Here is a 57671-nt window from a genome sequence, read left to right as displayed (position 1 = left end):
GCGATGTTCTACGATAAGGATTTTAATAAGTTATACCTTGGAACGCTTAACAATGGATTAAATATAGTTAAGCTTTCCAATTTTTATATTTCAAAAAAAGAAGCTGATTTTTCTAATAATGTCTATTACACCTCCCTCCCCTTCAGTAAGAATACGATCATAAGTGAAGACGGTACAGAATTCGGGAGAAACGGCATTGTGAATAAACATCTTTTCGGATACAATGATAATTATCTGATGATGTATGACAATTCCGGAAATATTCTGATCAGAAAAAGAAACAGTATCATTAGATTTTATAAGAATTCAGGTTATAAAAAGAAGGATTCTGCCCTGTTCAGAAAAGGACTTCAATCTTTTATGAAGAGCGGAGATTTTTACGGGACTGCCTTTACTCATCCTTCAGGAACCCAGCTTCACCTTTACAGGAAGGATATATTTACAAAGCCGGATTATACCTTTAATTTTAAAAGCTTCATCAATACTTTCTATCAGTACAGTAAAAATGAAATCCTGACCGGAAACAGCGACGGACTGTATTCAGTAATTCTTGGAAGCAATACCATAACTCCTTTAATGAAAAACATCCATGTTAAAAGTATTATCAGGACAAAGGATAATCTGATATGGATTACTACGAATAAAAGCGGATTTTATCTTCTCAGGAACCACAAGCTTATCAAGATGCCGAACGACATTAACAATTACCTGGAATCAGCCCATTATATTCTTGAAGATCAAAAGGGATATTACTGGATTTCTTCCAATAATGGTATGTTCAGGGTGCCTAAAAAACAGCTGCTGCGCTATGCCGACAACAAAAACACTCCGGTTTTCTATTACCGCTTCACTAAAAAAGATGGCTTTCTGACGAATGAGTTTAACGGAAGTTCAGAACCTAACGCGTATGCTCTTGAAAACGGGGACTTTGTATTTCCGTCGATGGATGGTTATGTGTTTTTTAATCCAGACAGTATCCGGACTTATTATCCGGACAGAAAAAAAATTTATATAGAAAGGGTAAAAATCGGAAATTCCGGACCACAGTATTTCCATCAGGTATTTGATTTAAAGAATGATTATAAAACGGCAGAGGTTTTTATTGACATTCCTTACTTTTCAAATCCGGGAAATCTTTATATTGAGGCCAGGCTATCCGGAAAAGAAGATACTGAATGGGAAAAAGTTGCAACAGGAACGGAGCTAAAATACACCATCAGCAATCTCTCTCCGGGAGATTACACCCTGAGTGTACGGGTACTGGTTTCTCCCGAAGGGCAGTACGAAGTAAGAACAATACGTTTCAAAATCCAGCCTCTTTTTTATCAGACACTGCTTTTCAGAGTTTCAGCTTCCATCATAATCCTGATCATCATTATTGTTATTGTTCAGTTGACGACCAATTTCCTAAGGATAAAAAATAAGGCTCTGAAGCAGATTGTGCATAATAAAAACTCCGAGCTGAAAGAAACATCCCTTCACCTGGAGCTTGTAAAAAGCAATCTGCAAAAAGAAACGGAATACCAGAAAAAGCTGGTAGAAACCATCAGTCATGATATTACAACTCCAATCAGGTTCATTGCCATGCTTTCGCAAAAGCTTCATGAGTCTGATGATGTGGAGCTTCAGAAGAAGTATTTTGACAGTATTTATAAATCCTCAGAGCAGCTGTATCAGTTTACCCTGAATTTAAAAGAATACACGGAACTTTATAAGGCTGAAAATATCTTTGAGGAAAAGGAATATCCTATCAACAGAATCCTGGAAACCAAGAACAGGCTATTCTGTGAAATTGCAAAAGAAAAAGGAACAACGATAACCAATCTTGCTGAACAAAAAGTGTATTCCAGGGTCAATGAAAGTATTTTAACAGCTATTATTCACAATATAATTGATAATGCTGTGAAAAACACCTTTGAAGGGAATATAACCATGGCTATTACTGAAAACCAGCAAAAATCCATAATAACCATTACTGACACGGGAACAGGAATGTCTGCAGAACAGATTGATATTTATATGAACCTGTTCAGAAACCCAAGACTGGAAACTCCCAGCTTCAAAGGAAAAGGACTGGGACTTCATATGGTGATTCACCTGGTGAAAAAGATCAATGCTGAAATAAGCTTCAGACAAAACCAGCCTCAGGGAACGATTGTGAAAATAACACTCAATAAAAACTAACCTCTATGAATGAAAGAATTTTAATCGCTGATGATCATTATGTAGTAAGAGCCGGAACCTCTTTGGTTCTTGAGACTGCATATCCGGGACTGAAAATAGATTTTGCAGAAAACTATGACCAGGTGAAAAAGAAGTTGGAAAATCAAAAGTATGATCTTCTCATTTTAGATATTGACATGCCGGGAACCCGGTATAAAAAAATGGTCCCTGAGCTTAAAAACATACAGAACGACCTTAAGATCCTTATCTTTTCAGGATATAACAAAGATGTAGCCATTCAGTATATCAGAGAAGGTGCTGAAGGATACCTGAATAAACAAAGCAGTGAAGAAGAAATTAAAAATGCTGTGAAAACAGTGATTGAAAAAGGCTATTTCTATCCCGCAGAGCTGATTGGCCTCATTATTCAAAACAAAAGAAATAATCCTGTAGAAAAGCTGTCATCCAGAGAATACGAAATCTTCAAACTCCTTGCAGATGGAAACGGGAATCTTGAAATCGCCAACAAGCTTAATATTCAGATGTCTACTGTAAGTACTTACAAAAAAAGAATTTTTCAAAAGCTTGATGTTACCAATATTGCAGAGCTGATCAAGGTATATGAAATGATGCATTAAAAAAGGGGGCGGAACCCTTATCATATTCCAGCCCCCGAAAAACACAAATCTCATTAGTTTTTAAGCTAATCTCTTTGATTTTGTATATTTTTCAATCATTGTATTTTTAGAATCATCAGACGGTTTATCAGTACAATCTCTGCACAGAAAGAAACAGTTCTCGTGTATTATCAGAAGTATTAGAATCTGTAGTTGTTGCATCACTGCTTCCGGTTGTAGATTTATTATCTACACGAAATGCATAATATACTCTGTACCATCTCGGTTCCGGTTCCTGTATTGTAATGTCAAATGTTACGGTTTCATTATGGGTCTGAGTAAGATAAACACCATCATCAAACTGCCGGTAAGCTCCTGGTGATAATTTAATATTTCCATTATCAGAGTCACCGGTGTGAGTAGACATTTCTGAAACCCAGATTTTCACATCTGATGTTCCTACATTATAAAGCCTTGGATTAAAAGTGGTAGCAGCTCCTGTACCTGCTGAACTGCTGTTAAATTGAGCGTCAAGTCTCAGGAAACCACCTAAAACAGGAAGATCAGTAAGATAAGTACTTGCTAATGTATTGGTTCCGGAAGTGCCTGCCGGAATACTTCCATGATAATAGATCAAATCTCCAATGGTAATATCATCATCTTGTCCTCCAAAAGCAAATTTCCAGGTAGTCCCGTTGAACATATAATAACCGGCTTTGTCAACTTTCGCTGTTTTTACAGAAGGAACTGTTACAGCCTGAGTTACATACACCAAAGCTCCGGTCTGAGCCGCCAGATAGACATTATCTTTAGCTCTTAACTGATCACCTGTCATCCTGGGAGCCATAACTCCATCAGCCGCAGTAGCCACATCTGGTTTTCCTTCTACCTGCAATGTTACTTTTGGAGAATCTGTATTAATACCAACCTGGGAATAGGCTGCAAGTGAAAAGCACATCATTATGCCGGAAAGAGTTAATTTTATTTTCTTCATTTTAGTATATTTGTTTAAAAATTATTGATTTATTAAAAAAGGAAAAAAACTTGCAGGTTAATTGATAGATCATCAATCAGCCATTAATGAGTTAGCTGGTGCAAAGTTATCTGCATTAAACAATCAATTTTTTGAATAATCAATGAAAAACCGGAAACGGCTCAACAAAACACAATACGTTGCAAATCAAATATTTAAACCAGTCATTTTCTGAAAACTGACTGTAATAAATGCTATTGAATGATTTAAAAAATTATCTCCTTCCACAAATGACCGCTACAAAAGATATAAAAATTGAACAATACAAAAGACAGCTGGTTTATTATTATAATATTCTGATGTCTGTTATTCTTGCCATATTTGGTTTGATATTTACTTTTATTATTCCGGATAAAATAATGGCCTGGTATCTTTTCGGAGGACTTTTTTTACTTGATTATACTTACCTGATTGTTCGTAAAACCTATTCGGTGAATGTAATGGTGCATTCGTATATCATTATTGCGACACTTTATAACTTTTACATTATGCTAGCTTTCTGGAACAATTCTATAGCGAGTTTTGTCTGGCTTATTCCTATTCCGCTGGCAGCCTATGTTTTTTTTCCAAGGAAGTATGTATTCATTTACAGTCTCTTTGTTTTGCTGAATATTGCGGCAGGATATCTTATATCAAAAAATTTCAGCTTTGACTTCCCTCAGCATAGTCAGGATGATGTAAGAATTACAGATACAATCCTGATGGTTTCCAATGTTGCTGTTATATCACTTCTACTCTTTTTTAAGGATAAAATAAAGCGTGTTGAAATTTATCATGAAATTGAAAGCAAGATTCATACTCCGGAAACTCAAACCACTCAGGCAGCAGAAAAAATTCCTTTTGCAGATGAGCTGTTTGAAAAAATAGAATCCGTCATGCAGGAAAAACAACTGTATAAAGATGTAAATTTTAATATTTCAAAGCTTTCTACAGTAATGGATATTAACAGCAGCTATATATCAAAATCAATACGTGCAAAAGGGTATCCCAATTTCAACAATTACCTGAATAGGTACAGGATTGAATGTGTAAAAAGACTTCTTCATGAAAATGATATTGAAAAAGTTACCCTGATGTATATTTACACCGAGGCAGGATTTTCCAACCAATCTACTTTCAACAGGGTATTCAAACAGATGGAAAACATTACTCCATCTGAATATATCAGCAATTTACAGGTGCACTGATTTGTTTCACCGATAAAACTCATTGAAACAATAATTTTTAATTCCGGAAAATAATCAGGAAATTTACAGGACTTAATTTTCTGTCTAATCCACTGCATTGTAATTGCAAACACTCATGAATTCATCTGAAAAAGCTCCTCAGGGCAGCCGGCGCCTCCGAAACATAAAACTTTGTATTTTCTTTTCAGGACTTTCGGTTTTTGCACAGCTATACCTCTTTCAGCCCATGCTTCCTATGGCAGCAGAACAGTTTGGCGTATCCGTAGGTGATACTTCCCTGCTTGTCTCTTCTTCTACAATAGGTATGGCATTGGGATTATTATTTTTTGCTTTCAAAGCTGACAGCTATTCGAGAAAAAGCCTGATGGTCTTTTCACTGGTTTCATCTGCCATGCTTACCATTATTTCTACCTGGATTCCTGCTTTAAGCCTTCTGATTGGTATCGGGGTGTTGAAAGGTTTTGTTGTTTCCGGAGTTTCCGCAGTGGCTTTGGCCTATCTTACAGAGGAGGTGAATGCTCTTGCAGTGCCTGCTGCCATTAGTATGTATCTCAGCGGCAATACGATCGGAGGAATGAGCGGAAGAATACTGGCCACTTTATTTGCCGGTGAATTCGGATGGCGTAATGCAGTGCTGCTTATCGGAATAGAAAGCCTTATTCTGGGTGTCATATTCTGGAAGCTGTTCCCGGAGTCAAGGTTTTTCAATCCTCAGAAAACGGATTATCACCTGAAGGTAAAACAGATGAAATTTTTCCTTACCAATCCTTATATGCTCCGTTTGTACTGTACAGCTGCATTGCTGATGGGAGTTTTTGTAAGTGCTTATAATTACCTTACATTCAGACTGGAAGCACAACCATTTTCATTAAGTCATTTTATGATTGCCTTTATCTTTCTGATGTATATTTTCGGAGTCTTCGGAACTATGATTGTCGGGCGTCTTTCCAGAAGGTTCCCAATGAATGATATCCTTAAAGGTTCTATCCTGTTTATGCTTACGGGAGCCGCATTACTATTATCAGAAAATATTTATATCCTTATCTTCGGGCTCGGCCTTTTTACTCTTTCATTTTTTGCGGCACATACTATGGCCAGCCAGATGACCGCTTTGTATGCCAAACGTGGAAAATCTTCAGCAACTTCTATTTACTGGCTTTTCTATTATTTTGGTTCAAGCATACTGGGGAGCGGTACCGGTTATATTCTTCATGCTTTTTCCTGGAATATTTTCATAGGTACCCTTATTCTGTCTGTTATCATTGCACTTCTTTTAACCACTGCCAATGTGAATCCAAGGGAAAAAACAAAAAGCTGATACCACACAGATACCACATTTGTTTTTTTTGATAAAACGCCATAATTCGCGTATTGGTGTACTATTTTAACAGATTATTAATTTTTTGTAGTAAAAATTTAACCTAATCTTGCGTAAAATAACCACTGCCAATGCAATGCCGGGCATACTATTTGATATTTATCAAAGAGCATATCACCACCTTAAAAAATCAAAATATTATGAACGTAGCAGATCTAAAAATCAAGAACTTAGTCGAGTACAAAAATCAGATTTATACGATCACTGAGATCTTTCAGAATGTCGACCAGGCTTATTTTGTTAAAATTGAAAATGATATTCAGAGTATTTCGGTCCCGGCCGCTTCCATCAAGCCTATCAGAATAACCGAAGAATGGCTAGAAAAGCTGGGATTTTCACGGACTGACAGTTCGGATCAGAGTATACGATATGAAAGACCGGAAGCATTTATAAAATATGATATCGACCTGAGCTCCAGAAAAATAATGGAAGGGTTGAAAATATACGGAAATGCCATCAAGTGTAAATATATCCATGAGTTTCAGAATATTTTCTCAAGCTTGTTTGGAAAAGAAACCGCTTTACATTATGGCTATCTGAAGACGGAATCATAGTTAAATAGTTCTTAGTTGAAGAAGACCACAATTTACATGGTAAATTGTGGTCTTCCTTTTTTAATTTCGCTAGCTTTAACGGTGTCAACGGTAAAATAAACGGGATTAAAAAGTTTGAGAATTTTTCACTTTAAATCAGAGTCCGGGGATTCTGGGATTTTTTTACCCTATTTTACGCGCTACTCCTCGAAATTCATCTCCTTCATACTGCAATTCATCCGTCATTTTCCTCAGTTAATCATTTAACGGTTTGATTAATAACAAATTAAACAAATATTAAAGTTTCTTTGTGCTCTCAAAAAAGGAAACATGAGAAAAAAATGGATAATAATGGCAGCCCTAACACAGGCAGCTCATACTTTCGCTCAGATAGAAGTCAGATCAGAATATCTGCCAGAGCAAAAATACATTAATGACAATCGCGAAAAGACAGATGGAAAAAGTTCTGTTTTTACAACAACACTTACAGCAACGATCCCGATAGGTGTAAAGCCTACCGCTTATCATCAGCCAAGGATATGGGCTGCCACTATGAATGCTTCCTATACGTCATTCAGTAATAGTGGAACTGCTGCGGAGGTGCTGCCAAAAGAAATAGCATCAGCAGATCTGGGTGTCCTTTACATGACTCCACTCCATGAAAAACTGATGTTAATCAGCGGCCTTTCTGCAGGTATATATTCTACCCACACTGATCTTAAGAAATTGGCAACAGATCAGATTGTTGTGAATATCCATTCTTCACTGATCTGGCAGGTGGGTCCCAAAATAAAAGTGGGAGCAGCTCTTATTGCCAATAATGCATTTGATAAACCTATGCTGATTCCCATGCCATATTTTCAGTATCACAACGAAAAAAAGCAAGGTATGGAATATCATGCTGAACTGAGTTATACACCTAAATTTTCTGTAGGATACCGCTTTAATGAAGCATTTGCTTTACGCATTGTCAATCGTCCGAAGTTTTTCTTTGCATTAACTGAAATTGATGGCCAGAAGAAATATTTTGATCATCATTACGTAAGTCTGGGCATAGAACCTGAGTATAAAATAAAAAAATGGACATTAAATGGTACATTTGGAGCTAACTTCGGACGTACCGACCGCTATAGAGACAGGCACCCCTCCCAATTCCTGAAGTGGGGAAATGCTACTTTTGATCCTTCATTTTACATTTCTGCCGGGATTAAATATAACTTTGCAGGAAAATAAACTAATTTTCCAATTTACATAAATGAAAATTCAACCGCATTATCAACTTTTATCATCAACCCAATATTGAATATGGACCTTGCTGAAATTTTCAGAGATCAGGAAACAAAGGCTAAAAAATATGTGATCATTCTCTATTATTTCATAGTCACCTCTATTTATACTGTTTACCAGATCTTTTTCTTCAACACCATTATGAAAAGCAGTATTCTGTCAAAAGTCAGCCTGTGGGATAATTTCCTGCTGCAGTTTGTTCTGATATACCCTATTGTTCTGGTGATGACCTTACTGGATTATTTGCTGATCAGACTTATCAATGAGCTTACTCCCATGCACACCAGTATGTACAGGCATGCTTCGTCATTATTTGTAAGTAATATTCTGCTGTGCATCCTTTTGTATTTTGCTTTCAACTTTATTGTTACTGAGATATTCGATTTAGGAATCAGGCAATCGCTTTCTTATAAATCAGGTCTTATTCTTAACATCACCGCCAATCTTCCCATTCTGCTGGTGCTTGATTTATTGTTTTATTTCCAGGCAGAGCGTAAAGCCATTAAAGCGTCTGAAAAGGCAAAACATGACATGCTGATGTACCAATATAATGCGCTAAGAGCTCAGGTAAACCCACATTTTCTTTTCAATTCTCTGAATGTATTGTCTTCTCTGATCTATGAAAATCAGGAACAGGCCAACAAATATACCAAAGCCCTGTCACAGGTATACAGACAAGTTCTTTCTGTAGGCAGAAAACCACTGAATACATTACAGGAAGAAATGCATTTCTTTCATCAGTATCTTTTTTTAATGGAAATCAGATTTGAAAACGGTTTTGATATTGAAATAGCTCCCCTGGAACAATGGGGGAATCGTAAACTGGTTGCCTTCAGTTTTCAGCTTCTTCTTGAAAATGCTTTCAAACACAATATAAGTTCAGCCGAAGATCCGTTGCGAATCTTTATTTCTGCCGATGAGAACGGAATATCTTTCAGAAACAGAATATCTTTGCGAAATGATATCACCAGAGGTGAAGGAATTGGCCTGTCTTTTCTGAATACTCAGTACAGCCGCTATCACAAAAAGCTGGAAATCATGAAAGAGCAAAATGAATTTATAGTCAAAATACCTTTTGTAGAATGAAAAAATACCTGATTATTGAGGATGAACGTCTTGCTTTTTCTGAACTGAAGAGAATGATGGATAAGCTCCGTCCGGATTATCTGCTGATGAAAAGAACCCAGAGCGTTCTGGAATCTGTTGAATTTCTTCAGGAACACAGCCCGGACTTTATTCTGATGGATATCAGCCTTTCGGACGGAAGCTGTTTTGAAATATTTAATCATATTAAACTGGATATTCCTATTATTTTTACAACGGCTTATGATGAATATGCAATACAGGCTTTCAAAGTAAATAGTATAGATTATCTGCTGAAACCTATTTCTGAAGAAGATCTGGAACAGGCTGTTATAAAACTTGAAGATCTGCATTTCGACAAAGTGCAAAAGGAAACAGGCATCCGGATGGTGGAATCTTTACTGATGAAAAAGATAAAAAACAGATTTCTTGTACATTCCCGTGATGGATATCTGTATATAGAGTCCGGAAATGTTGCTTATTTCTACAGTGAAGAAAAAGTGGTCATGCTTCATACCTTTGAGAATAAAAGGTATATTGTGAATTATACTCTGGATCAACTGGAAGAACAGCTTGGAGAAGACTTTTTCTTCAGGGTTTCCCGCAACTGTATTGCTAACATTAAATCAATTAAAGGCATAAAAAAAGCAGCCAACAGCAGATTAGATATTGAATTTGAACCTCCATGTCCCCATGAAGTGATTGTAAGCCGTGTAAGAGTCCAGAACTTTCTTCAATGGCTGAATGATGATTAAAATAAAGGATTTTTCTGCTGTTCATTCCGTATTTTTACAGTACACTTAATGATCCGCTATGCAAGAAGTTATTGTTTATCAAATCGATTCTTTTACCAAAGAAAAGTTCAAAGGAAATCCGGCTGGAGTTGTGTTAAATGCTGAGCATATGACGTCTGAAGAAATGCAGCTCATTGCCAGGGAACTAAATAATTCTGAAACGGCATTTGTTTTCAAACCTGCGTATCCCGCAGAAGATTTTGATTATCACATCCGGTATTTTACGCCTACTACAGAAGGGCCTTCCTGCGGACATGCCACAATTGCGGCCCTTTATGCAAAAGCACAGGAAGATCATCTGGATTCCTGTACCGTCAGAATACATACACAAATCGGCATATTACCGGTTTATATTGAAAGGAAAAACAATGATTATCTCATTACCATGACCCAGGGGAAATTTGAGCTGAGCCCTGCTTTTGATCCTTCAATGGCTCAAAAAAATTGTACTGGCACTGGGACTGACAATGGATGACCTTGACGAAAAATGTCCCGTACAAATTGCGTCAACAGGCCATTCAAAAGTAATGATAGGTATTAAAAGCCATATAATTTTAAATCATCTGGCTCCTGATCTTACTGCTTTGGCAAAACTTAGTAAGGAAATTGGCTGTAACGGATATTTTGTATTTACTTTTGATACCAATGAAAAAGAGATATTAACCAACGGAAGAATGTTTGCACCTGCCATCGGAATTACTGAAGATCCGGTTACAGGAAATGCGAACGGGCCACTTGGAGGCTATCTTATTCAGAACAAGATCGTAGAGACTTCTGATGACATTTTTGAATTTACCGGAAAACAGGGTGAATCCATCAACAGGGTTGGTAAAGTGAAAGTAAGTGTCACCATCAAAGATGGTAAGCCTGACTCAGTTAGTATTACCGGAAATGCAGTATGTGTTTTCAGAACAACCATGGATTTACATTAACTTTCATATTTCTAGTAAAAATTGTCCCCACAGGAGAATATCAGTCGTCATTAAGGTGAATCAAAAAAATTGAATACAATGAAAGAATTCTTATTAGTCTTTCGTGCAGACTACAAGTCCATGCCTAAGACATCACCGGAACAAACGCAGGCCAATACCCAGAAATGGATGAACTGGATCGCCGGAATCGCTGCTCAGAATAAACTGGCAGACAGAGGCAATCGTCTGGAAAGCACAGGAAAGGTTTTAAAGTCAGACGGCCTGATTTCTGATGGGCCTTATGCTGAGATTAAAGAATCAATTATGGGTTATACACTGATCAATGCAGAATCTGTAGAAGAAGCTACAGCGTTATGTAAGGAATGTCCTATCCTGCTATTGGGTGGAAGTGTAGAAATAAGAGAGATCAGCAAACTGTAGTATTATTTTACAAACTCAAAAGCGCAGGACATTGTTGCTTGATTTCATTTTCATTGCGTTTTTGAGTTTTCGAAACAAAATACACTTACCTTAGATATGCCTTTTTATGACTCATGGTAAATCCGAATGAAATAACACCGCATTTATTCAGGACCGAGTACAGCAAGATCGTTGCAGTGCTTTGCAGGAGCTTTGATATCAGACATATTGAAATTGCCGAAGATATTGCCGGCGAAACCTTTCTGAAAGCTTCAGAATATTGGGCACTGAACGGACTTCCCGATAATCCTTCAGCCTGGCTTTACACCGTGGCAAAGAATAAAGCAAAGGATTATTTCAAACACCTTTCCGTTGTTGAAAAAAACAAACAAGAAGAAATAAAAGCCGTTGAAAACAACTATCAGACAATCGATTTTGATACCAAAAATATTTCTGACAGTCAGCTGGAGATGATTTTTGCGGCCTGTAACCCTGTCAATTCCCAGGAAACCCAGATATGCCTGGCCCTTCAGATTCTTTGTGGCTTTAGTGTAGAAGAAATTGCCAATGCTTTTTTATCCAAACCGGAAACCATAAAAAAACGTCTGCAACGAGGCCGGGAAACACTCAGGACACATCATTTTACAATAGATTATTTAAATGAGCAGGATATTCATCAGCGTCTCGAAACGGTATTAACTACTTTATATTTATTGTTTAATGAAGGATATTTTTCAAGAAGCCATAATCTTTTAATTCGTAAAGACCTTTGTCTGGAAGCGATGAGACTCACGTTGATTCTCACAGACCATTCATTCACCAATACTCCAAAAGCCAACGCCTTGCTGGCTCTGATGTGTTTTCAAAGCTCAAGGCTCGACGCAAGGGTTAATGATAAAGGTGAAGCCATTCTTTTTGATGAACAGGACGAAACATTATGGGATAAAGCTTTAATAGACAAAGGAAATTATTACCTGATAGAGGCTTGCCAGAGCAATAACTCTTCTGTATCAAAATATCATCTCGAGGCTGGTATTGCTTATTGGCATACTTCATCGGCTGAAGATAAATGGCAGCAGATTTTAAACCTCTACAATCAGCTTGTTGTTATTGAATACTCGCCTGTTACCGCTTTAAACCAGACTTTTGCTTTTTCAAAAGTCTATGGAAATCAAAAGGCAATCATTGAAGCAGAAAAACTTAACCTTATCACCAGCGAATATTATCATGGATTGCTGGGTTATTTATATGCGGAACTCAATACCAATAAAGCTATTTATCATTATCAGGAAGCCATCCGTCTGACAAAATCAAACCCTGAAAAGCAGACCTTACAGAAACAGATTGATCTTTTATGTTCAAAATAAAAAGCCTCCTGATCAAGAATCAAGAGGCTTTCTATAATTATTTAACAGCTGCAGTTATTGAGAATAATTCTCTTTCACGATGAGATGAAGATTGATGAGTGCTTGTCTGTTGATTTGAACAACATCACCGTTTTTAATTTTATACTTCTTCTGCAGGAGTTTTTCATTACAATAAACTGCATTAATATCGAGTAATTGATTCAATTGGGAAGATGAAAGGCCTAAACATTTTCTTATAACTGTTGAAACCCTTACATTAAAATCAAAAGGATATTTCATTTGAAACGAAATCATTTCATTTTTCATATTTGTCAGGTCTTCAACAGAAAGATCATCACGGATAATTTCATATTCTACACTTTCCGGATCTGTTTCCACATTATTTTTTCTTATTGTTTCCAGTGAAAATGCATATGTCCAGGCTGTTTCCAAATGATTTTCTGAAAACTTATCAAACAGATCTTTACTGATAGATTCTGTCCTTATTCTTGAAAATACAGTTATATTGTAGGTGTTATTGCATTGTACACACCAGTAAATCAGCCATATATCAATATTCTTTTTCTGAGCATTCAGTCTGAATTTGTCACTGCATTGAAATCTGTCGCTGTTACAATGATTGCATTTCTTTTTTAGTAAGGGAGTATTCTTTGCTTTTACCTCCCATATATGTTTTGTACTCATTACTTATAGTTGTGCTTAATATTCTTTGTAGGATTTTTCCCATATTATTCACACACTGCAGTAAAGTTGAGATACATCTGATTTTACCCGAAACTTATTTAAGGTCGTTTGCTGTATATTTAGTCATTATTACAGACAAATACAGACACAGCTGCTTTTACAGGCATTGCAATAAATAATATGATGAAATGAGAACCTGTTCAGGTAGAGAATTACCCAAACGAAAGAACGATCAGCCTGTGGTTACTGAGACTGATACTAAGCGATAATAAGTTTAAGAGTTATTCTCAAAACAAATTGTTTACTTGGTTATGATAAAAGTAGTTAATTTTATTGAAGAACAGTGTGTTTTTACATGCAATTTCAGGCAGGGAAATTTGCACCATATTTTTAGGGTTAAAAAATGAGCCATACAACAAACAAAAATTGAACCTTACAACAAACCTGTCCTTTCTTTTTCTGACGAACTTTGGGGTATTAAAATCATCAAAATGAATCAGATTAATAAAATTTACATCAATGGCGAATTCGTTACGCCAAAAGGAACAGAAACTTTTGATCTTATAAGTCCGGTTACCAATCAAAAAACAGGCGAAGTAGTTCTCGGAAATGAGGAAGATACCCGAATGGCTGTCGCAGCCGCGAAAAAAGCTTTTAAAACATTTTCAAAAACAACAAAAGAGGAACGCATTGATTTTCTTAAAAAGCTGCATGAAGCGGTAAGTAAACGGGAAGACGAACTTGTTTCCGTCATGGTCAATGAATACGGAGGAACATTACAATTTTGCAGGATGAGCGTTCAGAATGCAATCTCTGCCTTTACAACTACGATCAAGACCTTAGAATCTTATGATTTCGAAAGAACAGCCGGACATTCTAAAGTACGTTTTGAATCCCTGGGTGTAGTAGGAATCATCACACCCTGGAATGCGAGCAACAGCTTTATCTGCAACAAACTGGCAACTGCCATTGCTGCCGGATGTACCGCCGTTATCAAGCCCAGTGAAATGAGTGCTGCACAAACCCAGCTGCTGACAGAATGCTTCCATGAAGCCGGTTTACCTGAAGGGGTATTCAACATCATTAACGGATTAGGAAACGTAGTCGGAGCAGAAATAACTCAGCATCCTGATATCGCTAAGATCTCCTTCACCGGATCTACCTTAACCGGAAAAGCGATTGCCAAAGGCGCTGTAGACACCATGAAAAGAGTGACTTTGGAACTGGGAGGAAAGTCTCCCAATATTATCCTTGAAGATGCGGATTTTGACAAAGCTATTCCTATGGCTGTTTTCGGAGCTTATATGAACAACGGGCAGGCATGTATTGCCCCTACCCGATTGCTTGTCCCTCAGAGCAGGCTGGATGAGGCAAATGAGCTGGCTAAAAAAGCTGCAGAACAGGTAAAAGTTGGAAAACCTGATGAAGAAGACACACTTGTAGGACCAATGGTAAGTGTCAGACAATTTGAACGCGTACAAAGTTATATCCGTGTGGGACAGGAAGAAGGTGCAACTCTGCTGGCAGGTGGTGAAGGTAAGCCGCAAGGTCTTGAAGACGGTAACTTTGTAAAGGCAACTATTTTTACCAACGTACACAACGATATGCGTATTGCTCAGGAAGAAATCTTTGGTCCTGTATTATCTATTATTCCTTATGCTGATGAAGAGGAAGCCATTGCTATTGCCAATGACACTACTTATGGTCTGGCAGCTTATATCAGCTCGTCTGATCAGGAGCATGCAGAACGTGTAGCAGCCCGGATTGACGCCGGAAGAATCTGTATCAATGGATTTTCACATGATCCTTATGCACCTTTCGGTGGTTTTAAGCAAAGCGGGATAGGACGTGAATATGGGGTATTCGGATTGGAAGCTTATCTGGAACCAAAGGCTGTTATTGTATAAAAAAATATATTCATCACAGTACAATGTTCCAGGAGCATTCTGCTGTGATGATGCTGAAAAGTTTTGTAAGTTTGAAAAAAAGAACTGATCAAGAAATAACACGCTGAGCCATGAGTGAACATAATATTCCTTTTCCAATAAACTATTCCTGTCATTTTTCAGAATTCAGGGAAGGAGAACAGTTTTCCCGGATTCACAGTCTGGGGCTTGTTCTTTCCGGAGAAATGGAACTGAATGATGGGATCACGAAAACGATATTCAAAGAAGGCGAACTTTATTCCGCAAGAAAAAACCGTTTGGTGAAGTTTGCAAAATATCCTCCAAAAGATGGCGAAATCAAAACTGTAACCCTCTATTTTGATGAAGCGCTCTTACGGGATTTCAGCCGCGAATATGGATATCAGGCGGAGAAAAAAGAAAATGTACCCGCCTATATAAAACCCAGTCAAAAGGCATTAGCTTCATTTATGTATTCATTGCTTGCCTATGAGGAATTACCTTCATCTGAAGAACTGCTGCGTCTCAAACAAAAGGAAGCATTACTTCTGATGCTGAATTACGACCCCGGTCTTAAAGATGTTTTATTTGATTTCTCAGAGCCTCATAAAATTGATATTGAATCTTTTATGAATAAAAATTTTCACTTCAATGTCAATGTAGAACGTTTCGCCTATTTAACAGGAAGAAGTTTATCTGCTTTTAAAAGAGATTTTCAGAAAATATTCGGTATTCCTCCAAGACAGTGGCTGCAGTACCGGAGATTAAAGGAAGCCCATTTTCTGCTAACCCAAAAGGGAAGATCAGTTTCTGAGATTTATCTGGATCTCGGATTTGAAAATTTGTCTCATTTCTCTTTTGCCTTTAAAAAGCAGTTTGGTTACCCTCCAAGTTCGTTACAGGCAAAATAGAATAAAAAATTGAGCAGGATATTACATTTAATCCAGGTTTTAACCCTTAAATATCAGATCGTGTCATGAAAATCATAACACGATCTGATTTGAATCTAATTATTGTAAAGTTTTTTAAAGTGCATATTCTACAGAAGCCTCTTTAGCAGCTGCTACCATTGCTATCAGAGCTTTTTCAGTTTCTTCCCAATGCCTTGTTTTAAGCCCGCAGTCCGGATTTACCCAAAGCTGGCCGGCAGGAATTACATTCTGGGCTTTTCTCAGCAGCTCAATCATTTCTTCTTTTGACGGAACCCTTGGTGAATGGATATCGTATACCCCAGGACCTATTTCATTCGGATATTTAAAGTCTGCAAAAGCGTTCAGAAGCTCCATCTGGGAACGGGAACATTCTATCGTAATCACATCTGCATCCATATCAGCAATATTTTCAATAATATCATTGAACTCAGAATAGCACATATGCGTATGGATCTGGGTAGCATCCTCTACTCCACCTGCTGAAATCCTGAAGGCTTCCACTGCCCATTTCAGATAGTTCTGCCAGTCGGTTTTTCTTAACGGAAGACCTTCTCTTATCGCAGGTTCATCAATCTGAATAATTCTGATCCCTGCTTTTTCCAGATCCACCACTTCATCACGGATCGCCAATGCAATCTGTTTACATGTTTCCGAACGTGGCTGATCATCGCGAACGAAAGACCACTGTAAAATCGTAACAGGACCTGTAAGCATTCCTTTTACCCATTTCCCAGTCTGGGATTGTGCATACTGAGACCAGTAAACCGTCATCGGAGTTGGGCGGGAAACGTCACCGAAGATTACAGGAGGCTTTACACAACGGCTTCCGTAACTCTGCACCCAGCCGTTTTTAGTAAATACAAAACCTTCCAGCTGTTCTCCGAAATACTCTACCATATCATTACGCTCAAATTCTCCGTGAACCAGCACATCAATCCCGATGTCTTCCTGCCAGCGGATTGTTCGCTGCGTTTCTTCTTTTAGTAATGCGTCATACTGTTCCGCTGTCAGTTCTCCTTTTTTGAATTTTGCTCTCCAGCTTCTGACTTCTGCAGTCTGCGGAAACGACCCGATAGTTGTTGTCGGGAATAAAGGAAGCTGCAATACTTTTTGCTGCTGTTCTTTACGGATTCTGAAGGGATTGATTCTTTGGGCGTCTTTTTCAGTAACTGCATTTGCCCTCTGCTTCACCTGATCATTATGGATAAGAGGAGAAGTTCTTCTGCTCTCAATTGCTTTTTTATTTTCTTCAAATGCTTCAGGAATCTGTTTACTTTCCGTTTCTGACGCCAGTTCTTTAAGCGTTACTATTTCCGTTACTTTCTGTTTGGCAAAAGCCAGCCAGTTTTTAATTTCAGGATTAAGACTGGTTTCAAAATCAAGATCACAAGGCGAATGCAGCAGTGAGCAGGATGGTGCAATTAAAATTCTTTCAGAACCTAATTGATTCACTGCTTTTTTTATCAGAGACAATGACTTTTCATAATCATTTTTCCAGATATTCCTTCCGTCAACCACTCCTAATGACAGGCTTAGGCTTTCAGGAATAACGTCCAGAATATCATCCAGTTGTTCAGGATTTCTTACGAGATCTATGTGCAACACATTCACAGGAAGTGAGACAGCCAGGGATGTATTATCTTTTAACCCTTCAAAATACGTGGCAATAATAAATTTCAGTTTTGGAAAACGTTTCCTTATTTCAGCATATACAAAATGATATGTTTCTTTTGCCTTCTCTGTTAAATCCAATGCCAAAAAGGGTTCATCAAACTGAATCCATTCTGCGCCCTGATCCTGAAGTTTGGTTAAAATCTCCGAGTATACGGAAAGAAGGTTTCCGGCCAGATCCAGCTTATCAAATCCTTCTTCTTTTTCTTTTCCTAACAACAGATAAGAAACGAGCCCGATAATCACCGGCTTGGCATTGATCCCTGCCTGCTTTGCTCCTGCAAATTCATTGAAAATTTTGTCTGAGCTTAGTTTAAACTGCTGGTTTTTATAAAATTCGGGAACAATATAATGGTAATTGGTATCGAACCATTTGGTCATTTCCATCGCTGTAATATCCAGTCCTTCTTTCTGATATCCTCTTGCCATGGCAAAATAAAGATCCAGCTCAGAATTATTCTTTTTAAGGACTATTTCGTGGTAACGTGACGGGATTGCGCCTACCACAAGGCTCATATCCAGAACCTGATCATAGTATGAGAAATCATTACACGGGATAAGATCTATCCCTGCTTCTTTCTGAATATTCCAGTTTTGATTGCAGATATTTCTGCCTGTATTCAGAAGTTCTTCCGGAAGGATTTTACCTGACCAATACTGCTCGCAGGCTTTTTTGAGTTCTCTTTTGCTACCAATACGCGGGTAGCCCAGAATGTGAGTTTGCATTTTTTAAACTTTTATATTAAAACTTGATGTAAAGTCTTTTTAAATGCTTCTTAATGCTTAACGAATAGAAATTTCAGGAAAAATGGCATAGCAGACACTACAGCTTCCCACAAGAGAAAATGTACTTGTCTGATATATCATCTGTATGACCTAAAAGCTTCAGACCGCGAAAGCAATGTCAATTCAGTAAAGGCAGGTCTCCTGACTTGTAACAGTTTCTGTCATCCTTCCCGCTTTTGGCAGTGGATATGCAAGGACAGAAACCTTTGGTGTGTTACTTACAGTTGCGCGACAGCTCGTGATTTGCACACGATTCCCTATTAATTTACGTTAAGTAAAACCTTTTCTGTTTGATGAAGTATCTCTAAAGAACTGTACTTTTACTTTCAACAACTGTCTTCTGTAAAAGTTTTTAATTTTGGGTAAAATTAATAATACAGAATAAAGTTTTAGCTAAAACAAAATAATTAAGCAAATAAAACTTTATAAGTTATAATTAAAAGCATATTATCCTGTATATTTGTTTGTTTTTATAATTTTAAAGAATAATATTCTGTGGAACAACTCGATGATAAGGATTTACAGCTGCTCAGGCTGCTCCAGAAAAATGCCAAACTGACCGTAAAAGAACTTGCTAAGGAAGTAAACCTCTCTGCTTCTCCGGTTTTTGAACGGGTAAAAAGGCTGGAACAGGAAGGCTTCGTTAAAAGATATGCTGCCGTTCTTGATGCAGAAAAGCTCAACCGTGGTTTTACCGTTTTCTGTCAGATCAAGCTGAAAATTCATGACAGATCAGTCGGCTATGATTTTGTAAAAGAAATCCTGGAAATAGAAGAAGTTGCCGAATGCTATAATATTTCGGGGGATTTTGATTTTCTTCTGAAGGTGCAGGTAAGAGATATGAAGCATTATCAGGATTTTGTATTCAATAAACTGGGCTCTGTAGATTCTATAGGAAGCACCCACAGCACTTTTGTGATGGCTGAAGTAAAAAACAACCATGGATTGACAATATAAACTTTATTAAAGTTCACATTACAAATAAAAATCCGTCAAATAATGACGGATTTTGTAATATTTTTTGTGGCTCATATTAATTCACTGCCGGATTGATAACTTCTGTTGTTAAACTTAATGATTTTAACAGGCTTTTACTGTCGAACTGCAATGTGACATAATGTTTACCTTTTTTGAAAACAAGTTTTGATCCTCCGGGGAATTCGCTTCCTGCTCCCATTTTCTGCGTCTTTGTACCATATTTACTGAACTTTGTTTTACAATCCTGCAATGTACTTTTGTTCATGATAAGACCAAAAGGAAGCCCTTCTACTACTACAGGTCTGTTGTCTGAAGTAACGAAAAACATTTCATTAACTGTATGATCCTTTCCTGGGCTGGTATACATTTCAAGCCCTGTCTTCATTGGCCATTTCACATATCTTTCTTCATTGGCATCTTCATAAAAAACTGGCTTTATATTCAATGCTTTTGAGATTTTATCGGTTGTCTGCGGGAAAATAAATTCTGAATTGCTGTCTAATAAAGAATTTAAAGCTGCTGTTTTCTGGGAAAATGCAGTTACACTTAATGCCAGAAAAAAGATGGTTACAATGAAGGTAAAAGGTGTCGTTTTCATAGTTTAATAAAAATGATTCGATGGCTAAAGGTATTAAAATTATACAATTCAGTATATACCTGCTATGAAGAAACTCAAATTTCCTGATGTTGCTGTAAATTAAAAACCGTTCCTGCCGGATCAGTAATCCAATGCATATTTTCAGGGAGCGACTCAATTTCATCACAGGTTTCCACTCCGTTTGACCGTAAATATTGTGTTGCTGCTTCTACATCAGGAACCGTAAGCTGTAACCAGGTTTCAGAGTGGGTGTAATTGTCTACACAGTCTAACCAGATCACATTATTCCCGAACTGTACTTCATGAGTCCTTGAAACGGTAGGATTACTAATCGGCTTTTCCTCTACTTCCAGTTTTAAAATATCTTTATAAAAAGCAACGGTTTTTTCATATTTACTTTTAGGAATTTTTATGGCGATATTAATTCCTGCCTGAAATTTTGGATTCATCATCAAACTATTTTAAAAAATTATTCAGATAGCTCAGAATTGTTGCGGTCTGCATCATCACAGTGACATGGCTTTGCCCCGGAACAATTGCCAGTTGAGATTTCGGCATAGCTCCCATATCAGCAGAAACTCCGCCTCCTAATAACTTATAGGTTTTTGAAAGCTCGGTTTTATCCAGTCCATCGTTATCACCAGCAATGATTAAAACGGGTACCGGAATTTTAGAAATATTATCATCCCCCAGATCAAAAGGTTTTCCGGCTGAGGCCATCATCTGCTCCAGGAATTTTGTCCATTTTGTTTTATCGGGTGCTACAGCGGTATAGGCGGTATGCAAGGGACTGTTTGTAAAGAGATCAGGTTTCATTCCTTCAAATGCTTTATTGACTTCCGGCAGCCAGCCGCTGCTTTTATAGGTTGATGAAATAATTACCAGATTATTTAATCTTTCCGGGCTTTGTATTGCCAGCTGGTAAGCTACTTCCCCACCAAAACTATACCCTGCCACATCAGCCTTATCAATTTTCAGGTAATCCATTATCTTTGTAACATCACTGGCCAGAACAGCGTGTGATAATTTACGTTCCGAGAACGGCGTGTGTCCATGTCCCTGAAGTTCAACGGCAATTACTTTTCTGGTTTTAGACAGTTCAGGAATCAGCTCTCCCCAATTCATATCAATGGTCATAAAAGCACCATGCAGCAGTACAAGAGGCTTTCCATTACCATATACTTCATAATACACCTTGATACCGTTAACGGGCGCATAACCGCTTTCCGATGGTTTTACTTTTTGTGCGGATACCATACATGTAGCGGACAAAACAATTATCATCAACAATGATTTTAACAAGACGGAGAATTTGAATATACTTTTCATAATAAGAGTGAATTTGATAATTAAAGGTATTCAAAATTAGCAAGTTCTTATGAAACCCAACTTGCCACAAGACAAGATTTATTATGCATGATCATTCTTTATTTACTCATTCAATAGGTAATTTGGCCCTGGCAACAGATATTATATTTTATTTATTTTCAGGAGATTAAAAGCAAATTATTATATATAATATTGATTGAAAGTAAATATTTTCACAATAATTCTACAACAGTTGATAAAAATTTACTAATTTCGGAAAGTACTAAATCTAAATTATTATGAAAAATTTAAAGAAAATCGAAAGACAGGAATTGAAAACAATTAAAGGAGGTATTGACTGCAGAGGTGGCCAGTTATGCTTAATTGGTGGTAAATGGCAATGTATGCCATACGACGGATGCGGCGGTGGAAACCAGCCTTAATTAGTTTAAAAAAATTACTTGACTATGAAAAATTCTAAAAAAATCACAAGAGAACAGTTGAAAAGTATCAACGGAGGAGCTTTAAGCTGCTCCGAAGCATGCTGCCCGCCACCAGGGATCAAAAGATGTCCATGGGTAGTCTGTGTAGCACCATGTGAGATATTAAGTTAAAAACCGGATTCTCCAGATAAGGCCTGCAATTGTATAAATTGCAGGCTTTTTATTTTTTTACATATTCCAATCAGCCTTCAGTATTTTTAGTATAAAAAAACATTGAAATATTCCCGATAAGCCCTCTGAAGATCAAGTTATTTTATATACATTTATATAAGTGTTTAAATCAAGCTGCAAAGTAGTTATTGCATATCACATCTACTCTACTTTGATTTGATTTACAGGTTCATTTATCTGATTTATACATTTTCTTATAGAACAGATTAACCATTTTTATTGAGGCTTATTTTATGTACGTTATAACAGACCAATTAAAAAATTTAGGATTCAGCATCAACACATTGAATAATGTAATACAAAGAAATAATAATAAAAGAAGTTTTAATACACTGGAGTACTTCTGTATTTATATTATGATAGAAGACATCACATTGGAAATAGAAAACATTCCGTACTTCATAAAAGGTGGCCATATTGCATTTTTAGGACCTCAGAAACAGATTGTATTTGGTGAAACCAAACGTGGCGAAGTTTATCTTATCACATTTTCTTCCAGTTTTTATGAAAGATCTGCAAAAGACAGTATGTTTCTCAATTCAAGACTTTTTTTTAATTATGATTCTGATGTTTTCATAGCACCTTTCGAAAATATAAAAGAAATGAATATTGTTTTTATGGGAAGAATGCACAGTTTTCAGCATAAAGACGAAAGTCTTTATATTTCAGCGGCTCATAATGCTATTGAAAGACTGATTCTGGATGCATTTCTCCATATTCCTGCAGAAACACTGAAAAAAGATGTAAAACTTGATTACCTCCATTACGTCAACCGGTTTAAAATCCTTTTGCAGCGTGACTACAAAAAAGCCAAGAAGGTTTCCTACTACGCCAATGAGCTGAATATCACCCCAAGAAAATTAACGGAGATGACTGAATATGTTCTGGGAAAAAGTGCTAAACATATTATTATTGAAAAACTCATTAATGAATGTAAAAAATCGCTTAGCTTCTCCGGATACAATATTTCTGAAACCGCTTATGAGCTGGGATTCAGTGATGAAGGAAATTTTAGTAATTTTATTAAAAAACATACAGGAAAAAATCCCTCAGAAATGAAATAATATAAAAATAATATTGTATTTTTGGATAAATAACAAATAAGTGAAAAATTCATATATGGGGATAAGATGTATTTTTTCAGTAGTATTCTTTTTTGTTTCCGTAAACATTTTTGCTCAGGCAGATGATGTTCAGATAAATGTGAGACTCTACCCCACACAAATGCTTGCTGTTGGAGGTGACAGTGAAATGATTGATGAAACGAATGAAACCGCCCAGCCGGAAATTAGTTCTGTAACCATTTCAAGTCCGTCCGGTTTTCAGTTAGGAATTCAGCAGAATGAAAATGAAGAGTATAATCTTATCAAAAGTCATCATGGGGTTATAGAAAAAAAATTCATCATAAATCAAAAAATAGATAAAATTATAAAACAGTTTAAAGATAAGTCTACTTTTATGATGTTAACTTTAATCTCTCAATAAGCCGATCTGGAGCACATTCGTTATGTATTAGATATTATTTTTTTTAATTTTTGATGATTTATTTTTAGTAAATTCATAATAATATAATATTCGTTTAACAACATTAACAAGTTTTTTAATTTTTAATTAACTAAAATCATCATATTTCTTTATAAAATACACTTTATTATCAAGTTTTTTTCCAAAACCAAATTTACAAATCTTTAGTACTTTTTCACAAAATGAGTACCTGTAGCTCTGTCTAAATTTGCACCTGAAAAAAACAAGAATTAATACACTAATAAAAACTCCTGTTATTTTATGAAGAAATATATTGTAGCCTCCACGTTACTATTTGGTTTTGTTGCATTAAAGGCTCAACAAACCGTAACTTTAAATGTTAGACTGAAGCCTATCCAAACCCTTATCGTTAATCCATCTCAAAATGTAGTTAACTTAGACTATAAAACCAAAGATGACTATGCAAACGGAGTATCTTCTGTAAATGCTGACCATTTAAGTATTTATAGTACCGGTGGTTTCCAGGTTAAAGTGAAAAGTGCGGGCTCAGCTTTACAAAGCGGTGCTAAAAATATCGATGCCAATACTATTCTTATCAAAGCCAGTGCAGGAACTGATGGAGTAAACGGAGCTCAGTATGCACAAAACGTACAGCTTTCAGCTACTGAAGCAACATTGGTAACATCTGCAAATGGTGGTGTAGATAAAAAAATCAACATCGAATACAAAGGTGCGGGTGCGAATGCTTATCTTAACAATTACATCGCAGGTCAGGATCCTACTGTTTATACAACAGAACTGACGTATACTATTATTTCACAATAAGTATTTAGATATTATAAAATTATATAGATAAAGTGTTACAGATTGTAGCACTTTATCTGTACTTTAACAGCAAATTATAATAATGAGCCGTTCCTACATCATCTTTTTATTTTCTTTATTTCTTTTGTGCACTAAGACTAAGGCTCAGACGGGAGTATCTGTATCTCCTCCAAGACTTTATTTCGAATCTGACGCAGGAAAAAGTACCACCCAAAAAGTAACGGTAACGAATGTAAGTGCAAAAAATTCTCTTGACATGGCTGTCAGCCTGGGAGACTGGGAGTACAACGGAACAGGAGAAAACAAAATGTCTCCTGCCAATACACTGTCTACATCCTGCGCAAGCTGGGTGACTATAAAAAATGAAGACACTTATTTTACCTTAGGTCCGGGGGAAAGAAAAGATATTGATGTAACTATTACTCCACCTAATGTATTAACGGATCAGCTGTTAGCTCATACTGCTGTCCTTTATGTCAGCCAGATGAATCCTGTGAATGATGTGGACAATAAAGGAGCCAATATAAAAGTAAGCATCCGTTCAGGAATTAAACTTTTCCATAAATTGACGGCCAAAGCCACTAAAAAAATTGAAATCCAGAATCTTACATTAGCCCAGTCAAAAAAAGACCTTACTCTTTTATTTGAAAATCAGGGTAATATCTGGGCAGACGGAAAAATACAGACAGAGCTTACCAACACAGAAAACGGTAATAAGGTATCACTTGACCAGATTATTTTCTATACCATGCCGGGAAACAAGAGAGAGGTAAATATTCCGCTTCCTGCAAAACTTTCGAAGGGAAAATATACTGCATCGGTAATGATTGATTATGGTGACAACAATAACCTGGAGTTGGCGGAACTGAATTTTACCTATGAATAAAATATTATGTTTTCTCTTATTTCTGGTCTCCATGAGCTGTTTTTCACAAGTTTCGTATAGCTCATGGGTAAACAGTTATCTGCAGATTAATTCTTATAACGGCAATACCAATCCTGATGCATATAATCTTACTCTGGCAGGAAATGGCAATATCAATATACCCAACTGGAGAGTTTCTGTACGATTGAAGCAGCCTATTACATCAAACAACGGGAATTACATATTACCGGCTAATAAAATTTCGTTTCAACCGGTTTCATCGTCAGGAAAAGCATATCCCAACCCTGTTCCCACTATTCCGCAAATTGGTATGCCGCTTAATGTGATCCTGAAGGAAGGGCAAGAAGTATTTCTTATTCCGCAGTCCAATGCGGCGTTGTTTAATCAGCCTGCTCAGCCCAATGGTTATTACAGCCTTCAGATCAAATACAGCATCAATCTGGCAGGAGGGTCATATCTGGGAGCATATCCTGCGTGGATCACTTTTACAGCTCCGTTACAGTTTACGGCTTATGATCAGTACAATAATATTCTTGGTACCGTGGTTCATAATTTTCAGTTTCAGATCGGCTCGCTTTCAGGAACTCCCACAGATGTTCCGGAGCTATCTATGAAGTTCGGTGCTTCTGCAATGAATGGTATTCTGGAATTTAAAAATATGCAGGATTATGTCAACGGGGCCAGTGTTACTTACTCTAATGCACTTATTGTAAAAAGCAATACGAATTATCAAATCAAAGTAAAATCACTCCAGAACCAGTTCAGTGCTTCTTCCGGCAGTTTTCTTCCTCTTGATGCTGTAAAGCTTAATCTGATACCGGTTTCAGGCAACCTGGGAACTGCAAATACGATTTTGCTGAGTACAGCACCACAACTTATTGCTAACGGTGGTTCCACACAAAATTCTGACGTTTATTATGACATGCGGTATTCTACCAAACCTAATGACGAAAGGTTCATCAATGCTAAATCAGAAGATTATACTACAACCATTCAATTCGAGATTACGCCTCAATAATTTATAATGCTTCACAACAAGCTGTTCAGGAAAATAATACTTTTTTTGTTGATCCCGTTTTGTATTTGGGTTTCAGCTCAGGCTAATGCTGATGCAGCTATCAGCATGGAAATCCGCAATGAACAGAATTCAGCTAATCCGAACATTATAGATGTACTGCTTGTTTTGAAAAACAATGAAAGCAACCATTTTAAAGGCAGAGTTGAAGTAAATACTCCCACTGGTTTCAGAACCATTTCTGACAGCAATCCTGAAATTGAACTGAATGGCGGCCAGCAACTTTTTATTCCCTTAAAAATACTGAAGAATGCTACAATAGTTTCAGGTAAAGCAGATCTGATCTTCACCATTACTGATGAAAAAAAACATCAGGTTGTAAAAAAAAGTTTGTCTTATACAGTGACTGAGAATAACAACATGAGGATAACCGCTGAAAATCCTGTTGTCTACATGGGAACATATAAAGATTCTCTGGAAATCCGGACAAGAGTTTCCAATTTGGGAAATAAAAAACAGGATGTTACCATCGTATTTAAGATTCCGGAAGCGACCCAGAAAAATCTGTTTATTGAAAAAAAGGGAACGATCAATGTTCAGAAAGATTCTGTATTTATTTTCCGGTTTGTTCCTTCAGGCAATCTGCTCAGAAGCTCTCAGTTTACGGTGAATATTGCCGGCTTCAGAGAACCGGACAAGGAAATCTTCGGGAATACTTCCGTATTGGTACAAAATGTTTCTTCTACGCAGCGTTATCAGGACGCTGAATTCGATCTGTTTTCAAATTACAGTAAAAATACTATTACCGCCAGTTACAGACGTATTGGCAACAATACCGATATGTATCAGCTTATTGGGTCAGGTGGTTTTAATCTTCCCTCGGGTTATATGTTTATCCGTGGTAATATTTATACTCTGAATAACCAAAGCGATCCCGTAGTAAGCAATACTTACCTGACTTATCGCAGGGAAAAAAGTGAATTTACTTTGGGGAATATCAGTAAGCTTATGGAAGTTTCACTATTCGGAAGAGGGGCAGAATATGCATATACTTCTTCCGATAAGGATAAGAAAATAGAAGTAGGTTTTGTAGATCAGAGCTTCAGCCTTATTGAAAGAAATTCTTTTCTGAAATACGGATATGGATTTTATGCCAGAGGAATTACCGGGGCTCAGAATGCTTCGAAAAATTTTTCTGCAACCTATATTTTCAAAAATGATCCTTATGAAAAGGCAAATCATCATGTATTAGGTACGGATATGCAGTATGCTTTCAATAATTTCTGGAAAATGAATTCCAAGGTATACAGCGGACTAAGCTTTTATGAAAATACCCATCTTACCCAGCCTTCTCTGGCTTTAGAGGCACAGTATTCCGGAAATATCAATAAAATCAATCTGAACGGAAATTATTTTTACAGCAGTGATTATTATCCCGGAAACAGAAGAGGAATAGTGCAAATACAGCAGAATTTTTCAACCAGCATTTTTAAAAACCATTCCTTATATGCGAATGTAATGATCTCTAATTTTTCTCCGAAATTCTACTCCTACAATTATGATATCAGATCATACACGACAAGAGGAGATATCGGAATCAACTTTGCAAAAAAGAAGAACTTCGGATTTTCAGCAGGTGCACAATATCAGGAGGAAAGCTCCAATACCTATAATAATTTTCTGGATACTTCAGGAAATCAGGAAATCCAGAAGCTGAAAGCATTCAGAATCACCCAAAATATAACCTGGGCGAGCAACAACAAAAAGCATTCTTCATTACTGGCACTGGAAACGGGATCTGTACAATACCCTTCATCTGATAATGCTCAGCTTCAGATGAAAGCTACAGGAAACTACAGTTATAAATGGTTCAATGTAAACGGGATATACCAATATGGCAGCTATTATCTCTCTGAATTTGCTTCATCAAGAATCTTCAGTAAAGACATTATTTATAAAAAGTTTTCAGTCTCTGCTTTTATCAACAAAAATCTCCTGAGTGAAAAACTTACTGTCACTTCGGGATTATCTTATACTGATGATATTTTATATGGTAAGTCTCCTTCAGGATTTGTTAACCTTAAATATGCAAAAGACAGATACGGGGTATTCCTTAACTCTTCCTGGTACAATTACTCTTCCGGCAACTTCAGCAATAACCTCTTCACTGTTGAAGCCGGCGTAACTCTAAACTTGCAACCCAACAGACTTGACGCCAGCAAAAAAGGAGAAATATCAGCCTTTGTTTATTATGACAACAACCATAACAATATTTATGACGAAGGTGATCAAAGTGCTGAAAATTATATCATTATGATCAATAATATTTCTTTCAGGACAAATAATGAAGGTAAAATTGTTTACAAAGCAATTCCGTATGGCAAGTATATGCTGAAACAGGTGATTCAGCAGGGATGGTATTATCAGGATTCTGAATTTGAAGTCAAGAAACACAGCTATTTCCTTCAGGTTCCGCTGCACCAGAACGGAACAGTTCTGGGAAAAATCAATTATGAATTTGATCCTAAAAAAGCATTGGAATTCGAATCTAAAACGGCAGGAATTATTTTCAATATTTATGATGGAGACCAGTTATTACAGCGCGTTGTTACTGATGACAGCGGTGAATTCGGTTCTTTCCTTCGATCTGGTAATTACACTGTACAGCTTGTGGAAAGCTCGTTACCTGCCAATACATACTGTGAAAAAATAAGTCAGAATATTACCGTTCAGGCAGGAAAATTAATGAATCTTGAGCCGTTTACCATTAAAGTATCGGAGAAAAGGGTACATGTCAAGAAATTTGGAAACTAAAGAAAAAGCAGGGTTCGCGGACACTCAAACATGATAAAATTCTTTGCATGTGGGACCAAAAATTGTTTTAAAAAAAACGCTGTAAACATTTAATGTTTACAGCGTTTTAGTTTATTTTGGTTTTTTACCTGGCGGAGAGTGAGGGATTCGAACCCCCGGACCTGTTACAGTCAACAGTTTTCAAGACTGCCGCAATCGACCACTCTGCCAACTCTCCCTAAACTCCGGTAGTACCGTTGTTTTCAGTGGTGCAAATATAGAAAGTTTTTTATAACTGGCAAAATATTTTTTAAAAAAATTGGCTTTTCTATGCTTTTAGAGTAAACCCAAAATTTCAAACAGTTAAAAATATGATCATTAAGAACTCAACAGCAGGTGTTTAGTTTTGATCGGGCAACATTTACTTTTAATATCAAATGTTTTACTCGTAGTAATATTCAGTAGTTACATCGCCACTAAAAGCTGGATGCATGTCATGTTTTTGCATATTCAGTTCAAATAGTCTTTCGCCATTTTTATTTCCACCCCGTATTTTTAAAGAATACCATCCGTTTTCTAATGAAAGTGTTATACTGTTTTCATCATTAATAGAAGCAGTATCTTTCAAATAACCGATGCCTACAATTTTCACCTCATTATTAGCTGTCTGAAATATCCAGCCTTTCGATTCTACCTCTACCTCTTCATCGTTCAAAATCTGTTCATTATTCATGGAAAGCCGGAAAGCATAATAATCTTCCTCTACTCCTATGACAGGAATAGCAATTCCGGATCTGGTTATTTCATCTCCATGTTCATTTTCTACAAAATATTTTAAAATATTAGTACCTGAAAGATGATGATCCTGCAGATACTTTGCTAAAAGCTGTGGACTGAATATCACGAAACCTTTAAGTTCAGAGAATATTTTTTTCATATATGGATTGGATTTGGATTAGATTTTGCCTGCCATGATAAGTATGACAGGCAGTAATATGGTCTGTCAGATGATAATCATACGGGTATCTGTCTGCTATCAGTATTACTTTTTATTAATTAATCATATTTTCTTCATTAAAAGATATAAAATCGTTTTGTGATATATTGTCAATACTATTTATCAGCTTATCTTCGGCAGATATTTCCTGATCATAAAACTGCTCAAGATATTCTTCTCCTTCATCATCATCCCCGTCAGGATTATTAGTAAAAAACTCTTCAGATTTCAGGTTATTGATTACATCCAAAGTATAGTCTATTGTGGATTTTATCTTCGCCTCCTCTCCTTTTGCAATTTTAATGATATTGGTTGCAATCAGGACAATATTTACAGCAATTGCAGCCTGATAACTACTGTATTCATCATCTTCGGGAGCCAAACCATCAAGGGCATTAAACCTCTCAATATCTGAAAGATCCAACCCGTTACCTGTAAAAACACGACTGAAAACATAGTCTGCAAACTCAGTAAGCTGCTCACTTCCATTCTTGAAGCGCTGCGAATAATCATAATCATCATCTTTTATTTCTTCTTCAAAAAGCTGATACAGGTCTTTAATTCTTATCAATGATGACAGATTAAATTTGATTTTATTTTCTTTACTAAGCTGTAATGATTTTTCTTTAACTGAATTTTCGCTCATGTCTTTTTAATTATATTTTGGTTGATATTTTCCTTCAGGAATATGGTATTTCCCTCCTTCCTGTCTATTTTTACTAAACTTACCTGTTGTACCTTCTTCAAATTTAACATTATTATTGTTCATGTGATGCTCACAATCAATACAAATTTTTGTACTTGGCTCAATTTCATTAATTCCTTTTTTAGCATTCACCAAAGCTTCTTCAGCGTGAACATTATCTGCTTTACTTTGTATCACAGTGACTCCCATTTCTTTAGCCCATTCTTTTATCTGCCTTGGCACATATTTCTTACTTGAAGAAACGTAGTAGTTCCCCTTCCCGTCAGTTCCTACCGCTGTAACACTAAATCCTTTGGCATCACCAAGTGTACTGTGTGCATCTCTCACCAGCTCCTGTAAAAAGTTAACAGGATCATTATGCAGACCAAAAATATCTACCCAGGTATTACTGTCGCTAACAAAAGCATACAGGGTATCATTATTACCCAATAATCCGATAGGATCTTTTGATATGTACATTCCAGAAGAAGAATCATAATATCTCCATCTGTTATAATAAAGTCCTTCAACTTCCTGATCTGCATACTGGCCAAGCTGCCGGAATGGAATAAAATAAAGTTCTCCTGTATGGTCTCTGAGGTTTCCATAGATATCAAACTCAGCTTTCCAGATTAACTCTCCTTTATCATTATGTGACTGTATTGGCCTTCCAATATAATCTGAAATGATGCCGAAGCGTTCTCCATTTATAATTTTTGCGCAAGGGAAAAGTGCTCCTCTCTCATACACCCACGTGGTAAGATTCTCGGTTATTTCATTTTCTGATTCCAGTTCACCAGCTTCATTGATGTATGTTATAGGAAATTCTTCAGTGTTGTAACTCCACTCATGCAAAAGAACATTAGCATCCCACACAAACCGGGTCACTTTATTTTTTGTAATTTTTGAAATTCTGCGTCCAAGCGCATCATATTCAAAAGTCACCTCTTTTCCATCTGGACGTTTTACTGTGCCCAGCAACCCGTTGGCATTCCAGGAATAGGCCCAATCTCCGGATTCCCATTCCGGATTCCGGATTTCTTCTGAAAGGTCTGTATGTATATTGGGTAAATCGGTTCCGTCAAACATTTTCGGATGGTTCAGCCAATCTGAAGCTATGGGCTTGTAATAAGGATGAAAATCTTCTTGTTTTTCATTACGTTCCGGCTTGATGTTATTGATAGGCCGTTTACTTTTTAAAAGCAGATTTCCTTCTTCATCATAATGATAGAACCAGTTTTTATCCCGCATCAGCTTTCCGCCTTTATCATAAATACGGTCAGTTCGTCTTACGCTTTCATATAGACAACCGGTTTCATCAGGATTTTTATACTGTACTTCACCATTGGAATATTCTGCTGCCACCAGACTTCCGAAAGCATCATAGTCAAATCTGGTCCTTCCACCGGTAACTCTGTCCAATATATGTAACAGGCGGCTTCCTGCATTCCAGTTGTAATCTTTATGGAACGTGGTATTGTTTTTATTAACAATAACTTTCTGGCTTACCGGCATTCCAATATGATCAAATTCAAAGGTGCTTTCCACACCTCCGGTCATTTCGCGGGAATGCATTTGTCCGTTACGGCTTATTTCCAGATTCATTTTCCAGGGCAGATCTGAATTTTGACTGGCTGCTGCTACTGTTATAAGCTGATCAAAATCATTATAGGAATAATCAATTTCTGCTCCCAAACTGCTCTTTAAACTGACCAGATTACCATGATTATCATACTCATACTGTATGGAGTGCTCACCTTGCTGCTCGCTGGTAACCAGCCCCAGTTTATTTCTCTGGAAAATGACGCTGCTGCTTTCATTATCTGCCCTTATCAATAGTCCTGATGTGTCATACTGATAGGCTTCCCAGGTTCCGTCCGGATAATGGGTCTGTGTTATTCTCCCTGCCAGATCATACTCATAAAAAATATTATTTCCGTGAGGTGTTCTTCTTTGGGTAACAAGTCCGTCTTTATCTCTCATAAAGAATTTCTTCTGGCCGTCAAAACCTGTTTCGCCAATGATGTCATTGTTATTATTTCTTTCGAAAGAATAAATCTCGCCTTTTTCATTGGTAATGCTCATTAAATTTTCATAGGCATCATATCCAAAGACTAATGTTTCTTCTTTTTTATGGGTCTGCACATTCCGGCGAACCTGACGCTTCAGGCTTCCCATCGGGGTATAGCTCATGAGCCATTCGGCACGCCCGTCCGTAGCATATACAGGAAGATCATAGGCATCATAACGGAGTTTTAACGGCAATTGTCCCTGTTCGGACATTTCTATAACCCTTCCCATTTTATCTCTGTTCCAAAGAGTTCTGTTCAAAGGTTTCGGACTAAAAATCAGCAGTCTTCCATAGGCATCATATTTCCAGTACTGTTCTGCTCCGGCACTATTGATAAGCTGAATAAGCTGGTTTCTTTCATTATATCCGTAATGAGTAACAATATCTCTTTTTATGCTTCTTTCAGGAAATCTCTCTCCGTCAGGATATTCATAGGTGATAGTTTCTTCTGTGGGATCGGTATAGCTTAACAATTTACCATCTTCATCATAATGCCATATTTCTGAAGCTCCCGATGGGGAAAAACGGGCCGTAACCTGTCCAAATTCATTGTACTGGTAATGATATTCTTCGCCATCCGGAGTATGGAAGATTTTAATATTACCCATTTCATCATAAGTATACCCGTGAACACGTCCTTCCGGCGTTCCCATCATCTTCAGTTCGTTGTGTATAGTGTAGTCATACCAGGTTTCACCTCCTTCTCCATCTACTTTTTTATAAACCAGAAAGTTTTCATCGTAATGATACTCCTCTGTTTTATTATTTTGTTTTGGATAGATAACTTCTGTGTAAGCTTCCTCATCATGATAATGAAGCTGACCTTCCATATATCCATCCGTACCTTTGGTATGGATTACCCTTCCTTTTTTGTCATATTCCCACTGATAGCTCATTCCGTTACGGTTGGTTCTTCTTACCACATGGTTTTCTCCATCATAATCAAACACAATGGCCTTTTTATGAATATCCCAGACATGGGTAAGATTACCCCGCTCATCATAATCATAACGAACCTGCAGATCTCTCTGCTTTTTATAACAATAGTAAACTTCTGTTACTTTTTTATACTCCGGATGAATAATGGTTTCTATACTACAGCCACTTTTAACATCTTTTATACTTTTAAGGACAATATTCCGGTCTTCATATTCATATTCCCTGATGGTTCCGTCACCATATTCAATACGGATTACTTTATATATAGTTCCTTCCGAAATATGATGGAAACGTTGGTAGGTATAGATATCAGTTCCTTTACGGACCACCCAGATGCTGCTGCTTGGCCTGTACTGCCATATCTTCTGATCTCTGAAATACGTCATCTCCCCGCCTATTTCAGGAGCAGGAATCAGCATTGCTATATTTTCGTCCGGATGCATCCATCCGGCAAACTTATTATCTTCCTCAGGTAGAATAAACAGATCATGATTATTGAAAATACCGTTTCCAAGCGGACCAAAGTCATAAGGCCGGTCGCTGTGCCAGATATTTTTCCAGATTAAAGGTGTACTGCCCTGAATTACAAAATCATCCCATTCGAAAACCATGGCACCGGTTGCAAAATTCACAGGTTCAAATCCCCAATGACACAATTTCTTGGATAATGCATTGGCAAATTTGAATTTATTGAACGGCGCCTTTTTAAGAACACTGTTATTAAGTTTTTTTAAACCGTTAGCTCCCAGTTTTCCTATTTTCTTGGTTAAGCTTCTCATTAAAAACATCCCTGCAAGACGCATCAGCATCTCTCCCGGAGTATAAACATGCGGTACAAAAGCACCTCCCACCAATACAGGCCCGCCCGTATTGATCTGGATATACATACTTGAAAAATTATTGTAGAAAGCAAAATAAGCCAGAGGATTTTTCTTTGGTTTATCAGGCATTGCAGGCAGCATGGTCATTCCGAAAGGGAATCCCATACAGGTAAGTACCTGCTGAGGCTGGTTTCCGCTCATTTTACTTCCCTGTGCCAGAACAGTCTGCGAGCCATAATAAACCTCTCCTTCGTGTGGAGCTTCCTGAGGAAAAGGAATAATATAAACAGGAATCAAAGAAGTGATATGTCTGAATGGAATTAAAACTCCCATCACACTTGTAGTCGTAGTTGCTTTGTGTCTTCCGTGAACATATATTGAACCTCCCATCGGAATGCTTTCCGGAAGCGACGGCATCAGGTTTCTTGCAAATTGCGGAATCGGAATCGTGATGGTAATGTAATCCATAATATCAAAAACAATCCCGATAAACGGATGTGGCAGCGGTAATGGAATCAGCATAAATGAAGGCGGCGGCGGAATGAGCGTCCAGTGGATATCAATCGCCAGTACAATATCAAAATGCTTACTTGTATGCTGAATGGCTGTGGAAGGCATTGAAGGAGTATTAACCTTTATCAGCTTCACTTTGCTTTCCGGGGCTGCTTTTTCTGCAGTCACAGCGCTGCCACCACCTCCACCACTGCTTTTCGCCGGCTGTCCAGAGTCCCCGCCCGCCATGGATTTAGCCATGGAGACAGGATTCAGTGAATCGAAATTATTTTTCATTCCGTTTTTCCATCCCTGTGTGGTTTTATCCCAGCTTACCGAAGTAACGTCTGCATTTACCTTCCAGGAGCGGTCCGGATTCATATCAGGTTTTGCTACCTTTATGGGTTTTACTGTTTTTTTATTCAGATCTGCCATGATTCTTTAATTTGAGATTAGCCTGCTTTCGGTCTTTCCACATTCACTTTCCAGTCATCACCAAAATAGCTCTTCATTTCGTTATCCAGTAATGTTTTTTTATCCGTATCACCTTCATATTTAAGAATAAGCATAGAGGCCACAAACCTCAGACTGCTCTGTTCTCTTGCTGAAGAATCCATCAGTTTTGCTACATCAAGGCATTTTTCAAAATACCTGATCATTTTATCTTTTGTCAGAACCGTATCATTCAATGTTCCGATGATTCTGTAACACTCAATAGCCATTGCATATTCTCCAATTTTCCGAGCCGTTTCTGCCGCTTTTTCAAATGCGTTCTGTGCCCTGGATTTTTTGGAATTTCCTAATAAATGGCTTCCATAGTTCATATACATCTGAACTTCCAGCGGAGTATCCGACTCTATTTCTTCAAATATGGTTTGGTAGGTGTCTTCTGCTTTATCCTTTTTTTTATCTGCCGTATAAGCTTGGGTAAGCATAAAATAGGCAGAAATTTCTCCCTGTTTATTCTTTTGCTCTTTGGCAAGCTTCACTGCTTTTTTCAGTGCATATTCCGCTTCTTTGAACCTTTCTTTACTTAAATGGTTACTCGCGATAAGGATCTGCTGCTGAAAATCTGTATCCGGACTGTTCTTTTTACGGTTGGTATGGGCAGCAGTATTCTGCATTAACTGATGAATATCTACTTCTACCCTGAAACTATGCGCTGAGGAGATATTTGACAGAGTCCTGTAATGGTGATGTTCTGCCCAGACCAGTTTAATATCTTTATTCCCCGACTTTTCGCAGATCGCGCACCATTCTTTTACCCACAAAGAAAGCTCTTCTGCATCGCTAATCCTTAACGGAGCTATATAAATGAAGATGCTGGAATCCTTGATACTGGGGAAGTTTTTCTTTAGTTCCAGTAAAGGATAAAAGGCTTTGTATGCATCTGTTTTAAAGTTTTCGTCAGGTTGTCTGAGTTCCCATTCGGGAATATTTTCTTCACTTTTCTTGAGCATTTCATAGAATTCTGCCCATTCATCCAATAAGGTCTGCCCAAAAGAATTCATTCCGTTAAATTCCTGATAATGAAGTAAAAAAACATCATCTCCTTCTTCATCTTCAGAAAGTTTCGACTTGATAAAGCCGTCAAAAAGATCGGTTTCATGTTTTTCTCCCAAACAGATCAGCATGGGTTTTTCTTCATTCTTTGAAACAACTTTCTGCCATTGCCTTTTTAATTTCACCAACTCCAAATCTACCGGATTCATCTGCCTTAATTCAGTTTTACAGTTCCACTTACAATATTTGTCTCGCTTCCGCCACCAATATTGATTTTTCCTCCGCTGCTGAAATTGGCTTCGGTCTCTCCTCTCATGGAAAGTGTTTTGGTTCCGATATCCAGTGTATCGGATTTGATACCGATTCCTGAAGTCGGATCACCATTTTCAGGACCTACCCCAACTCCGATACTTGATGTTCCGCCTACTCCGATATTAATTCCCTGAACAAATATTTCTTTTCCTTTGATCTGGATATTCCCATCTTTATCCATATAAATGGAACTGCTTCCACAATTCAGCGTGATGGAAATTTTGCTGTCTATGGTGATGTTTCCAGCCCCATCCAGAAAAACGTAGTTCTGATCTTTATCTCTCACGGTAATTCCTCCCCCGTCATCCAGGCTCATCGTATGCCCGCTTTTACTGCTCAGGCTTTTAATGTTATTTCCGGTACCTCCGCCTCCACCAACGCCTCCATGGAACATTCCTCCCATCACAAAAGGACGGTCAGGGTGCTGATGGGCAAAATTGACAACCACCTGATCTCCTTCTTCCGGAATAGCCATGAACCCACGGTTTTTACTTACTTTTTCACTTCCGCCACCATCAGGAGTCATCACCCTGATATACTCTGTTGTGGCAGAGCCATTCTGCCAGTCAAACTGTACCTTCACCCGCCCCTGATTTAAAGGATCTGTATTGGAAATTACCTTCGCAAACTGAGCATCCGCTTTTGGAGTGTGAAATTCCGGGCGCGGAATAAATCCTGTATCTGATGCGATGGCCTCAAAGGTTCCTGTATAATATCCTCTTGCATCTACTTCGTGATACATTTCTGTAATCATCAGTTTGGTAAAGTAGGTTGTTTCACTGCTTTCAGCTTTTCTCATTTCGATATCAGCAATACAGCCGGGATATAGAAAGGGCACGGTTGTAACTCCTGAAATAACAAATACTTCAGCAGCTTTACTTCCTGCTGTTCCTTTCTGGGAATTTTCAACATCCATGAAAGACACTGCTTTTATAGGAGCAACTCTCAGTGATGGAGTTGTAAAGGTTTTCTCTGAAATTTCATACGCCCTTTTCGCTATATCTGAAGTATGGTTGATCTTTGAGCTTCCGGCCGTTAATTTTTCATTTTTACTGCTGTTGTAGCCATAAAATGAAGGATTCACGTGTTGTGCTTTCATCTTTATTTTAATATCACTTACGCTGCTTCCATAGGTAAGTTTTACAGGTTTTTCCTGAGGAGGAAGTTTTCCGAAATGCAATACTTCACCATCATAATAAAACTGTTCCCCATAAGCTTCTGCAATTCTTGCCAGATAGTTATAGTGAGTTTCTTCATATTGTGAGCTGTAGGAAACATTCCCATGCGCTGCATCTACCCTGAAATCAAAGGTATTCTGTCCCAGACCTTCTTTGATTACCTGGTCTGCAATACTGTTCAGACTGATTTCCTGTGATCCCCCAAAACTCTGAATATGAGGTGCTGCATCTAAAAGAACGGTTGGGCTGGAACCTGTAAGAACTATATTTCCCAGACTTCCTTTCTCCTGACTGAAACCTACTTCAGTAATCACTCCCACAAAATTCCTTTCCGGACCGTCCTCAACGTCTTTATACCTGAAGATCACCGTAATTCTTTTCCCCAGAAAATTCTGGGCTTCCTCAAGATTATGGTTTTCTGAGTTTCCTAAAGTATCGTGAGCCAGCATCAGATCAAATTCATGATGTCTTACAGCACTTTGTTTTAATTGAAAATGTTTGAAATGTTTGATTACTTTTCCGTCAATTACAATTTCAAGTTTTACCACACGGTTGATTCCGGCGACCTGATTTCCGGGAATCGTATTGGCATTATAAATTCCTGAAGTGGGCTGTTTGGACCACACTTTATCTTCTACCAGAGTGGGAGGATTAGGTTGTTTAACCTGGTTCATAAACATTTGAGAGCCGTTTTGAACCATTCCTGTATAGGCCTGGGCCTGAACCATTTTTTCTGTTGCTTTCTTAATGGTTCCACTCGATTTTTCCTGCACTTCCTTAGCAGTTCTGCTGACTGCCTGATCTGTCAAGGTTTCTTTAATATTCTTTACAGCGGGAATTTTATCTTTAGAAACAGGCATTTTGGGTGAATGATCGTCCTGAAACATAGTTGTAATATTTTGATTGATTGGATGTCAGATTTTTTTAAGGCTAAAATTGATCTGAGTAATGTGATCAGATAAACTTTATTATCCGATTCCGTCTATAAGCCGGAGCCGGATATTGTGATCAAAACAGGGTATTAGAAAACGGTAAAAAGGAAAAACAAAATATAAAGCCTGTTTACGCCCTGTTAATGTCAGGATTTCTCCTGATTTACTATTGTAATATGCTGGTTTTAATCATTATTAATTTTTGTATTGGATTGGTGGTATTACAAAGATAAAACGGTAATCGTTATTCAGGAAATTTTCTCCATATAATCTGAAATTTTGTAGTAGTTCTACGACTTTTTATTAATAATTCTAAAACAAATGATTAAAAAAAAGAAGCAAACAACTCTGTATCAATTAAATATTTAACAATTTTTAATAATTAAAAGCAGATAATTTATCACTTAAAATAGAAATATAGTAAAAACAGAGGAACTTTTAACAACAAAAACCAGCTGTATTATGCAGCTGGTTTATATTTTAAATTCAGTAATATCCTTCTTATTGTTTTCTAAGCTCTGCTACTTTTTTAAGATAAACATCGCTCTGATCCAGAAATTCCTGATCAGTCTGATGTATTGTAATATGAGGCATAACGCCTTGTCCTCTTTTCTGGTCCGGAAGATTCTGAGCATCCTGAATCACGTGAACAATTGAGAAGCCGGTCTGGATTCCGGTGTTGGGAAGTTCATATACCAGTGGAAGATGACCGTTATGCTCATAGTAGCCTCCTACAGTTTCTTTTCCAATGACAATAGCATTGGTATAGGATTTAATCAGAGAAGCCAGATGGGAGGCAGCAGAAGCAACCCTTTGGTCTACCAACAAATACAGCTGCCCCTTAAAGGTTCTGTCATTAGGCATAATGGAAGGGTTTTTGTCATCTGCCCAATAGTATTTCCCCTGAACATTCTTGGGATAAAGCTGTTTTAAATAAGCATTCAGCCCTTGCTTATCCTGAACTCCATTGGAAAGGAAAAGAGGGGTTATCACCAGTTTTTCTTCCAACGGAACTTCGTTGAATTTGGTATAGGCATAATGACTGTCACGGAAAGGCCTTTGTGTAAGATAAGAAAACACTTTTTCATACAGAGCTCCTGTGCCACCCGTATTTCCCCTGAGGTCAATAATCAGATTCTGTATGTTTTCACGTTCCAGAGTATCCATCATCTGATCAAGGAAAATGCTGAATTTTTTATAGGCAGGATCTTCTTTTCCGGCGGCAAAATCAAATCCTCTTAAAGAAAGCCTGTAAATACCTTCACCTTCTTTGGTGAAACTATATTTTTCAGACAGCAGCTTTTTATCAAAGCCAAGTGAATGTCTGGACTCCTGAAGCTTTTTAAAGTTTTCCAATGGTATTCCCGGCAGGGAAATCTCCTTTACAGCTCCATTCCATTGATACCGGATCACATAATTTTTATGGTTTCCGAATTCTATATAAAATTTATCCAGCATTCCTCTTTCAAAACCTGTGGTTTCCTTATAAGGCATTGAATATCCATCGGAAAAATAATACTGAGAAAAGCGGCTGATCATCTCTTTTGAAGGAATTCCGTTGATAGAAAGGATTTCTGCACCAAGAGGTATTGCTGTATCTTTTGAATCCTGAAGCAGGCGCCCGTCAATATTCTTCAGGGTAATGGGCAGATATTCAGATTTCTGGGTAAGATAGTATGAGGCGTGGTTAGGTAAATCTGTATAATTATGACAGCTCCCTTCAAATCCGGTAAGTCTGGCAATGACTTTATAGAAATCGAAAATATTTTTACAGTTTCCTGCTTCTGTTTCTGCCTGCTGGTAGATACTGTCTATCTGTTTTTTACTTCTGTACACATACAATCCGGAATTTGCCTGTTCTCTGATAGAACGGAATGCTCTCAGATCTTCCACAAACTGATCAGGCGTGAACTGACCATTCAAAACAGGGACGTTTTTGGACTCAGTAACAGAAACTTTTGCGGTTTTACTTTTTTCAAGATAAGATCTGGCCCAGATTTTCACTTCATATTTTTTTCCTTTTTCAGGAGTAAAATAGAAACGTTCAACACTTTTTATCCCCCTGGAATCATCCTGTTCTTTTAATTTTTTCCCATCCATAAACAATGCAACTCCCAGATTGGCATCAGCGGATTGTACTGAGATCCATGTTGGTTGATAAGATTGTGGTGAATATTTCAGGGTATCTCCTGGTTTAAGCTCCGAATGAGTTTGTGCATATGCGCTGTTTAACAACAGTAAAAGGGGAATGATAAAAGGTCTGGCCATTATAATTTTTTGAATGGGCTAATATACAAATTAACCTCAACCCTTTGAGTACTCTTCATTTCTTCCCTTTAACACTACAATTTCACACTCATTTCCTGCACTTCCTCTGCAGAAAATCCATAGATCTGTGGTGTTTTTACATCCAGAAGATTCAGATAGATGTATAATTCTGCCCTGTGATGGATTTCATGTTCTATCATAGCCCGAAGCCATTTCCATACGGAAATTTCACTATTAGCCGGCGTCAGACATTTACGTGTAAGATCCCCGTCTGAAAGGCTGTTGATGATTTCCAGGGTCTGGCTGTGCATTTCGTTGAAAAATTTAACGGTGTTTTCATAGCCATCGGCAAGTTCTTTTCCACATCCCGGATAGGCACTTCTTTTTCCGGCGATGGTTTCTCCATACATATAACGTTCAATGGCTGCAATATGTCTTATCTGATCACCAATGGTAAATTTTCCGGGTTTATAGGTAAAATCAATATGCTCGGGAGGAACAATTTCTATAATACGATTGGTTCTTTCTCTTATTTTTCCATAATAATCTATGAATGACTGTACTGTTTTTATTTCCATATCTTTTGTTTTATCAGGTGCTTTTTCTGTAAGGTGAATATAAGAAATCTAAAGATATAAGATTTTGGTTTTTACCATTAAATCATCTATAAGATTAAAAAAACCCCTAATAAGTGAGTCTAAAATTTGGAATCTTGCCAAATAACCAATATTTTAGTTAAAAAATAACCATGATGAAAACAGGAATCTGTTTGTGTATTATTCTGTTGGGTTTTAACAGTATCACAGCCCAATCCGCAAAAATTGATACTGAAAAACTTCTTGAGTATTATGAAACACAACGTTATGCCGATGCAGCTCAGTATCTTCAGAGCATATATCCCGGAGAAACAGAGGATATAAAAGCCCTTTCGCAAATAGCTTATTGTAATATGATGGCCGGTAAACTACCGGAAGCAGAGAAAAACTATCTTAAAATTAACCGTCTTCAGCCGAACAGCCTGCCTACTCTATTCAGTTTGGCCGGTATTAATTCCAGACGGGGAAATGTTGCTAATGCCAAAGCCTATCTTCAGCAGATTATTCAGCTTGACAGCCTTAACTTCAGTGCTTACAAACAACTTGCTGCTTATGCAGACAAACCTGAGTCCAGACTCGATTATCTCAAAAAAGCCAATGCTATTAATGCTACTGATCCTGATGTAGCTTATGACCTTTCTTTAACCTACAGCGGCCTCAAACAATACCAGCCCGCTTATGATGTATTGAAAACAGCCATCGCTGCCGATGCGGAAAATTTCACTTTACAGCAGGCTTTATTACCGGTTGCGAACCAGCTAACCAAATATCCGGAAGTGATTGAGACCGGCGAAAAACTGCTGAAAAACCATGCTGACATCAATGTAATGAACGATATGGGACAGGCTTATTTTTATGTAAAGGATTATCAGAAATGCATTATGATGTACAGGACATTGGAAGATATGGGAGTGCAAAATGAAGGCACATTCTATTATATGGCCTTAAGTTATCGTGAGCTGAAAGATTATAATAAAGCTGAAATCTATGCACAAAAAACGATTGATGAAGCTATTTCAAAACACACCACTCTCTATTATGCTGCGCTGGCAGGTATTTATGAAGCCAAAAACCAGTATAACGATGCGGTAACCGCTTATAAAAGAGGATTAACATTCGGTACCAGCAATATTATTTATTACCGCTTAGGACTTCTCTATGACCTCAATCTGAAGCAGCCTAAAAATGCAGCCATGTATTATCAGCTATATCTTAAAAACAAGCCTGACCAGGAAAAGGAAAAAGAGCAGATTGCTTATGCTCAGGGAAGAATTCCTCTTTTAAAATAGCAGCATAACATTTTGTGATTATAGTCACAAGTGGAAACTTTATTAATCTGTTAATTTTGTATTCAACAATAAAAACAACATTTATGGACAATACAACCCAAAACACAGCAGAACAGTTTATCCGGTATTTAAATGAAGAAAATTTTGACAAAGCGGAAAGTTGTCTTGATCCTGATTTTAAATTTATAGGAGTATTGGGAAAAAGAGACGGAGCTTCAGTCTATATTAAAGATATGAAGCAGATGAAATTCAAGTATGAAATTCTTAAGACTTTTACGTCCGGAGAAGATGTATGCTTCTGGTATAATATCAACATGGGAGAAAAAACAATAGAATCTTCAGGATGGTATCAAATACAGGATGGAAAGATCCATACTTTAAAGGTCCTGTTTGATCCGAGACCTTTACTTGACAAATAAAAATATACTTAAAATTCTGTCCCCATACATACCCCTCCGCTCGTCATAAAAAAAAGATAATTATGAAAGAATTTGCATTGATCTTCAGACTGAAAGATATTTCTGATTTCAACCCTTCTCCGGAACAGATCCGGGAGCGTATGGCCTGGCTGGGAAGCATTGCAGCCCAAAACAAACTGGTGGATAAAGGGAATACTTTATTACCTGCTCGCGGTACCGCTAAAACTGTAAAGCCTGACAATATTGTAACGGACGGCCCTTATACCGAGATTAAGGAGTTCATCAGCGGATATATTATTGTACGGGCAGAATCTATAGATGAAGCAGTGGAAATGGCGAAAGGAAATCCTATCTTTAAAATCGGGGGGAATATTGAAGTCCGAGAAATTTTGAAGGCAAATAAGTAAGCAGAAAGATGGAAGATCGGAGATGGAAGTTATGGCAGTTTATATCCATCCCACTTTTTTTCTCCATACTGTATATTGAATGTCTTTGCTATCAATTTCCGGAATGTCTTCAGATTCCGGAATTTTATTGATATCTGTTCCGGCCAGTGGCGGCAGGTTTACTGTTTCACGCTCTTTGTTTACATTTTCCTTACTTTCTACAGGGTAAATTTTTCCATCGGCGGTCAGCTGTGTCCCATATCTTTGGGATTTACTCTGAAAAACCTGAATCCGGTCATATAAATAAGCTTTATGTACCGGATTAATATCACTGCTATTTTCTTCCATCATCGCATAACAGGCTTTCATAAATTCAGGTTCACTGATAGCATGCTGAATAATCAGCCAGGCAGCATCATTTGCTTTTGTTCCTACTTTTGAGATGGTTGGATATCCAATTTCGTCCATGATTTCCCGCAGCCGTTCTGCATTAGCTTTGTGAACCTTTTCCATTTCAGGATGATAACCGCCTGATAATTCGCCGGCTTTCAAAAGTTTTTCTCTTACAGACAGATCTTTGTCAGCCATTTCGATCAGTTCTTTTTCAAAAGGGAGATGGTTCATATTATTAATGATAATTGATGATTGATGATTGATAAATGATAATTGAGGAATATACTCTATATAATTTGATCAAGAATAAAACCTGCTCTGTTTTCTACTGAAGCTTTGGGAACTTCTATGGTCGTAAAACCATATTCCTGATAAATTTCTTTCATACACTCAAAAGTTTCCACTGCCTGTTCAAAGGTTTGCTTTCTTTCAGGGTCATTTTTATAAATCTCTTTCCATGGCGGAAGAATAAAAACATTATTGTGATAAACCATTTCTCTGGCTTTAGATTCCATGAATGCCGGAATAGGAATATTCTCAAGTCTCATGTAACCAAGCGTATCCAGTATTCCGCGGTCAAAGAAAACAGGTTTTGTATAGCCCGTTTTACTTATTTCAAGATAGGTTTTTACAGATTCCTCAAACATCAGTTCTGCAAAAAGTTCTTTATTGAGCCACGGAAGTCCTTCGCCACCGGAATTTATCTGCTGTTTGATAATTTTCCTTCCTTCTTCAGGCACTGTAATCAATTCATGGTGGCTTAATTCTTCCAGCAATGTCGTTTTGCCGGCTCCGGGTCCTCCCGTCATAATATAGAGTGGTGAAATATCCTGCTTCATAGATCTGAATTATATTGTAATTAAACCCAGGTTTTCAAATTTTGTGGGGTTTAATTATTATTTTTAATAATACTTTTATACGTATTGATACGGTCTTCTTCATTGAACATATTACATAATATCAGGAGATTGTCCGTATTGTATTTTTCTGAAACCTCCTCTAATCTCTGACCAACAGATTGAGGCGTTTCTGTAATAATCCTGTCTAAAACAGTAAAGAACTCTGCTTCATCTTTAGTTCCCAGAATCTTTTCCTCAACAGCTTCCGGGGAAAGAACAGCATCCGGACTTACCAGCTGCCGGGATTGTAAAAACTGGTAAGCCATTCCATAGGCATTCCGTCTGGCCTCTTGAATGGTTGCACCCACTGATACAGCTACTGCAACCTGTAAAGAAGGCTGTGGAAAATATTTTGTCCTATCAAATTCTCTGAGATAAGCATCAGTATTTTCCATTCCGTTCTCATTGTTCATAAAAGCAGCAAATGAATATCCGACCCCATGCTTTGCAGCTTCTCTGGCAGAAGTCATTCCAGAGCCCAGCCACATGATTTCGGGGATATGCTGCACATGGGTGGGCTGTGCAATAAGCCCGTTGTATATACTTTCTTCGTCTCTGTTGTATATACTTTCTTCGTCTCTGATGAACTGAATGATTTCTTCCAGCTTTGTTTCCATATTGGACAAGACCACCGGTTTATGATTATTCAAGGCCATTATAGCATCTTTTAGTCCTCCGGGTGCCTTTCCCAGTCCTAAAATAAAGCGTTCAGGATATAAGGTTGACAGCATTTTGGTCCATTCTGCAATTTTATAGGCAGAATAATTTCGCATCATGATGCCGGCTGTCCCTATCTTGATCCGGCTTGTTTTACTGAGAACAATTGCGGCTAAAAGTTCAGGACTTGAGCTGCCATAGGCTTCTACTCCATGATGTTCAGAGTACATAATACTATGAAATCCGGTTTCTTCAGCCATTACAGCAAGATTAATACTGTTTGCCAATGCTGTTGCTGCATGATCTCCCATTATAACAGGTGACTGGTCTAATATCCCTAACTTCAGCTTCATTGTATTGAATCTATTTTATGGTGAAGTTATGAAAGCTTTGTTTAACTGAAAAATATAATCTTATCATTCTTTAGGCGGAAAGAGGATTCCTTCATCCTTAATCAGATCGTAACCAAGTTTCATGATAATTTCAATAACGCAATCGCTTTCTTCCCTTACTTTGTAAGGCTGTATTCTACTTTGAAGGATTCTGAATTGCCTATATAACAGGCTTTGTTTTTGATATGTTTGTACTGCTTGTCAACAAAAGAAACAGATATTGAGCTTTACTAAAACAGCATTTTCAATTTAATTTTTCAGAAATAAGACCTTACTTCTGATCCTTATATTTGCGACTGTCTTTAATAATCGTAATTATTACAAAGTAAATCAAAAGTGCAAGCATATGAAGGCCCGGTACAACAAGCAGCAAAAACCACCATACAAGCCCTGCTCCGCCACTACTGTCAAATAGTAAATGATAATATAATATTAAATTGTACAAGCAGAACAACATCATATTGAAAGTACCGAATTTCCAACTGTGCCTAAAGGTTATCATAATAAGTAAGAAACAAACTATTGAAGCTGCATATAAAAGCTGATTATCATTCATTGTTGGTTACACTATTTATCATTTATTTTAAACTGTTTTGTTTCTAGGCAGATCGCAGCCATTAGAGAAACTTTTTGTCCGTTAACATAAATTCATGGGTTTCAAATCTGTTGATTGTTGTAAGAAAGCACTTGCAGATACAAGAAAAAATAATAGTTGAAATGTTTCATGGTTTGTTTTTAGTGATAACAATTATACATAGAATTATCATATTTTACAAATAACATTTGCCTTGTGGAGTGAGTGTCTATTGTGTAAAAGCATGCTAACTTAAAAACCATCATAATAACTCCAAAAAAAGAAACCTGAATGTGTATTTTTAAATTTTATTTATATCAATTCCAAATAATTTCAATACTTTCCATTTATTGTCACAAATATTTAATACTTTAGCTCAATAATTTGAACGAATGGGAATAATCCTTAAACCAATTGATATTGTAGATGACATTTCACAAGAAGAGTTCCGTGAAAAATATCTAAAGCCATGTAAACCTGTAGTAATCAAAAATATGGCAAAAAAGTGGCCTGCCTATCAAAAATGGACGATGGATTATATGAAGGAAGTAGTAGGTGACGTTGAAGTTCCCCTTTATGACAGTTCCAAAGCAGATCCTGCAGCTCCTATTAATACTCCGACGACAAAAATGCCTTTCAGTGAGTATGTTGATCTTATTCAAAGAGAACCTACAGACCTGAGAATCTTTTTCTTTGATCCTATAAAGTTTGCGCCAAAATTGCTGGATGATTATGTTCCGCCAAAAAATCTTATGGGTGGATTTTTAGATAAATATCCAAGTATGTTCTTTGGAGGTAAAGGCTCTGTGACTTTCCTTCATTATGATATTGATATGCCACATATTTTCCATACCCATTTCAATGGCAGAAAACACGTCCTGCTGTTTGAATACAAATGGAAAACCCGACTTTATAAGCTTCCTTATGCTACCTATGCCCTGGAAGATTACGATATTGCCAATCCTGATTTTGAAAAATTCCCTGCGTTGGACGGGATTGAAGGAATTGAGTGCTTACTGGAACATGGAGATACTTTATTTATGCCAACCGGCTGGTGGCACTGGATGAAATATCTGGACGGCTCTTTTTCTATTTCCCTGCGTGCCTGGGATAAAAGCTGGGCGGTAAAAGCACATTCTCTCTGGAACCTTGCTGTTCAGCGTAATTTTGATAATTTCATGAAAGGACGGTACAAAAAGAGATATATGGACTGGAAAGAAAGGAAAGCCGTAGAAAAAGCCAATATCGCTTTGAAAAAAGGACTTCCAAAATAACAGGAAATCTTTTTAAATATATAACGGATGGATGATTGACCAGAATCATCCATCCTTTTTTTATTCAGCTTCAGGATGTGATTCAAAAATTAATTAAATTGCATACTACGTTCCCTAATATCCGAATATATGTTTGAAAAGTTGATAGATAGTTTTGAAAAGCTATGCCTGCAGATCATTATTGAAATACTGCTGGTTCCGGTAACCATTTTCAAATTGTTTCAGGATCCCCGCCGCTGCTATGATCTGTCTGCACACGAGATGGAAAAAGAAGAATCCGAACGTTTTCACGACTACCTCTCTCCTATCAAACTTTCTGTTTATACTTCTGTAATAGTCTCTGTACTTTTAATGGATTACAGCGGAGAGCATAATATCATTTCCAGGATTAAGGGATTAAGCATGGTAGAAAAAGCACTCTTTATATTTCTGATGAATAATATTACTGCTGTCCTATTCAGTGTTGCTTTATTATGGTACAAACAGGAAAAAGTAAATACGGTGACCTTCCGGACATTGCTGTTTTCTTTCATTTATACAACCGTCTATACGACTACTCCCTTTTTTATATTAATCAGTTCGGCTATGTTTCTGGGGCAGACATTAAATGTGGAAGCTTACTTAGACCACCTTGGAAAAGTGAGTGCGTATGGCACAAGAGATTATCTGTTTTTTCTTGTCTTTCTGGTTTTTATCATCATTGGAATTATCGGAGTGTTCAAGTTGTTCAAAGCACTCCATTACATTCTGAAGAATAATTTCAGCTATCATCCTTATGTGGTATGGTTTTTCACAGTGTTGTTCTTTGTTATTCAGCTTTATTACGCAAGAGGATTTATTTAGAAACCAACACTTACCAGTCTGTTCATATTTGTTTACATTTGTAAAAATCTTACATCATGCCTAAACCTCGAGAAAGAATAGTAAATACTGCAATGGTTCTCTTCCATAGACAAGGCTATAACAACACAGGTATTAACCAGATAATTGACGAAGCTGATGTATCAAAAGCAAGCTTTTACCAACATTTCAGGTCTAAAGATGACCTTTGCATAGAGTTCCTTAATAAAAGGTATGACTATTGGGTTTCTGAGCTTGAAAAATTTACATCGGAAGCAAAAACACTTCAGGAAAAGTTCATGAAGTCATTTGATTTCCTGATGTACATGAATGAAAAAGAAGATTTCCGTGGATGCAGTTTTCTGAATATTCTGTCGGAAATTCCTGCCGATAAGGAAGAAATTCATAAGGTAATCCGTCATCATAAAATTAAGCTTAGAGAATCCTTCAATGAAGATATTCAAAACGAAATCATATCAGCTCATATCTATCTTCTTTTTGAAAGCTCAATACTGACCAGCCAGCTTTACAGGTCTAATGAACTGATTGAAAAATCTAAAATGATTGTGCAGGAAATACTCAATTCATCACGTTAAACAAAATTTAATTTTTTGGCTAAAGCCGGTAGATTGGTTTATAATTTGTAAGGCGGGCTAAAGCCCTTCCTCTATTAATGTTGGTATCCGGATGCATAATAGTTGTTTAAGAAAAAGATCTTTTATCTTTTATCTTTTATCTTTTATCTTTTATAAATTCCCCTGTATTAACAATTATTAAAAAAACCTTAATTTTCTCTTCAACCCCTTTTCCCTACTGAGGATTACTTTTGTTCTGATTTTATCTAAAGAAGGAAAAAGTGAAAAAAATTTTTACAACTGTTTTATTTTGTGCCTCTGTTTTTTTCTATGCACAGACCGGTTCTCTTTCCGGAAACATCAATGACGATTCTAAAATAGCCCTGCCGGGAGCCAAAATCTCTCTTAGTCCGGGAAATATATATACCACTTCGGATGAGCACGGAAACTTTGTTTTCCTGAATGTTCCTCCCGGAACCTACACCATGAAGATCGATTATCTGGGATATGGAACTCATGAGTATAATGTAACTGTGGAGCCTGAGAAAAACACCCGCCAGAATATTATTTTCGACAAAAAGGAAACATCAATTGCAGCTATAGTAGTCTCAGGTGCCACTCTGAAAAACCAGGCAAGAGCTTTAAACAAGCAAAAAAATAACGCTAATATTACCAACGTAATTTCTTCAGATCAGATCGGACGTTTTCCGGATGCCAATATTGGAGATGCCCTGAAGCGCGTTCCCGGAATTACTATACAAAATGATCAGGGTGAAGCCAGAAATCTTATTATCAGAGGACTTGCTCCCAATCTTAACTCAGTTACCCTGAATGGTGACAGAATTCCTTCTGCTGAAGGCGATAACCGGAATGTTCAGATGGACCTGATTCCTTCTGACATGATCTCTACAATAGAGGTTAACAAAACCCTGACTCCGGATATGGATGCCGATGCCATCGGTGGTTCCGTCAACCTGATTACAAGGGCTTCTCCGAACGGTCAGAGAATTTCAGCCACGCTCGCAGGAGGATACAACCCGATTCGTGAAAAAGGAAATTATACAGCAGGATTTGTTTATGGAAACCGTTTTTTGGATAAAAAACTTGGCGCAGTTTTCAGTTTTTCCTATAACAATAACAATTTTGGCTCAGATAATATTGAACCTGTATGGAGCCAGGCCAATGATCTTGCCCAAACGGTTTATGTAAGCAAAATGGGAGTTCGTTATTATAATGAACACCGTATCAGACATAGTTTTGATCTCAATATGGATTATGAATTCAATTCTAAAAACAAGATCTATGCTTCTGCAATGTACAACTTCAGAAATGATAAAGAAACCCGATTTGCTTTAGGATATAAAATAAAACCGGTATACAATGCTGATGAAACTGAAATTACAGATTGGAAAGGAAGCATTACAAGACAGAATAAAGGAGGTGATGCCGATAATGACAATACCCGTCTTGAAAAACAGAAAGTTCAGAATTATGCATTAAGAGGAGAGCATTTACTAGGTTCTAAAGTAGATCTTGACTGGTCCGTCAACTATGCCATCGCCAGTGAAGATAAGCCTCATCAGCGTTATATAGAATTTGAAAACAGCAAAATGAACTTTTCTCCGGACCTCAGTAATCCTGAGAAACCCATGATCAATCTTCTCGCAGCAGACAATCCGGGAAGCTATAAACTGAGCGATCTTTCCGATGCCAACAGTTTTACACAGGAAAAGGAACTGGGGGCAAAGGTGAATGTGCGTTTTCCGTTTTCAGTAATTGATGGTCAGAAAGGACGTCTCCGTACCGGTTTCCGCATGCGTTTGAAGAAAAAGGAAAGAGAAAATGATTTCTATGCTTTTACGCCTGTCAACAATATGGGAAGTCTTTTATCCGTTCCTACAATAAATCTGGATGGTCAGAACTTCCAGCCCGGGAATTATGTTCCGGGAACATTCGTTGATCCTTCTTTCCTTGGCAATCTGGATTTATTCAATCCGGCGTTGTTCAATGGCAAGCTGAAACCTGAAAAATATCTATCCAGCAACTACAATGCAAAGGAGCAGATTTATGCAGGTTATATCCGTTGGGACCAGGATTTTAATGATCAACTATCCATGATCGTTGGAGCCCGTGTAGAAACAACACAGATTGATTACACCGGAAACTATGTTATGAATGAAAAGGATCTGGTAGGGCAAATCAATAATACCAATACCTACACAAATGTACTTCCGAATATTTCCTTCAAATATGTTCCGGTGCAGGATCTTGTGCTTCGGGCAGCATTTACGACAGCACTTGCCCGCCCGAACTACTATTCACTGGTTCCTTATCTGAATGTAATTTCAGAAGATGAAATCGTTGCCGCCGGAAATCCGAATCTGAAAGCAACGTATGCTTATAATTTTGATTTCATGGCAGAAAAATATTTTAAATCTGTCGGGATTCTTTCCGGAGGCGTTTTCTACAAAAATCTGAATGATTTTATTTATACCTATTCGAAAAGGAATTATACCGCCAATGACTTTGCGAATGACTTTGCAGGACAAACCAATCCGATTCCGGCCGGAGAAAGCAACTGGAAGTTTACCCAGCAGCGTAACGGTGACAATGTAGATATTTATGGTTTTGAGGTCGCTTTACAAAGACAGCTTGACTTTATTCCGGGAGCTTTCTGGAAAGGACTTGGAGTATATGTCAACTATACTTATACCAAATCGAAGGCAAAAGGAATTACCAATGAAGAAGGCGTTGAAAGAACAGATGTAGGATTTCCGGGTGCAGCGCCTCATATGTTCAACGGATCTTTATCGTGGGAAAACAAACGTTTCTCAGCCAGAGTTTCCATGAATTATGCTTCTCATTATATTGATGAGCTGGGTGGCAAGGCATTTGATGACCGTTATTATGACAAACAGTTTTTCCTTGATGCCAATGCTTCCTACAAGATTACAAGCCAGCTCAGAGTCTTTGCAGAGGCCAATAATCTGACGAATCAACCGTTAAGATACTATCAGGGAATCCCGGGCAGAACCGCTCAGGCTGAATATTACAGACCGAGGTTTACAATGGGAGTGAAATTTGATTTTTAAAACAAACATGAAAAACATACATTATATACTGGCTCTTTCAGTTCTTCCTTTTGTGATCAACTGCAGCGGGCAGCACCAACTAACAGAAAAATTAAAACCAACTGTTATCACAGAAACAGTTGTTCATGATACCGATGATCCTGCGATATGGATCAATCCTCAGGATGCTTCAAAAAGTATCATCATCGGAACAGATAAAGATACGGATGGAGGCTTGTATGCATTTGACCTTAACGGAAAAATCATCAATAAAGTTTTAGGATTAAAACGTCCCAACAATGTTGATCTTGAATATGGTTTTATTTTAAATGGAAAAAAAACCGATATTGCAGCAGTCACTGAAAGAGAAACCAATACAGTAAAATTATATTCTCTTCCCGAACTGAAAGAAGTGGGAGAAATCTCTGTATTTGAAGGAGAAACAGCACGTGGCCCGATGGGAATTTCAATGTATAAAAATCCACAGACAGAAGAAATATTTGTCATTGTGGGAAGGAAATCAGGTCCGGCTGACGGGTACTTATGGCAATATAAACTTTCTGAAAAAAACGGTTCCATCACCGGAGAAGTGGTACGGAAATTTGGGAAATACAGCGGTCTGAAAGAGATCGAAAGCATTGCTGTAGATGACGAAATGGGTTATATCTATTATTCTGATGAGCAGTTCGGGGTTCACAAATATTATGCTGATCCGGAAAAAGGAAATGAAGAATTATCCGTTTTCGGAAAAGGCGATTTTACATCTGATGTGGAAGGAATTTCGATCTATCCTACTTCCAAAGGGAAAGGATATATTCTGGTTTCCAATCAGCAGAATGATACTTTCAATGTCTATTTAAGGGAAGATCAATCTAAGGGAAGAATTGCAGAAATCCCTGTTTCTACACTGGAAAGTGACGGTTCTGAAGTGACCAATGTTAACTTAGGTCCGAAATTTCCAAAAGGCGTTTTTGTTGCGATGAGCAATGGCAGAGTATTTCATTATTATGACTGGAGAATGGTTGAAAAAGCAATACAATCTGCGGTAAAGGCTAAAAAATAAAAGAATTTTGAACCATTAAGGCTGATATAAGGTTTTAAGAGTATTAAGTTGAGTTACAAGTATGAGATTGCTTCACCTTTGGTTCGCAATGACAGGTTGCCCATCTTAATACTCTTCATTTTTTCATTATTCTTAATGGTTTATAATCTTAATAGCTTTTCAACGCAAAGTTGATTCTAACGGTAGCAATATTTTAGGAAGCAAAGAAAGAGTTGATTTGCAATCAACCGATGGAGCTAAATTTTTACCCACAAGCTTTTTAAGCAGCTTGCTGCAAATCTTTGCTACCTTAAAAGTAAAAAATTATCTCTTAGACTTTGCGTTAAAATTTAATTTCATTCTTATAAAGTAAAGCTCATTCTAATACTCTTTATTTTTCATTTCTTTCACTGAATATGTTTCCTCAAAAACTCTGCGGTGAATGATGTTTTATTTTTCAAAAGATCCGTAGGAGTTCCTTCAAACAATACTTCTCCTCCAAATTTCCCTGCACCGGGCCCCATATCAATAATCCAGTCTGCCTGCGAAATAATATCAAGATTGTGTTCGATAACAATCAGCGTATTACTATGATCTACAAGACCGTTAAAAAATGTAAGCAGCTTTTGGGTATCGCTTGGATGCAGCCCTGTGCTTGGTTCATCCAGAATAATAATCTGATTGGTATTTTTCAGTTCCCTTGTCAGTTTCAGGCGTTGTCTTTCGCCTCCGGAAAAGCTGTCCAGCCTTTGTCCTAATGTCAGATAATCAAGTCCCAGCTTTATCAGAAGATCAAAATTTTTAAGAACAAATTCTTCTTTAAAAAAATCAACGGCCTCAGAAACCGTCATGTTCATAACTTCTGCAATTGTTTTTCCATGGTATGTATACTTCAGCACGTCGGGATCAAATCCTGAACCGCCACAAACCTCACACGGCTGTTCAATATCATCCATAAAAGCAAGGTCAATTTTTTCTATTCCCAATCCTTTACAGTTTTTACAGGCTCCTTCACTATTTCTGCTGAACAGCTTGTCTGAAACCTTATTAGATTGTGTAAAAAGCTTACGAACAGTATCCGATATTCCGAGATAAGTAAGCAAATTGGAGCGGGCACTTGCAGCGAACAACGACTGATCAATAATGGTCACATCCGGATAAAGCTCAGGTAAAATACGATTAATCAGAGTACTTTTACCGGATCCTGCCACTCCGGTTACAACGGTCATTATTCCGGTCGGGATTTTTACAGTCACGTTTTTAAGATTATACCTGTTGGCATTTTTAATTTCCAGATAACCATCAGGTTTTCTGAATTCTTGTTTGATGGAAGGTTTCTTTGCGAAATAAGAACCTGTTTTGCCAGCCGAATTTTTTAAATTTTTAAATGTTCCGTCATACACCACCTCCCCTCCATTTCTTCCTGAACCGGGACCAATATCAATAACCCGGTCAGCCATTTTGATCAGGTCAGGATCATGCTCTACAATTAAAACAGAATTTCCCTTATCTCTGATCTGCTGTATGATGGTGATGATGTTCTGCAGATCTTTCGGATGAAGTCCGATACTGGGTTCATCAAAAATATATAAGAGGTCTACCAGGCTGTTTCCCAGACTCCGAACCATTTTTATACGCTGAGACTCTCCTCCGGAAAGGGTATTGGTACTTCGGTCTAAAGTCAGATACTGCAGCCCGATCGTAATGATATTCTGCAGTTTTGCTGAAAGCTCTTTGATAATAACTTCATATGCCCCTGCATCCAGAGAGGTAATAAATTCCAGCAGCTCGTCTACGGAAAGCGCCATACAATCTGCGATATTCATTCCCTGAATTTTACAGGATAATATTTTTTCATTCAGCCGTTTTCCGTTGCATGAAGGGCAGGTTTTGGTGATCACAATATTTTTCAGGGCATCTTTTCTTGTGATGTTTTCTTTAGAATCTTTTTTCAGGAATGCTTTTTCAATTCTTGGAACAATACCTTCGTATTTTACTGTTTTTCCCCATTCCTTATGAGGATGTTTAGGCTTGTGCTCCGGTGCGTACAACAAGGTTTCCCATTCTTTATCGGTGAAATCTTTCAGCTTTTTATCATTATCGAAATAACCTGATAAAGTATATCTTGTTAAACGCCATCCGCCTGGCTGAAAAGTCGGAAACCTTACGGCCCCTTCGTGCAGAGATTTTTCATGATCAATTAAGGCATTCACATTCAATGTCTGAACAAATCCCAATCCTTCACATTCCAGGCACATTCCCTGTGGATGATTGAATGAAAAAACATTGGAATATCCTACGAACGGCTCTCCCATTCTGGAAAACAAAAGCCGTAAAGAAGCAGACACGTCCGCTGCCGTTCCCACCGTAGATCTGGCATTGCCGCCCAACCGTTTTTGATTGATAATGATTGGAACATTCAGATTTTCAATTTTATCTACATCCGGAAGGCCATAATGCTGCAAACGGTTTCTGATAAAACTGTTCTGGGTCTCGTTAATCTGTCTTTGTGCTTCAGCCCCAATCGTTTCAAAGACCAATGATGATTTTCCGGAGCCCGATACTCCCGTAAAGACCACGATCCTGTATTTTGGGATTTTTATGGAAATATTTTTGAGATTATTCTGACGGGCATTCGTAATTTCTATATTTTCCATGATAAAAATACTTAACTTTGTTAATATTTAACTAAGTTAAGCATATTTGTAATGAAACCCATTGAAAAAGAATTTTTTAACACATTTACTGATTTCCAGTGCCTTATTCTGGCACACATGAACCGGGGTGATATTAACGGTGTAACGGCTGCTCATTATAATATTATTGAATTTATTTTAAGAAAAGGAAGCGCTACGGGAAGAGAAATCTCAACAGCGTTTAACATCAGTCAGGCAGCCATTTCAAAGCAGCTGAAATTTCTGATCAGTCATGATTTTATTATCAGAAAACAGGAAGAAAGAGATCACAGAAAGTTTAATCTTTCGGTGACCGATAAGGGAAGGTTTATCATAGAAAATTCTGAGACATTCCGTAAGAATATTACACGGCAGGCAGCTTCTATACTTACTTCTAAAGAACTGCAAACTTTTAACAGTCTGCTGGGTAAAATTTTAAATGAAATAAAACTGTAATACTCAATTCTTATTTATAGGTACCAAATACTCTGTCCCAGATAGAAGTATAGAATCCGAAATTTTTACTTTCATCCAAATGATGCTGATTGTGAAACCTGGTTGTTCCCACAAAAAAGCGATCAAAGGAAACCGGAAAAAACTCCCTGTTCAGATGTCCTATGGTTCCCCAGATCAGATTAAGCAAAAGATAAATTGAAATGGAAACTACAGAAAAATCATATCCTATAAGTAAAGCCAGCATCATGAGCCCGAATCCTATCGTTTCAAAAGGATGCAGTACGAAAAGGCTCAAAAAATTGGTACTGACATGCTCATGATGTTTCCCGTGCAGCATTTTATACAGGAAAGGTAAATGCGCGGTAAAATGGAAGAAATACATCAGCAGGTCCATCAAAAGAAGCAAAGAAACAACTTCCATTGCTATTCCCATGAAGGATTCTGTATGTCCAAGCACTATCCATCCGTTTTTCCATAAAAAAGCTCCGAGTAACATAACAAAACTGTTACATAATATGGTAAGCAGGCTTAAGTAAAAATCAGATCTTTTGACAGGATGATTTTTCTCCTGCAACAGACTTTTACGGCATGTTTTTTCAATAAAAATAAATAGACTTATGGAA

Annotated in this window: 50 protein-coding genes, 1 tRNA gene and 1 riboswitch (1 of these 52 cut by a window edge); of the genes, 32 read left to right on the top strand and 19 right to left on the bottom strand. The window is 37.4% G+C overall.

Annotated elements, in window-relative coordinates; genetic code table 11:
- Both EL165_RS01290 and EL165_RS01285 read left to right on the top strand, forming a co-directional pair.
- Positions 1 to 2184 carry the 3' portion of a sensor histidine kinase gene (locus EL165_RS01290; protein WP_002980046.1) on the top strand. The gene continues 807 nt to the left of window position 1, outside the view, so the window shows 2184 of its 2991 coding nt (coding positions 808–2991); the start codon falls outside the window, past its left edge; its stop codon occupies positions 2182 to 2184.
- 5 nt (positions 2185 to 2189) lie between these two features.
- Positions 2190 to 2801, top strand: a complete 612-nt coding sequence (locus tag EL165_RS01285; protein WP_002980047.1) for a response regulator — start codon at positions 2190 to 2192, stop codon at positions 2799 to 2801.
- Between the two features lie 127 nt (positions 2802 to 2928).
- On the opposite strand, the gene EL165_RS01280 is transcribed toward EL165_RS01285, so the two are convergent.
- On the bottom strand, positions 2929 to 3774 hold the full coding sequence (locus EL165_RS01280; protein ID WP_002980048.1) for a hypothetical protein: 846 nt from the start codon (positions 3772 to 3774) through the stop codon (positions 2929 to 2931).
- A 236-nt stretch (positions 3775 to 4010) separates the two neighbouring features.
- Between EL165_RS01280 and EL165_RS01275 the strand changes: the two genes are divergently transcribed.
- The 10 genes from EL165_RS01275 to EL165_RS01235 all read left to right on the top strand — a co-directional run bounded on the left by EL165_RS01275 (position 4011) and on the right by EL165_RS01235 (position 12773).
- Complete coding sequence (locus EL165_RS01275) at positions 4011 to 5000, top strand: helix-turn-helix domain-containing protein (RefSeq protein WP_164720323.1); 990 nt, start codon at positions 4011 to 4013, stop codon at positions 4998 to 5000.
- 115 nt (positions 5001 to 5115) lie between these two features.
- Positions 5116 to 6318, top strand: a complete 1203-nt coding sequence (locus EL165_RS01270) for an MFS transporter (RefSeq protein ID WP_002980050.1) — start codon at positions 5116 to 5118, stop codon at positions 6316 to 6318.
- 200 nt (positions 6319 to 6518) lie between these two features.
- A complete protein-coding gene (locus EL165_RS01265) occupies positions 6519 to 6932 on the top strand; it encodes a hypothetical protein (RefSeq protein WP_002980051.1) in 414 nt (137 codons plus the stop codon).
- Positions 6933 to 7262: 330 nt separating this feature from the next.
- Positions 7263 to 8144, top strand: a complete 882-nt coding sequence (locus EL165_RS01260; RefSeq protein ID WP_126358565.1) for a DUF6268 family outer membrane beta-barrel protein — start codon at positions 7263 to 7265, stop codon at positions 8142 to 8144.
- Between the two features lie 72 nt (positions 8145 to 8216).
- Positions 8217 to 9284: a sensor histidine kinase gene (locus EL165_RS01255; RefSeq protein WP_002980053.1), complete on the top strand. Its 1068-nt coding sequence runs from the start codon at positions 8217 to 8219 to the stop codon at positions 9282 to 9284.
- Positions 9281 to 10036, top strand: coding sequence for a LytR/AlgR family response regulator transcription factor (locus EL165_RS01250; protein ID WP_002980054.1), 756 nt, complete (start codon positions 9281 to 9283; stop codon positions 10034 to 10036). Before EL165_RS01255 ends, EL165_RS01250 begins: the two co-directional genes overlap by 4 nt.
- A gap of 58 nt (positions 10037 to 10094) precedes the next feature.
- Positions 10095 to 10550 (top strand): PhzF family phenazine biosynthesis isomerase, encoded by a 456-nt coding sequence (locus tag EL165_RS26440; RefSeq protein WP_002980055.1) that lies wholly within the window; start codon positions 10095 to 10097, stop codon positions 10548 to 10550.
- Entirely contained in the window at positions 10543 to 11007 is a 465-nt protein-coding gene (locus EL165_RS26435; protein WP_002980056.1) for a PhzF family phenazine biosynthesis isomerase, read from the top strand. Before EL165_RS26440 ends, EL165_RS26435 begins: the two co-directional genes overlap by 8 nt.
- A gap of 78 nt (positions 11008 to 11085) precedes the next feature.
- The gene (locus EL165_RS01240) at positions 11086 to 11427 is read left to right on the top strand and encodes a YciI family protein (protein ID WP_002980057.1); all 342 of its coding nucleotides are present in this window, start codon (positions 11086 to 11088) and stop codon (positions 11425 to 11427) included.
- 113 nt (positions 11428 to 11540) lie between these two features.
- The gene (locus tag EL165_RS01235; protein ID WP_002980058.1) at positions 11541 to 12773 is read left to right on the top strand and encodes an RNA polymerase sigma factor; all 1233 of its coding nucleotides are present in this window, start codon (positions 11541 to 11543) and stop codon (positions 12771 to 12773) included.
- A gap of 54 nt (positions 12774 to 12827) precedes the next feature.
- Here the strand turns inward: EL165_RS01235 and EL165_RS01230 are convergent, their stop codons facing one another.
- A complete protein-coding gene (locus tag EL165_RS01230) occupies positions 12828 to 13457 on the bottom strand; it encodes a DUF1062 domain-containing protein (RefSeq protein WP_002980059.1) in 630 nt (209 codons plus the stop codon).
- Between the two features lie 491 nt (positions 13458 to 13948).
- Between EL165_RS01230 and EL165_RS01225 the strand changes: the two genes are divergently transcribed.
- Entirely contained in the window at positions 13949 to 15364 is a 1416-nt protein-coding gene (locus EL165_RS01225; RefSeq protein WP_002980061.1) for an aldehyde dehydrogenase family protein, read from the top strand.
- A gap of 110 nt (positions 15365 to 15474) precedes the next feature.
- Positions 15475 to 16272, top strand: coding sequence for a helix-turn-helix domain-containing protein (locus tag EL165_RS01220; protein WP_002980062.1), 798 nt, complete (start codon positions 15475 to 15477; stop codon positions 16270 to 16272).
- A 114-nt stretch (positions 16273 to 16386) separates the two neighbouring features.
- Here EL165_RS01220 and metE read toward each other — a convergent pair whose 3' ends face one another.
- Positions 16387 to 18690 carry a 5-methyltetrahydropteroyltriglutamate--homocysteine S-methyltransferase gene (gene metE, locus EL165_RS01215; RefSeq protein ID WP_002980063.1) on the bottom strand — a complete coding sequence of 768 codons (2304 nt, stop codon included), beginning with the start codon at positions 18688 to 18690 and terminating at the stop codon, positions 16387 to 16389.
- A 174-nt stretch (positions 18691 to 18864) separates the two neighbouring features.
- A riboswitch (cobalamin riboswitch) is annotated at positions 18865 to 19050 on the bottom strand.
- A gap of 195 nt (positions 19051 to 19245) precedes the next feature.
- On the opposite strand from metE, the gene EL165_RS01210 reads away from it, so the two are divergent.
- Complete coding sequence (locus EL165_RS01210) at positions 19246 to 19707, top strand: Lrp/AsnC family transcriptional regulator (RefSeq protein WP_002980064.1); 462 nt, start codon at positions 19246 to 19248, stop codon at positions 19705 to 19707.
- Between the two features lie 76 nt (positions 19708 to 19783).
- Here EL165_RS01210 and EL165_RS01205 read toward each other — a convergent pair whose 3' ends face one another.
- From EL165_RS01205 to EL165_RS01195, 3 genes are all read right to left on the bottom strand, one after another.
- Positions 19784 to 20326 (bottom strand): hypothetical protein, encoded by a 543-nt coding sequence (locus tag EL165_RS01205; protein WP_002980065.1) that lies wholly within the window; start codon positions 20324 to 20326, stop codon positions 19784 to 19786.
- 74 nt (positions 20327 to 20400) lie between these two features.
- Positions 20401 to 20778: a VOC family protein gene (locus tag EL165_RS01200; protein ID WP_002980066.1), complete on the bottom strand. Its 378-nt coding sequence runs from the start codon at positions 20776 to 20778 to the stop codon at positions 20401 to 20403.
- A gap of 4 nt (positions 20779 to 20782) precedes the next feature.
- Positions 20783 to 21610 (bottom strand): alpha/beta fold hydrolase, encoded by an 828-nt coding sequence (locus tag EL165_RS01195; RefSeq protein WP_002980067.1) that lies wholly within the window; start codon positions 21608 to 21610, stop codon positions 20783 to 20785.
- A gap of 323 nt (positions 21611 to 21933) precedes the next feature.
- On the opposite strand from EL165_RS01195, the gene EL165_RS25725 reads away from it, so the two are divergent.
- From EL165_RS25725 to EL165_RS01165, 8 genes are all read left to right on the top strand, one after another.
- A complete protein-coding gene (locus EL165_RS25725) occupies positions 21934 to 22077 on the top strand; it encodes a bacteriocin-like protein (RefSeq protein WP_002980068.1) in 144 nt (47 codons plus the stop codon).
- A gap of 24 nt (positions 22078 to 22101) precedes the next feature.
- Entirely contained in the window at positions 22102 to 22248 is a 147-nt protein-coding gene (locus EL165_RS25720; RefSeq protein ID WP_002980069.1) for a bacteriocin-like protein, read from the top strand.
- Between the two features lie 416 nt (positions 22249 to 22664).
- Positions 22665 to 23372, top strand: a complete 708-nt coding sequence (locus EL165_RS01190; RefSeq protein WP_164720322.1) for a helix-turn-helix domain-containing protein — start codon at positions 22665 to 22667, stop codon at positions 23370 to 23372.
- A 40-nt stretch (positions 23373 to 23412) separates the two neighbouring features.
- Complete coding sequence (locus EL165_RS01185; protein ID WP_126358563.1) at positions 23413 to 23793, top strand: hypothetical protein; 381 nt, start codon at positions 23413 to 23415, stop codon at positions 23791 to 23793.
- Positions 23794 to 24093: 300 nt separating this feature from the next.
- Positions 24094 to 24618 carry a hypothetical protein gene (locus tag EL165_RS01180; protein WP_002980072.1) on the top strand — a complete coding sequence of 175 codons (525 nt, stop codon included), beginning with the start codon at positions 24094 to 24096 and terminating at the stop codon, positions 24616 to 24618.
- A gap of 82 nt (positions 24619 to 24700) precedes the next feature.
- Positions 24701 to 25504 carry a fimbrial biogenesis chaperone gene (locus EL165_RS01175; protein ID WP_002980073.1) on the top strand — a complete coding sequence of 268 codons (804 nt, stop codon included), beginning with the start codon at positions 24701 to 24703 and terminating at the stop codon, positions 25502 to 25504.
- On the top strand, positions 25497 to 26522 hold the full coding sequence (locus EL165_RS01170) for a hypothetical protein (protein ID WP_002980074.1): 1026 nt from the start codon (positions 25497 to 25499) through the stop codon (positions 26520 to 26522). The genes EL165_RS01175 and EL165_RS01170 overlap by 8 nt, the downstream gene beginning before the upstream one ends.
- 45 nt (positions 26523 to 26567) lie before the next feature.
- Positions 26568 to 29333, top strand: coding sequence for a hypothetical protein (locus tag EL165_RS01165; protein WP_126358562.1), 2766 nt, complete (start codon positions 26568 to 26570; stop codon positions 29331 to 29333).
- A gap of 129 nt (positions 29334 to 29462) precedes the next feature.
- Here EL165_RS01165 and EL165_RS01160 read toward each other — a convergent pair.
- From EL165_RS01160 to EL165_RS01125, 8 genes are all read right to left on the bottom strand, one after another.
- Positions 29463 to 29550, bottom strand: a tRNA-Ser gene (locus tag EL165_RS01160).
- A 204-nt stretch (positions 29551 to 29754) separates the two neighbouring features.
- Positions 29755 to 30249: a hypothetical protein gene (locus EL165_RS01155; RefSeq protein WP_002980076.1), complete on the bottom strand. Its 495-nt coding sequence runs from the start codon at positions 30247 to 30249 to the stop codon at positions 29755 to 29757.
- A gap of 115 nt (positions 30250 to 30364) precedes the next feature.
- The gene (locus tag EL165_RS01150; protein ID WP_002980077.1) at positions 30365 to 30955 is read right to left on the bottom strand and encodes a hypothetical protein; all 591 of its coding nucleotides are present in this window, start codon (positions 30953 to 30955) and stop codon (positions 30365 to 30367) included.
- Between the two features lie 6 nt (positions 30956 to 30961).
- Positions 30962 to 35752 (bottom strand): RHS repeat-associated core domain-containing protein, encoded by a 4791-nt coding sequence (locus EL165_RS01145; protein ID WP_002980078.1) that lies wholly within the window; start codon positions 35750 to 35752, stop codon positions 30962 to 30964.
- A 17-nt stretch (positions 35753 to 35769) separates the two neighbouring features.
- Complete coding sequence (locus EL165_RS01140) at positions 35770 to 37029, bottom strand: tetratricopeptide repeat protein (RefSeq protein ID WP_002980079.1); 1260 nt, start codon at positions 37027 to 37029, stop codon at positions 35770 to 35772.
- Between the two features lie 5 nt (positions 37030 to 37034).
- Positions 37035 to 39197: a type VI secretion system Vgr family protein gene (locus EL165_RS01135; RefSeq protein WP_002980080.1), complete on the bottom strand. Its 2163-nt coding sequence runs from the start codon at positions 39195 to 39197 to the stop codon at positions 37035 to 37037.
- 546 nt (positions 39198 to 39743) lie between these two features.
- Entirely contained in the window at positions 39744 to 41510 is a 1767-nt protein-coding gene (locus EL165_RS01130; RefSeq protein ID WP_002980081.1) for a S41 family peptidase, read from the bottom strand.
- Positions 41511 to 41584: 74 nt separating this feature from the next.
- Positions 41585 to 42088, bottom strand: a complete 504-nt coding sequence (locus EL165_RS01125) for a DinB family protein (protein WP_002980082.1) — start codon at positions 42086 to 42088, stop codon at positions 41585 to 41587.
- Between the two features lie 170 nt (positions 42089 to 42258).
- Here EL165_RS01125 and EL165_RS01120 point away from each other — a divergent pair, with 170 nt between their 5' ends.
- The 3 genes from EL165_RS01120 to EL165_RS01110 all read left to right on the top strand — a co-directional run bounded on the left by EL165_RS01120 (position 42259) and on the right by EL165_RS01110 (position 44221).
- Positions 42259 to 43395, top strand: coding sequence for a tetratricopeptide repeat protein (locus tag EL165_RS01120; protein ID WP_002980083.1), 1137 nt, complete (start codon positions 42259 to 42261; stop codon positions 43393 to 43395).
- Between the two features lie 83 nt (positions 43396 to 43478).
- Positions 43479 to 43814: a nuclear transport factor 2 family protein gene (locus EL165_RS01115; protein WP_002980084.1), complete on the top strand. Its 336-nt coding sequence runs from the start codon at positions 43479 to 43481 to the stop codon at positions 43812 to 43814.
- A 62-nt stretch (positions 43815 to 43876) separates the two neighbouring features.
- Positions 43877 to 44221 (top strand): YciI family protein, encoded by a 345-nt coding sequence (locus EL165_RS01110; protein ID WP_002980085.1) that lies wholly within the window; start codon positions 43877 to 43879, stop codon positions 44219 to 44221.
- A gap of 39 nt (positions 44222 to 44260) precedes the next feature.
- Here the strand turns inward: EL165_RS01110 and EL165_RS01105 are convergent, their stop codons facing one another.
- From EL165_RS01105 to EL165_RS01095, 3 genes are read right to left on the bottom strand one after another with little or no spacing between them, the layout of a single operon-like run.
- Positions 44261 to 44824 (bottom strand): DUF6624 domain-containing protein, encoded by a 564-nt coding sequence (locus EL165_RS01105; RefSeq protein ID WP_002980086.1) that lies wholly within the window; start codon positions 44822 to 44824, stop codon positions 44261 to 44263.
- Positions 44825 to 44880: 56 nt separating this feature from the next.
- Positions 44881 to 45432: an AAA family ATPase gene (locus tag EL165_RS01100; protein WP_002980087.1), complete on the bottom strand. Its 552-nt coding sequence runs from the start codon at positions 45430 to 45432 to the stop codon at positions 44881 to 44883.
- A gap of 50 nt (positions 45433 to 45482) precedes the next feature.
- Complete coding sequence (locus EL165_RS01095) at positions 45483 to 46502, bottom strand: MsnO8 family LLM class oxidoreductase (protein ID WP_002980089.1); 1020 nt, start codon at positions 46500 to 46502, stop codon at positions 45483 to 45485.
- A gap of 1005 nt (positions 46503 to 47507) precedes the next feature.
- On the opposite strand from EL165_RS01095, the gene EL165_RS01085 reads away from it, so the two are divergent.
- From EL165_RS01085 to EL165_RS01065, 5 genes are all read left to right on the top strand, one after another.
- Positions 47508 to 48389, top strand: coding sequence for a cupin-like domain-containing protein (locus EL165_RS01085; RefSeq protein WP_002980092.1), 882 nt, complete (start codon positions 47508 to 47510; stop codon positions 48387 to 48389).
- A 129-nt stretch (positions 48390 to 48518) separates the two neighbouring features.
- Positions 48519 to 49232 (top strand): hypothetical protein, encoded by a 714-nt coding sequence (locus tag EL165_RS01080; protein ID WP_002980094.1) that lies wholly within the window; start codon positions 48519 to 48521, stop codon positions 49230 to 49232.
- Positions 49233 to 49288: 56 nt separating this feature from the next.
- A complete protein-coding gene (locus EL165_RS01075; protein ID WP_002980096.1) occupies positions 49289 to 49825 on the top strand; it encodes a TetR/AcrR family transcriptional regulator in 537 nt (178 codons plus the stop codon).
- A gap of 260 nt (positions 49826 to 50085) precedes the next feature.
- Complete coding sequence (locus EL165_RS01070; RefSeq protein WP_002980098.1) at positions 50086 to 52896, top strand: TonB-dependent receptor; 2811 nt, start codon at positions 50086 to 50088, stop codon at positions 52894 to 52896.
- Between the two features lie 7 nt (positions 52897 to 52903).
- Complete coding sequence (locus EL165_RS01065; protein WP_041461816.1) at positions 52904 to 53938, top strand: phytase; 1035 nt, start codon at positions 52904 to 52906, stop codon at positions 53936 to 53938.
- A gap of 386 nt (positions 53939 to 54324) precedes the next feature.
- On the opposite strand, the gene EL165_RS01060 is transcribed toward EL165_RS01065, so the two are convergent.
- Positions 54325 to 56574: an ATP-binding cassette domain-containing protein gene (locus EL165_RS01060; protein WP_002980102.1), complete on the bottom strand. Its 2250-nt coding sequence runs from the start codon at positions 56572 to 56574 to the stop codon at positions 54325 to 54327.
- A gap of 51 nt (positions 56575 to 56625) precedes the next feature.
- On the opposite strand from EL165_RS01060, the gene EL165_RS01055 reads away from it, so the two are divergent.
- Positions 56626 to 57048: a MarR family winged helix-turn-helix transcriptional regulator gene (locus tag EL165_RS01055; protein WP_002980105.1), complete on the top strand. Its 423-nt coding sequence runs from the start codon at positions 56626 to 56628 to the stop codon at positions 57046 to 57048.
- Positions 57049 to 57058: 10 nt separating this feature from the next.
- On the opposite strand, the gene EL165_RS01050 is transcribed toward EL165_RS01055, so the two are convergent.
- Complete coding sequence (locus tag EL165_RS01050; RefSeq protein ID WP_228370532.1) at positions 57059 to 57544, bottom strand: sterol desaturase family protein; 486 nt, start codon at positions 57542 to 57544, stop codon at positions 57059 to 57061.
- Positions 57545 to 57671: the final 127 nt, after the last annotated feature.

This window comes from Chryseobacterium gleum (assembly GCF_900636535.1).
Taxonomy (GTDB): Bacteria; Bacteroidota; Bacteroidia; order Flavobacteriales; family Weeksellaceae; genus Chryseobacterium; species Chryseobacterium gleum.
Note: the sequence above shows the minus strand (reverse complement) of the source record. Positions and strands in the feature narration are given on the sequence as shown.

Excerpts from the sequence above, each read along its gene's own strand:
- EL165_RS01285 (WP_002980047.1), top strand. The coding sequence starts at position 2,190 with ATGAATGAAAGAATTTTAATCGCTGATGATCATTATGTAGTAAGAGCC.
- EL165_RS01280 (WP_002980048.1), bottom strand. The coding sequence starts at position 3,774 with ATGAAGAAAATAAAATTAACTCTTTCCGGCATAATGATGTGCTTTTCA.
- EL165_RS01270 (WP_002980050.1), top strand. The coding sequence starts at position 5,116 with ATGAATTCATCTGAAAAAGCTCCTCAGGGCAGCCGGCGCCTCCGAAAC.
- EL165_RS01265 (WP_002980051.1), top strand. The coding sequence starts at position 6,519 with ATGAACGTAGCAGATCTAAAAATCAAGAACTTAGTCGAGTACAAAAAT.
- EL165_RS01260 (WP_126358565.1), top strand. The coding sequence starts at position 7,263 with ATGGCAGCCCTAACACAGGCAGCTCATACTTTCGCTCAGATAGAAGTC.
- EL165_RS01255 (WP_002980053.1), top strand. The coding sequence starts at position 8,217 with ATGGACCTTGCTGAAATTTTCAGAGATCAGGAAACAAAGGCTAAAAAA.
- EL165_RS01250 (WP_002980054.1), top strand. The coding sequence starts at position 9,281 with ATGAAAAAATACCTGATTATTGAGGATGAACGTCTTGCTTTTTCTGAA.
- EL165_RS26440 (WP_002980055.1), top strand. The coding sequence starts at position 10,095 with ATGCAAGAAGTTATTGTTTATCAAATCGATTCTTTTACCAAAGAAAAG.
- EL165_RS26435 (WP_002980056.1), top strand. The coding sequence starts at position 10,543 with ATGGATGACCTTGACGAAAAATGTCCCGTACAAATTGCGTCAACAGGC.
- EL165_RS01240 (WP_002980057.1), top strand. The coding sequence starts at position 11,086 with ATGAAAGAATTCTTATTAGTCTTTCGTGCAGACTACAAGTCCATGCCT.
- EL165_RS01235 (WP_002980058.1), top strand. The coding sequence starts at position 11,541 with ATGGTAAATCCGAATGAAATAACACCGCATTTATTCAGGACCGAGTAC.
- EL165_RS01230 (WP_002980059.1), bottom strand. The coding sequence starts at position 13,457 with ATGAGTACAAAACATATATGGGAGGTAAAAGCAAAGAATACTCCCTTA.
- EL165_RS01225 (WP_002980061.1), top strand. The coding sequence starts at position 13,949 with ATGAATCAGATTAATAAAATTTACATCAATGGCGAATTCGTTACGCCA.
- EL165_RS01220 (WP_002980062.1), top strand. The coding sequence starts at position 15,475 with ATGAGTGAACATAATATTCCTTTTCCAATAAACTATTCCTGTCATTTT.
- metE (WP_002980063.1), bottom strand. The coding sequence starts at position 18,690 with ATGCAAACTCACATTCTGGGCTACCCGCGTATTGGTAGCAAAAGAGAA.
- EL165_RS01205 (WP_002980065.1), bottom strand. The coding sequence starts at position 20,326 with ATGAAAACGACACCTTTTACCTTCATTGTAACCATCTTTTTTCTGGCA.
- EL165_RS01200 (WP_002980066.1), bottom strand. The coding sequence starts at position 20,778 with ATGATGAATCCAAAATTTCAGGCAGGAATTAATATCGCCATAAAAATT.
- EL165_RS01195 (WP_002980067.1), bottom strand. The coding sequence starts at position 21,610 with ATGATAATTGTTTTGTCCGCTACATGTATGGTATCCGCACAAAAAGTA.
- EL165_RS25725 (WP_002980068.1), top strand. The coding sequence starts at position 21,934 with ATGAAAAATTTAAAGAAAATCGAAAGACAGGAATTGAAAACAATTAAA.
- EL165_RS25720 (WP_002980069.1), top strand. The coding sequence starts at position 22,102 with ATGAAAAATTCTAAAAAAATCACAAGAGAACAGTTGAAAAGTATCAAC.
- EL165_RS01190 (WP_164720322.1), top strand. The coding sequence starts at position 22,665 with ATGATAGAAGACATCACATTGGAAATAGAAAACATTCCGTACTTCATA.
- EL165_RS01180 (WP_002980072.1), top strand. The coding sequence starts at position 24,094 with ATGAAGAAATATATTGTAGCCTCCACGTTACTATTTGGTTTTGTTGCA.
- EL165_RS01175 (WP_002980073.1), top strand. The coding sequence starts at position 24,701 with ATGAGCCGTTCCTACATCATCTTTTTATTTTCTTTATTTCTTTTGTGC.
- EL165_RS01170 (WP_002980074.1), top strand. The coding sequence starts at position 25,497 with ATGAATAAAATATTATGTTTTCTCTTATTTCTGGTCTCCATGAGCTGT.
- EL165_RS01155 (WP_002980076.1), bottom strand. The coding sequence starts at position 30,249 with ATGAAAAAAATATTCTCTGAACTTAAAGGTTTCGTGATATTCAGTCCA.
- EL165_RS01150 (WP_002980077.1), bottom strand. The coding sequence starts at position 30,955 with ATGAGCGAAAATTCAGTTAAAGAAAAATCATTACAGCTTAGTAAAGAA.
- EL165_RS01145 (WP_002980078.1), bottom strand. The coding sequence starts at position 35,752 with ATGGCAGATCTGAATAAAAAAACAGTAAAACCCATAAAGGTAGCAAAA.
- EL165_RS01140 (WP_002980079.1), bottom strand. The coding sequence starts at position 37,029 with ATGAATCCGGTAGATTTGGAGTTGGTGAAATTAAAAAGGCAATGGCAG.
- EL165_RS01135 (WP_002980080.1), bottom strand. The coding sequence starts at position 39,197 with ATGTTTCAGGACGATCATTCACCCAAAATGCCTGTTTCTAAAGATAAA.
- EL165_RS01130 (WP_002980081.1), bottom strand. The coding sequence starts at position 41,510 with ATGGCCAGACCTTTTATCATTCCCCTTTTACTGTTGTTAAACAGCGCA.
- EL165_RS01125 (WP_002980082.1), bottom strand. The coding sequence starts at position 42,088 with ATGGAAATAAAAACAGTACAGTCATTCATAGATTATTATGGAAAAATA.
- EL165_RS01120 (WP_002980083.1), top strand. The coding sequence starts at position 42,259 with ATGATGAAAACAGGAATCTGTTTGTGTATTATTCTGTTGGGTTTTAAC.
- EL165_RS01115 (WP_002980084.1), top strand. The coding sequence starts at position 43,479 with ATGGACAATACAACCCAAAACACAGCAGAACAGTTTATCCGGTATTTA.
- EL165_RS01110 (WP_002980085.1), top strand. The coding sequence starts at position 43,877 with ATGAAAGAATTTGCATTGATCTTCAGACTGAAAGATATTTCTGATTTC.
- EL165_RS01105 (WP_002980086.1), bottom strand. The coding sequence starts at position 44,824 with ATGAACCATCTCCCTTTTGAAAAAGAACTGATCGAAATGGCTGACAAA.
- EL165_RS01100 (WP_002980087.1), bottom strand. The coding sequence starts at position 45,432 with ATGAAGCAGGATATTTCACCACTCTATATTATGACGGGAGGACCCGGA.
- EL165_RS01095 (WP_002980089.1), bottom strand. The coding sequence starts at position 46,502 with ATGAAGCTGAAGTTAGGGATATTAGACCAGTCACCTGTTATAATGGGA.
- EL165_RS01085 (WP_002980092.1), top strand. The coding sequence starts at position 47,508 with ATGGGAATAATCCTTAAACCAATTGATATTGTAGATGACATTTCACAA.
- EL165_RS01080 (WP_002980094.1), top strand. The coding sequence starts at position 48,519 with ATGTTTGAAAAGTTGATAGATAGTTTTGAAAAGCTATGCCTGCAGATC.
- EL165_RS01075 (WP_002980096.1), top strand. The coding sequence starts at position 49,289 with ATGCCTAAACCTCGAGAAAGAATAGTAAATACTGCAATGGTTCTCTTC.
- EL165_RS01065 (WP_041461816.1), top strand. The coding sequence starts at position 52,904 with ATGAAAAACATACATTATATACTGGCTCTTTCAGTTCTTCCTTTTGTG.
- EL165_RS01060 (WP_002980102.1), bottom strand. The coding sequence starts at position 56,574 with ATGGAAAATATAGAAATTACGAATGCCCGTCAGAATAATCTCAAAAAT.
- EL165_RS01055 (WP_002980105.1), top strand. The coding sequence starts at position 56,626 with ATGAAACCCATTGAAAAAGAATTTTTTAACACATTTACTGATTTCCAG.
- EL165_RS01050 (WP_228370532.1), bottom strand. The coding sequence starts at position 57,544 with ATGTTACTCGGAGCTTTTTTATGGAAAAACGGATGGATAGTGCTTGGA.